46 protein-coding genes (2 of these 46 running past the window's edge) are annotated in these 57,671 nt (G+C 73.8%); 23 read left to right on the top strand and 23 right to left on the bottom strand.

The features are described 5' to 3' along the window. On the bottom strand, positions 1-1,024 hold the 5' portion of the coding sequence (locus IEY96_RS20325) for a glycosyltransferase family protein (protein ID WP_189196389.1). Its footprint begins 587 nt before the window's first position; the window shows 1,024 of its 1,611 coding nt (coding positions 1-1,024); it begins with the start codon at positions 1,022-1,024; its stop codon lies beyond the left edge, outside the window. A 118-nt stretch (positions 1,025-1,142) separates the two neighbouring features. Here IEY96_RS20325 and IEY96_RS20320 point away from each other — a divergent pair, with 118 nt between their 5' ends. Continuing rightward, positions 1,143-2,183, top strand: coding sequence for an App1 family protein phosphatidate phosphatase (locus IEY96_RS20320; protein ID WP_229791730.1), 1,041 nt, complete (start codon positions 1,143-1,145; stop codon positions 2,181-2,183). Between the two features lie 212 nt (positions 2,184-2,395). Here the strand turns inward: IEY96_RS20320 and IEY96_RS20315 are convergent, their stop codons facing one another. The 4 genes from IEY96_RS20315 to glgA form a co-directional block, all read right to left on the bottom strand. Next, a complete protein-coding gene (locus tag IEY96_RS20315) occupies positions 2,396-4,072 on the bottom strand; it encodes a hypothetical protein (protein WP_189196387.1) in 1,677 nt (558 codons plus the stop codon). Positions 4,073-4,337: 265 nt separating this feature from the next. Then, positions 4,338-6,440 (bottom strand): 1,4-alpha-glucan branching protein GlgB, encoded by a 2,103-nt coding sequence (glgB, locus tag IEY96_RS20310; protein ID WP_189196386.1) that lies wholly within the window; start codon positions 6,438-6,440, stop codon positions 4,338-4,340. After that, positions 6,428-8,530 carry an alpha-1,4-glucan--maltose-1-phosphate maltosyltransferase gene (locus IEY96_RS20305; protein WP_189196385.1) on the bottom strand — a complete coding sequence of 701 codons (2,103 nt, stop codon included), beginning with the start codon at positions 8,528-8,530 and terminating at the stop codon, positions 6,428-6,430. Before IEY96_RS20305 ends, glgB begins: the two co-directional genes overlap by 13 nt. A 38-nt stretch (positions 8,531-8,568) precedes the next feature. Further along, the gene (gene glgA, locus IEY96_RS20300; protein WP_229791729.1) at positions 8,569-9,777 is read right to left on the bottom strand and encodes a glycogen synthase; all 1,209 of its coding nucleotides are present in this window, start codon (positions 9,775-9,777) and stop codon (positions 8,569-8,571) included. A 95-nt stretch (positions 9,778-9,872) separates the two neighbouring features. Here glgA and glgC point away from each other — a divergent pair, with 95 nt between their 5' ends. From glgC to wecB, 3 genes are all read left to right on the top strand, one after another. Beyond that, a complete protein-coding gene (gene glgC, locus IEY96_RS20295) occupies positions 9,873-11,105 on the top strand; it encodes a glucose-1-phosphate adenylyltransferase (RefSeq protein ID WP_091310463.1) in 1,233 nt (410 codons plus the stop codon). Positions 11,106-11,136: 31 nt separating this feature from the next. Beyond that, positions 11,137-12,780: a phosphoglucomutase (alpha-D-glucose-1,6-bisphosphate-dependent) gene (pgm, locus tag IEY96_RS20290; protein WP_189196384.1), complete on the top strand. Its 1,644-nt coding sequence runs from the start codon at positions 11,137-11,139 to the stop codon at positions 12,778-12,780. 130 nt (positions 12,781-12,910) lie between these two features. Continuing rightward, entirely contained in the window at positions 12,911-14,035 is a 1,125-nt protein-coding gene (gene wecB / locus IEY96_RS20285; RefSeq protein WP_189196383.1) for a non-hydrolyzing UDP-N-acetylglucosamine 2-epimerase, read from the top strand. A gap of 21 nt (positions 14,036-14,056) precedes the next feature. Here the strand turns inward: wecB and IEY96_RS20280 are convergent, their stop codons facing one another. Then, positions 14,057-14,980, bottom strand: coding sequence for an NAD(+)/NADH kinase (locus tag IEY96_RS20280; protein ID WP_189196382.1), 924 nt, complete (start codon positions 14,978-14,980; stop codon positions 14,057-14,059). A gap of 98 nt (positions 14,981-15,078) precedes the next feature. Between IEY96_RS20280 and IEY96_RS20275 the strand changes: the two genes are divergently transcribed. The 7 genes from IEY96_RS20275 to IEY96_RS20245 all read left to right on the top strand — a co-directional run bounded on the left by IEY96_RS20275 (position 15,079) and on the right by IEY96_RS20245 (position 24,047). Further along, positions 15,079-16,677 carry an O-antigen ligase family protein gene (locus IEY96_RS20275; RefSeq protein ID WP_189196381.1) on the top strand — a complete coding sequence of 533 codons (1,599 nt, stop codon included), beginning with the start codon at positions 15,079-15,081 and terminating at the stop codon, positions 16,675-16,677. Further along, a complete protein-coding gene (locus tag IEY96_RS20270; RefSeq protein WP_189196380.1) occupies positions 16,677-18,185 on the top strand; it encodes a lipopolysaccharide biosynthesis protein in 1,509 nt (502 codons plus the stop codon). The genes IEY96_RS20275 and IEY96_RS20270 overlap by 1 nt, the downstream gene beginning before the upstream one ends. After that, positions 18,182-19,312, top strand: a complete 1,131-nt coding sequence (locus IEY96_RS20265; protein ID WP_189196379.1) for a hypothetical protein — start codon at positions 18,182-18,184, stop codon at positions 19,310-19,312. Before IEY96_RS20270 ends, IEY96_RS20265 begins: the two co-directional genes overlap by 4 nt. A 29-nt stretch (positions 19,313-19,341) precedes the next feature. Then, positions 19,342-20,547 carry a glycosyltransferase family 4 protein gene (locus IEY96_RS20260; protein WP_189196378.1) on the top strand — a complete coding sequence of 402 codons (1,206 nt, stop codon included), beginning with the start codon at positions 19,342-19,344 and terminating at the stop codon, positions 20,545-20,547. 109 nt (positions 20,548-20,656) lie between these two features. Beyond that, positions 20,657-21,697 carry a polysaccharide biosynthesis protein gene (locus IEY96_RS20255; RefSeq protein ID WP_189196377.1) on the top strand — a complete coding sequence of 347 codons (1,041 nt, stop codon included), beginning with the start codon at positions 20,657-20,659 and terminating at the stop codon, positions 21,695-21,697. Next, positions 21,691-22,815 (top strand): polysaccharide biosynthesis C-terminal domain-containing protein, encoded by a 1,125-nt coding sequence (locus tag IEY96_RS20250; protein ID WP_189196376.1) that lies wholly within the window; start codon positions 21,691-21,693, stop codon positions 22,813-22,815. The genes IEY96_RS20255 and IEY96_RS20250 overlap by 7 nt, the downstream gene beginning before the upstream one ends. Further along, positions 22,812-24,047 carry a glycosyltransferase family 4 protein gene (locus IEY96_RS20245; RefSeq protein WP_189196375.1) on the top strand — a complete coding sequence of 412 codons (1,236 nt, stop codon included), beginning with the start codon at positions 22,812-22,814 and terminating at the stop codon, positions 24,045-24,047. The genes IEY96_RS20250 and IEY96_RS20245 overlap by 4 nt, the downstream gene beginning before the upstream one ends. A gap of 49 nt (positions 24,048-24,096) precedes the next feature. Here IEY96_RS20245 and IEY96_RS20240 read toward each other — a convergent pair whose 3' ends face one another. After that, positions 24,097-25,245, bottom strand: a complete 1,149-nt coding sequence (locus IEY96_RS20240; protein ID WP_189196374.1) for a DegT/DnrJ/EryC1/StrS family aminotransferase — start codon at positions 25,243-25,245, stop codon at positions 24,097-24,099. Further along, a complete protein-coding gene (locus IEY96_RS20235) occupies positions 25,242-25,958 on the bottom strand; it encodes a sugar transferase (protein ID WP_308429938.1) in 717 nt (238 codons plus the stop codon). Before IEY96_RS20235 ends, IEY96_RS20240 begins: the two co-directional genes overlap by 4 nt. Positions 25,959-26,165: 207 nt before the next feature. Here IEY96_RS20235 and IEY96_RS20230 point away from each other — a divergent pair, with 207 nt between their 5' ends. Then, the gene (locus IEY96_RS20230; protein ID WP_189196373.1) at positions 26,166-27,176 is read left to right on the top strand and encodes a DUF389 domain-containing protein; all 1,011 of its coding nucleotides are present in this window, start codon (positions 26,166-26,168) and stop codon (positions 27,174-27,176) included. On the opposite strand, the gene IEY96_RS20225 is transcribed toward IEY96_RS20230, so the two are convergent. Then, positions 27,139-27,573 (bottom strand): hypothetical protein, encoded by a 435-nt coding sequence (locus tag IEY96_RS20225; protein ID WP_189196372.1) that lies wholly within the window; start codon positions 27,571-27,573, stop codon positions 27,139-27,141. The genes IEY96_RS20230 and IEY96_RS20225 overlap by 38 nt on opposite strands. Before the next feature lie 225 nt (positions 27,574-27,798). Further along, a complete protein-coding gene (locus IEY96_RS20220) occupies positions 27,799-30,321 on the bottom strand; it encodes a Tex family protein (RefSeq protein ID WP_189196371.1) in 2,523 nt (840 codons plus the stop codon). Between the two features lie 100 nt (positions 30,322-30,421). On the opposite strand from IEY96_RS20220, the gene IEY96_RS20215 reads away from it, so the two are divergent. Beyond that, a complete protein-coding gene (locus IEY96_RS20215; protein ID WP_189196370.1) occupies positions 30,422-31,933 on the top strand; it encodes a deoxyguanosinetriphosphate triphosphohydrolase family protein in 1,512 nt (503 codons plus the stop codon). Position 31,934: 1 nt separating this feature from the next. Here IEY96_RS20215 and IEY96_RS20210 read toward each other — a convergent pair whose 3' ends face one another. The 8 genes from IEY96_RS20210 to IEY96_RS20175 all read right to left on the bottom strand — a co-directional run bounded on the left by IEY96_RS20210 (position 31,935) and on the right by IEY96_RS20175 (position 40,204). Next, a complete protein-coding gene (locus IEY96_RS20210) occupies positions 31,935-32,579 on the bottom strand; it encodes a NeuD/PglB/VioB family sugar acetyltransferase (protein WP_189196369.1) in 645 nt (214 codons plus the stop codon). After that, positions 32,576-33,220, bottom strand: coding sequence for a sugar transferase (locus tag IEY96_RS20205; RefSeq protein WP_308429937.1), 645 nt, complete (start codon positions 33,218-33,220; stop codon positions 32,576-32,578). Before IEY96_RS20205 ends, IEY96_RS20210 begins: the two co-directional genes overlap by 4 nt. A gap of 59 nt (positions 33,221-33,279) precedes the next feature. Beyond that, positions 33,280-34,425: an MBL fold metallo-hydrolase gene (locus IEY96_RS20200; protein WP_189196368.1), complete on the bottom strand. Its 1,146-nt coding sequence runs from the start codon at positions 34,423-34,425 to the stop codon at positions 33,280-33,282. Positions 34,426-34,505: 80 nt separating this feature from the next. Further along, the gene (locus IEY96_RS20195) at positions 34,506-35,450 is read right to left on the bottom strand and encodes an SDR family NAD(P)-dependent oxidoreductase (RefSeq protein ID WP_189196367.1); all 945 of its coding nucleotides are present in this window, start codon (positions 35,448-35,450) and stop codon (positions 34,506-34,508) included. Continuing rightward, the gene (locus IEY96_RS20190) at positions 35,447-36,631 is read right to left on the bottom strand and encodes a zinc-dependent alcohol dehydrogenase (protein ID WP_189196366.1); all 1,185 of its coding nucleotides are present in this window, start codon (positions 36,629-36,631) and stop codon (positions 35,447-35,449) included. Before IEY96_RS20190 ends, IEY96_RS20195 begins: the two co-directional genes overlap by 4 nt. Positions 36,632-36,778: 147 nt before the next feature. Further along, the gene (locus tag IEY96_RS20185; protein ID WP_189196365.1) at positions 36,779-37,540 is read right to left on the bottom strand and encodes a succinate dehydrogenase/fumarate reductase iron-sulfur subunit; all 762 of its coding nucleotides are present in this window, start codon (positions 37,538-37,540) and stop codon (positions 36,779-36,781) included. After that, positions 37,537-39,471 (bottom strand): fumarate reductase/succinate dehydrogenase flavoprotein subunit, encoded by a 1,935-nt coding sequence (locus IEY96_RS20180; protein WP_189196364.1) that lies wholly within the window; start codon positions 39,469-39,471, stop codon positions 37,537-37,539. The genes IEY96_RS20185 and IEY96_RS20180 overlap by 4 nt, the downstream gene beginning before the upstream one ends. Position 39,472: 1 nt before the next feature. Beyond that, positions 39,473-40,204, bottom strand: a complete 732-nt coding sequence (locus tag IEY96_RS20175; RefSeq protein WP_189196363.1) for a succinate dehydrogenase cytochrome b subunit — start codon at positions 40,202-40,204, stop codon at positions 39,473-39,475. A 29-nt stretch (positions 40,205-40,233) separates the two neighbouring features. On the opposite strand from IEY96_RS20175, the gene IEY96_RS20170 reads away from it, so the two are divergent. Further along, complete coding sequence (locus tag IEY96_RS20170) at positions 40,234-41,169, top strand: LysR family transcriptional regulator (RefSeq protein WP_189196542.1); 936 nt, start codon at positions 40,234-40,236, stop codon at positions 41,167-41,169. 152 nt (positions 41,170-41,321) lie between these two features. Continuing rightward, complete coding sequence (locus IEY96_RS20165) at positions 41,322-42,704, top strand: VCBS repeat-containing protein (protein ID WP_189196362.1); 1,383 nt, start codon at positions 41,322-41,324, stop codon at positions 42,702-42,704. A 57-nt stretch (positions 42,705-42,761) separates the two neighbouring features. On the opposite strand, the gene hrpA is transcribed toward IEY96_RS20165, so the two are convergent. Further along, positions 42,762-46,757 carry an ATP-dependent RNA helicase HrpA gene (gene hrpA / locus IEY96_RS20160; RefSeq protein WP_189196361.1) on the bottom strand — a complete coding sequence of 1,332 codons (3,996 nt, stop codon included), beginning with the start codon at positions 46,755-46,757 and terminating at the stop codon, positions 42,762-42,764. Positions 46,758-46,924: 167 nt separating this feature from the next. Here hrpA and IEY96_RS20155 point away from each other — a divergent pair, with 167 nt between their 5' ends. Next, complete coding sequence (locus tag IEY96_RS20155) at positions 46,925-47,395, top strand: cytidine deaminase family protein (protein ID WP_229791728.1); 471 nt, start codon at positions 46,925-46,927, stop codon at positions 47,393-47,395. A gap of 86 nt (positions 47,396-47,481) precedes the next feature. Then, positions 47,482-48,312: a phytanoyl-CoA dioxygenase family protein gene (locus tag IEY96_RS20150; RefSeq protein WP_189196359.1), complete on the top strand. Its 831-nt coding sequence runs from the start codon at positions 47,482-47,484 to the stop codon at positions 48,310-48,312. Positions 48,313-48,325: 13 nt separating this feature from the next. Here IEY96_RS20150 and IEY96_RS20145 read toward each other — a convergent pair whose 3' ends face one another. Both IEY96_RS20145 and IEY96_RS20140 read right to left on the bottom strand, forming a co-directional pair. Continuing rightward, on the bottom strand, positions 48,326-48,685 hold the full coding sequence (locus IEY96_RS20145) for a YciI family protein (RefSeq protein ID WP_189196358.1): 360 nt from the start codon (positions 48,683-48,685) through the stop codon (positions 48,326-48,328). An 18-nt stretch (positions 48,686-48,703) separates the two neighbouring features. Continuing rightward, a complete protein-coding gene (locus IEY96_RS20140; protein WP_189196357.1) occupies positions 48,704-49,627 on the bottom strand; it encodes a MerR family transcriptional regulator in 924 nt (307 codons plus the stop codon). Between the two features lie 123 nt (positions 49,628-49,750). Here IEY96_RS20140 and IEY96_RS20135 point away from each other — a divergent pair, with 123 nt between their 5' ends. From IEY96_RS20135 to IEY96_RS20120, 4 genes are all read left to right on the top strand, one after another. Beyond that, a complete protein-coding gene (locus IEY96_RS20135; protein ID WP_189196356.1) occupies positions 49,751-50,797 on the top strand; it encodes a FecCD family ABC transporter permease in 1,047 nt (348 codons plus the stop codon). A gap of 101 nt (positions 50,798-50,898) precedes the next feature. Next, the gene (locus IEY96_RS20130; protein ID WP_189196355.1) at positions 50,899-51,933 is read left to right on the top strand and encodes a FecCD family ABC transporter permease; all 1,035 of its coding nucleotides are present in this window, start codon (positions 50,899-50,901) and stop codon (positions 51,931-51,933) included. Then, on the top strand, positions 51,930-52,772 hold the full coding sequence (locus IEY96_RS20125) for an ABC transporter ATP-binding protein (protein WP_373293610.1): 843 nt from the start codon (positions 51,930-51,932) through the stop codon (positions 52,770-52,772). Before IEY96_RS20130 ends, IEY96_RS20125 begins: the two co-directional genes overlap by 4 nt. A 38-nt stretch (positions 52,773-52,810) precedes the next feature. Further along, the gene (locus IEY96_RS20120) at positions 52,811-53,755 is read left to right on the top strand and encodes an ABC transporter substrate-binding protein (RefSeq protein ID WP_189196354.1); all 945 of its coding nucleotides are present in this window, start codon (positions 52,811-52,813) and stop codon (positions 53,753-53,755) included. A 55-nt stretch (positions 53,756-53,810) separates the two neighbouring features. Here the strand turns inward: IEY96_RS20120 and IEY96_RS20115 are convergent, their stop codons facing one another. Together IEY96_RS20115 and IEY96_RS20110 are read right to left on the bottom strand one after the other, a co-directional pair. Next, positions 53,811-54,365 carry a GNAT family N-acetyltransferase gene (locus tag IEY96_RS20115; protein WP_189196353.1) on the bottom strand — a complete coding sequence of 185 codons (555 nt, stop codon included), beginning with the start codon at positions 54,363-54,365 and terminating at the stop codon, positions 53,811-53,813. After that, positions 54,362-56,416: a penicillin acylase family protein gene (locus IEY96_RS20110; protein ID WP_189196352.1), complete on the bottom strand. Its 2,055-nt coding sequence runs from the start codon at positions 56,414-56,416 to the stop codon at positions 54,362-54,364. The genes IEY96_RS20115 and IEY96_RS20110 overlap by 4 nt, the downstream gene beginning before the upstream one ends. Before the next feature lie 76 nt (positions 56,417-56,492). Between IEY96_RS20110 and IEY96_RS20105 the strand changes: the two genes are divergently transcribed. After that, on the top strand, positions 56,493-57,203 hold the full coding sequence (locus IEY96_RS20105) for a siderophore-interacting protein (protein ID WP_189196351.1): 711 nt from the start codon (positions 56,493-56,495) through the stop codon (positions 57,201-57,203). 118 nt (positions 57,204-57,321) lie between these two features. After that, positions 57,322-57,671: the start of a pyridoxal phosphate-dependent decarboxylase family protein gene (locus IEY96_RS20100; protein ID WP_189196350.1), read on the top strand. 1,186 nt of this gene lie beyond the right edge of the window; 350 of the gene's 1,536 nt are visible here — the first part of the coding sequence; the start codon lies at positions 57,322-57,324; the stop codon falls past the right edge of the window.

Raw genomic sequence — 57,671 nt, 5'->3', positions numbered from 1 at the left:
ACGCCAGCAGGGTCAGCGCCGCCCCGGCGACCAGGGCGAGGATCGCCACGGCCCGGGTCCGCGCGGCGGGCTCCGTGGCCCGGCGGAACGCGACCAGCGCGAGCCCGGCGGCGGCCACCAGCAGCACCGGGTAGAGCAGCCCGAACCACTGCGCCCAGCGGGCGCAGCCGTCCATCGGGCAGAGCCCGGAGGCCAGCGGCACCCCCTCCAGCAGGCCGCCGTGCAGCCGTTCGGTCACCGACGGCGTCGCACCCTCCTTGGTGCTGATCTCCCGGAACACCGACAGCGAGTCCTGCCCGTCCGGCGCGACCAGGTTGTCCTTCACCATCGGCGCGACCCCGAGCACGAAGCCCACCACCAGCAGCACCCCCGGCCAGCCCACCAGGTCCCGGGGCGCGGCCCAGAGCAGCAGCAGACCGGCCACCGCCAGGTAGGGCAGGATCAGCCAGTCCGACCAGAGCGCCACCCCGGCCAGCAGCCCGAACAGGCCGGTGGCCAGCCAGCGGTGCCGGACCCGGCGGTCGCCGAGGGCGACCGCGATGAGCACCATCGCCAGCACCGCCGGTTTCACCTCCGGCCGGCCGCCCACCGCCGTGAGCTGGTCGCGGACCACCCGCTCGGAGCCGAGCGCCAGCAGGCCCACCACGAAGGTGGCCAGCCAGGGGGAGAAGAGCCGGCGGGTCAGCCGGTACGCCAGCCACAGGAAGACCGCGAAGAGCGCCAGCAGCGGCAGCCGCAGCAGCGGCCAGCTCGCCCCGGCCCAGCCCACCAGCGGGGCCGCCAGGTAGGACTCCAGCATGCCCATGTAGCGCTGGCCGTAGAGGAAGACCGGCCGCTCGTTGCCGGTGGCGATGTGCAGGGCGGCCAGGCCGAAGGTGGCCTCGTCGCTGTTCGAGGTGGGCAGGGTGAGCAGCGTCAGCACCAGCCGGTAGCCCACCCCGGCCGTGCCGAGCAGCAGCGCCACCAGCGCCGGCCGGTCCAGCGCCGGACGCCACCGTCCCGGGTCCCGCTCTGGTGTCGACACGACCAACGCCCCCGTCGTCGCCTCGACCGCAGTCTGTCACGCGGGCGCCGGACGGCGCGGTGGATCGGGGCAGACCACTCGCGTGGCCGGTGCGCGCGGGTTGTGGCAGGGTGACAGCGTGCCACCCACACCACCGGACCAACTGGCCGTGCCGCAACTGCACCGGGCCGCCCGCATCGAGGACGCCCTGCACGGCCTGGTGGAGCGCCGGCTGCGGCGCACCGGGTGGCAGGCCAACATCATCGCGTACGCCGGGTACGGCGCCCCGGGCTGGGCGCGCGTGCTCTGCCGGGTGCTGCTCGGTCGCCCCGACACCCGCCAGCGCGGCCGGCTGGAGAAGGTCCGGGGCTGGCGCAGCTTCACCACCCTGCCCGCCAAGCACGCCAAGATCACCATCGAGGCGGGCGGCGTGACCCAGGAGGCGACCGCGGACCGCAGCGGCTTCGTGGACACCGTCATCAAGGCCGACTTCACCCCCGGCTGGGGCTGCGTACGCCTGAGCGTGGCCGACGCCGAGCCGGTGGAGGCGCTGGTCCGCATCCTCGACCCGGAGGTCCGGTTCGGCATCCTCTCCGACATCGACGACACGGTCATGGTGACCGCGCTGCCCCGGCCGCTGCTCGCCGCCTGGAACACCTTCGTGCTCGACGAGCACGCCCGGGCCGCCGTCCCCGGCATGGCGGTCCTGTACGAGCGCCTGGTCACCGCCCACCCCGGCGCGCCGGTCTTCTACCTCTCCACCGGCGCCTGGAACGTCGCGCCGACGCTGACCCGGTTCCTCTCCCGGCACCTCTACCCGGCCGGTCCGCTGCTGCTCACCGACTGGGGGCCGACCGCCGACCGGTGGTTCCGCAGCGGCCGGGAGCACAAGCGGGCCACCCTGGCCCGGCTGGCCCGGGAGTTCCCCGACGTCCGCTGGCTGCTCATCGGCGACGACGGGCAGCACGACCAGGAGATCTACCGCGAGTTCGCCGCCGCCCACCCGGACAACGTGGCCGGGGTCGCGATCCGCCGCCTCTCGCCCACCCAGTCCGTGCTCGCCGGCAGCCTGCCCACCCCGCCCGGCCGCCCCTCCGCCGGCCCGGTGGGCCAGAAGTGGCTCGCCGCCCCCGACGGCGCCGGCCTCTGGAAACTCCTCCGCGAAGCCGGCCTGGTCTGACTGTCCTTCCCTCCCTTTCCCCTGTCCCTCCTGTCGCTGTCGATCATGAAGTTGGCGGCGAAGTCGATCTCCTCCAGTGCCGCCAACCTCATGATCGCCGGGGTGTGGGTCGGGGGTTCGGTGGCCGGGGGAGTGGGCGGCGACCCGGCCCTGGTTGTCGGGGCCGGGTCGCCGTTTCTGTCGCGGATGGTGTTTGTCGCGGTGGTTGGCGGCTAACTGGTGGTCGTGCCGGCCACGCGGTTCGCGCCCGTGCCGGCCATACCCGTGTCGGCTGAGTCGGCGCCGCCCCTGCCACCGGTCATGTCGTCGGCTGCCTCCGAGCCGTTCTGCTGCTCGGTGCCGGTCGCGTCGCCCTGCTGGTCGGCGTCGGCGTTGCCGGCTCCGGCACCCTGGGCGGGGTCACCAGGGGCGCAGCCCGGCACGCTCGGGTCGGCCACCTTGTACACCTGATCCTGGCCCGCCTGGTTCATGCCCTGCTTCTGCCCGGCCTGGCCCTGGCCCTTGCCTTGGCCCTTGCCTTGGCCTTGGCCTTGGCCCTGGCCCGCCTGGTTCATGCCCTGGCCCTGGTTGCCCTGGTTGCCCTGGTTGCCCTGGTCGGCGTTCTGTTCGCCGCCCGCCTCGGCGGCGTCCTGGCCCTTGCCCTTGCCTTGACCCTGGCCGGCGTTCTGGCCCTGGCCGCGCTGGTCGCCAGCGGCCTGCCGAGCGGCGCGGATCTGCTTGACGATCGCCCTCAGCTGCTGGATACGGGCCCTGAGCTGCCGAAGCCGGTCGGCGAGGCGCGCCTCGGCGTCACCGGCCTGCTGCCCGTCACCCGCCTGGTCATCCTGCTGACCGGCAGCGCCCTCCTGACCGGCAGCGCCCTCCTGACCGGCAGCGCCCTCCTGACCGGCGGCGCCCTCCTGGCCAGCGGCGCCCTGCTCGCCGCCCGGGGCCTCGCCGGCCTGTTCGCCGTCCTGCGCGTCACCGGCCTGCTGGTCGTCCTGCGCATCACCGGCTTGTTGGTCGTCGCCGGCCTGCTGGTCGTCCTGCCCGTTGCCGGCCTGCTCGCCGCCGTCCGCCTGCTGCTGGCCCTCCAGCGCGGCCTGCACGATCTGCCCGATCTGACCAATCAGCCCGCCGATCGCGTTGATGATGGCGGCAGCCCGTTCCGCGCCACCGGCCTGGCCGGCCGCACCAGCCTGGCCGGCCGCACCAGCCTGGCCGGCCGCACCAGCCTGGCCGGCGCCAGCAGCCTCGTCGGCTCCAGCCTGGTCGGCTTCGGCGGCCGCCGCACCGGCTGCCCCACCGCCGGCCGCCGCACCAGACGCCCCACCGCCGGCCGGAGCCCCGGCCTTCCCGGCCTGTGCCTTCTGGGCGCCCTGCACGATGCCGCGGACCCCGCCCAACAGGCCGGCGAGCTGTTTCACCCGCGCCTCGGTCAGTCGCGGGTCGACGAGCTGTCCGGAGCGCTCGCCCCTCAGCTGTCCGGTGACCGCCCAGGCCCGGTCGAGCTGGGTACCCATCGCCTGCTCCCACGGGACCTCGGGGCAGGCCGCGCCGGCCACCTCGACCGTGCCGGTGCAGCCGGCCGCGGTCCGGCGCTGCTGGATGAGGTCGACGACGGCCTGCCGGTTGGCGATCCGGGCGGCCGAGTTGGCGTCCGGGTTGCGGCGCTGGTCGGCGATGAAGGTCAGGTTGTTGCGCAGGGCGGTGTCCAGGCCCTGGCAGTTCTCGGCGGCCTGGCCGGTGCCGGTCGCGACCGCGAACGCCGCCCCGGCGGTCATCGCCAGGGCCACCCCGCCCGCGATCTTCCGGTTCCGGGACGTGCTCGCCGTCCCGCGTCGCCTGGTTGTGCCTCTGCTCCACGCCATCGAAGCTCCTCCGCCTCGTCCGTCACGGGTGTCCGGCATCCGTCCAGCGGTACGGAGGGTGATGCGCGTCCGTTCAGGTCGATCGCGGCTCCGCGCGACATCTCGACGCAGCGTAGGGATTGCGGGCGTTGGCGCTACTCTCCGCGCATGCCGCGCGCGGCGCTCCGGGATCTTGGCAAGTTACCGTCCGCCACGAACGGCAACTCTCCAAGATCAGGCAGCGAGCAGCGAGCAGCGAGCAACGACCAGCGAGCCGCGAGCCGCGAGCCGCGAGCAGCGACCGGCGGGATTGAGGCAGCGGTGCTCAGGCCGGGCGGAGCCAGAGGACGCCGAGCGGTGGCACGCGCAGCGCCGCCGACGCCGGCATGCCGTGCCACGGCACGCTCTCGGCCTGCACCGACCCGAGGTTGCCCACGCCTGACCCGCCGTAGTGCTGGGCGTCGGTGTTGAGCAGTTCGGTCCAGGTGCCGCCGGCGGGGAGGCCGACCCGGTAGCCCTCCAGCGGCAGCGCGGAGAAGTTGGCCACGCAGACCAGGGTCTGGCCGTCGGGGGCGATCCGGATGAACGAGACCGTGTTGTTGGCGACGTCGTCGCCGGCGATCCAGCGGAAGCCGGCGGGGTCGGTGTCCTGCGTCCAGAGCGCCGGGGTGGCCCGGTAGGCCCGGTTAAGGTCGCCCACGAGGCGCTGCACGCCGGCCCGCGCCGGGTCGTGCAGCAGGTACCAGTCGAGGCCGCGCTCCTCGCTCCACTCGCGGTCGTCGGCGAGTTCGCAGCCCATGAAGAGCAGCTGCTTGCCCGGGTGCGCCCACATGTACGCGAGCAGCGCCCGCACGTTGGCCAGCCGCTGCCAGGTGTCGCCGGGCATCTTGCCGGCCAGCGAGCCCTTGCCGTGCACCACCTCGTCGTGGCTGATCGGCAGCACGTAGTTCTCGCTCCAGGCGTACGCCAGCGAGAAGGTGAGCTGATGGTGGTGGTGCTGCCGGTAGATCGGGTCCTTGGAGGTGTAGAGCAGGGTGTCGTGCATCCAGCCCATGTTCCACTTGAAGCCGAAGCCCAGCCCGCCCTCGGCGGTGGGGCGGGTGACGCCCGGCCAGGCGGTGGACTCCTCGGCGATCATCACCACCCCGGCGTGGTGCTTGTAGACGGTGGCGTTGACCTCCTGGAGGAACGCGATGGCCTCCAGGTTCTCCCGGCCGCCGTGCACGTTGGGCGCCCACTGGCCCTCCTGGCGGGAGTAGTCCAGGTAGAGCATCGAGGCGACCGCATCGACCCGCAGCCCGTCGACGTGGAACTCCGCCAGCCAGTAGAGGGCGTTGGCGACCAGGAAGTTGCGCACCTCGCGGCGGCCGAAGTCGAAGACGTACGTGCCCCAGTCGGGGTGCTCGCCGCGGCGCGGGTCGGGGTGCTCGTAGAGCGGGGTGCCGTCGAAGCGGGCGAGGGCCCACTCGTCCTTGGGGAAGTGCGCCGGCACCCAGTCGAGGATCACCCCGATGCCGGCCTGGTGCAGCCGGTCGACCAGGTGGCGGAACTCGTCGGGGTCGCCGAACCGGGCCGTGGGGGCGTAGTAGCCGGTGACCTGGTAGCCCCAGGAGCCGCCGAACGGGTGCTCCATCACGGGCAGGAACTCGACGTGGGTGAAGCCCAGCTCGGTGACGTACGCGGTGAGCTGCTCGGCCAGCTCCCGGTAGCCGAGGCCGGGGCGCCAGGAGCCGAGGTGCACCTCGTACACGCTCATGGGCTCCTGGTGCGGCTGCCGCCGCGCGCGCCGGGCGAGCCAGTCGGCGTCGCCCCAGGCGTACCGGGAGTGGTGCACCACGGAGGCGGTGGAGGGCGGCACCTCGGCGCGGGCGGCGAGGGGGTCGGCCTTGTCCCGCCAGTGCCCGTCGGCGCCGAGGATGCGGTACTTGTACCGGCTGCCGACGGTGGCGCCGGGCACGAAGATCTCCCACACCCCGCTGGAGCCGAGCGAGCGCATGGGCCAGCCGTCGTCGGGCCCCCAGCCGGTGAAGTCGCCGACCACCCGCACCCCGCGGGCGTTGGGCGCCCAGACGGTGAACGCCACGCCCTCGTCGAAGACCCGGGCACCGAGAGCCTCCCAGAGCCGCTCGTGCCGGCCCTCGCCGATCAGGTGCAGGTCCAGCTCGCCGAGGGTGGGCGGGTAGCGGTAGGGGTCGTCGTGCACCGCGCCGTCCACCTCGACCCGGTAGTCGAGCACCTCGCCGGGGAGCACGGCCTCGAAGACGCCCACGTCGTGCACCCGCTTCATGGGGTGCCGGTCGTCGCCGGCGAGCACGGCCACATCGGCCGCGCCCCGGCGCAGGGTCCGGATGGTGGTGTGCCCGTCGGCGGGGTGCGCGCCGAGCGTGGCGTGCGGGTCGTGCGCCTCGCCGGCGATCAGCTGGTCCATCGTGCGTCGTCCTTCGCGGCCGGTGCGGTCGGGGCGGTGCCGCCGGAGAGGTCGGCGGGTACGTCTTCGACGGTCAGGTCAAGCGCCGCCGGGGCCGGCGGCGCGGCCCCGGGCTCGGCCGGCGGGGCGGGCCGCCGCACAGTGAGCACGTGCGCGGGTTGCAGGTACGGGTCGAGCCGCACCGCGTTGCGCTGCCCCCAGTCGTAGTCGGCGCCGGTCAGCTCGTCGTGCACGGTGAACCGCTCGTGCCAGTCGAAGCCGAGCGCCGGCATGTCGAGGGTGGTGTTGCCCCACTGCACGGCACGGGAGTCGAAGGAGCAGACCACGATGACCGTGTTGCCGGTGTCCGGGTCGTGCTTGGACCAGCAGAGCAGCGCCGGGTTGTCGATGTCGTGGAAGCGCAGGTTGCGCAGCCGGTGCAGGGCGGGGTTGTCCCGGCGGACCCGGTTGAGGGTGGTGATGAACGGGGCGAGCGAGCGGCCCTGCTCCTGCGCGCCCGCCCAGTCCCGGGGGCGCAGCTCGTACTTCTCGTTGTCCAGGTACTCCTCGGCGCCGGGGCGGGCGACGTGCTCGAAGAGCTCGTAGCCGGCGTACATCCCCCAGGAGGGGGAGAGCAGCGCGGCCAGCACCGCCCGGATCTTGAACATCGGCGGGCCGCCGTGTTGGAGCGACTCGTGAAGGATGTCCGGGGTGTTGGGCCAGAAGTTGGGTCGCATGTAGTCGGCCGCCGCGACCAGCTCCGCGCAGTACTCGCGCATCTCGGCCGCCGACGTGCGCCAGGTGAAATAGGTGTACGACTGGGTGAAGCCGATCTTCCCGAGGCCGTGCATGATCGCCGGGCGGGTGAACGCCTCGGCGAGGAACAGCACGTCCGGGTCGACCTTCTTGACCTCCCAGATGAGCCAGTGCCAGAAGTCGAACGGCTTGGTGTGCGGGTTGTCGACCCGGAAGATCTTGATGCCCTCGCCGACCCAGTGCAGCACCACCCGCAGGATCTCCGCCCGGATGCCCTCCGGGTCGTTGTCGAAGTTCAGCGGGTAGATGTCCTGGTACTTCTTCGGCGGGTTCTCCGCGTACGCGATGGTGCCGTCGGCCCGGGTGGTGAACCACTCCGGGTGCTCGGTCACCCACGGGTGGTCCGGGGCGCACTGCAACGCCAGGTCCATGGCCACCTCCAGGCCCTGCTCGGCGGCGGCGGCGATGAAGTCGCGGAAGTCCTCCGGCGTACCCAGGTCGGGGTGGATGGCGTCGTGGCCGCCCTCGGCGGCGCCGATCGCCCACGGCGAGCCGACGTCGTCGGGCCCGGCGGTGAGCGCGTTGTTGGGGCCCTTGCGGTTGACCCGGCCGATCGGGTGGATCGGCGGCAGGTAGAGCACGTCGAAGCCCATGGCGGCGACGCCGGGCAGCCGGTCCAGGGCGGTGACGAAGGTGCCGGAGCGGGCGGGCGCGTCGACGGTGGCCGGGATCGCGCCCTCGGAGCGGGGGAAGAACTCGTACCAGGCGGAGAAGAGCGCCCGCGGCCGGTCGACCCAGAGGGTGTGCTCGTCGCCGGTGGTGACCAGCTCGCGGACCGGGTGGTCCCAGAGCAGCGGGGCCAGGTCGAGCGCCGGGCCGACCCGGCGGGGCAGGTCCTCGTCGTCGTCGCGCAGCGCGGCCACCGCGGCCCGCACCCGCTTCTGCTCGGCGGCCGGCACGAGGTCGAGGGCGGCCTCCAGGACCCGGGCGCCCTCGGCCAGGTCGTTGGCCAGCTCGGCCGGGCCCTGGCCGGCGGCGACCTTCTTGGTGACGGCGTTCTGCCAGGTCAGGTACGGGTCCTGGAACGCCTCCACGGTGAACCGCCAGGCGCCGACCGCGTCGGGGCGGATGGTGGCGTGCCAGCGGTCCTGGCCGGGCTCGCCGGGGCGCATCCGGGTGAACGGGCGGGCGGCGCCGTCCGGGCCGAGCCACACCACATTGCAGCCGAGCGCGTCGTGGCCCTCGCGGTAGGCGCGGGCCGACACGGGCACGACCTCGCCGACCACCGCCTTGGCCGGGTAGCGACCGCAGGAGACGACGGGGGAGACGTCTTCGATCGGGAACCGTCCAGTCACCGGTTCAACCTACTGCGCGAGATCGCTTCGCGCTCGGGTCAGCCGGCGGCGCCCACCGACCGGTACACCTCCAGCGTCCGCTGCGCGATGGTGTCCCAGGAGAAGTGCTCCACGGCCCGGCGGCGGCCGGCGAGACCGAACTCCTCGGCCCGCTTCGGGTCGGCCAGCAGGTCGTTGATCGTCGCCGCCAGGTCGGCCACGAAGCGCTCCGGGTCCAGCGGCCGGCCGCTGCCGTCGCCGGCCTGCTCGATCGGGACCAGCAGCCCGGTCTCGCCGTCGGCGACCACCTCGGGGATGCCGCCGGTGGCGGTTGCCACCACGGCGGTCTCGCAGGCCATGGCCTCCAGGTTGACGATGCCCATCGGCTCGTAGACCGACGGGCAGACGAAGATGGTGGCGTGGGTGAGCACCTGGATCACCTCGTGCTTGGGCAGCATCTCGGCGATCCAGATCACGCCCGAGCGGCCGGCCCGCAGCTCGGCGACCAGGCCCTCCACCTCGGCGGCGATCTCCGGTGTGTCGGGGGCGCCGGCCAGCAGCACGAGCTGGGTGTCGGCGGGCAGCTCCCGGGCCGCCCGCAGCAGGTACGGCAGGCCCTTCTGCCGGGTGATCCGCCCGACGTAGACCACGCTGGGACGGGCCGGGTCGATGCCGAGCCGGTCCACCACGTCGGTGCCGGAGTCCGGGGCGTACTGCGCGGTGTCGATGCCGTTGTAGACGACCCGCACCCGGTCGGGGTCGACCTCCGGGTACGCGGTCAGCACGTCCCGCCGCATCCCCTCGCTGACCGCGATGACCGTGTCGGCCGCCTCGAACGCGGTCCGCTCGCACCAGGAGGAGAGCGCGTAGCCGCCGCCGAGCTGCTCGGCCTTCCACGGGCGCAGCGGCTCCAGGCTGTGCGCGGTGACCACGTGCGGCACCCCGTGCAGCAGCTTCGCGGTGTGCCCGGCCAGGTTGGCGTACCAGGTGTGGCTGTGCACCACGTCGGTGCCGGCCGCGCCGGCGGCCATCTCCAGGTCTACGGCCATGGTGCGCAGCGCGGCGTTCGCGCCGGCGAGCGCCGCCGGCTCGGCGTACGCGGTGACGCCGGGCTCGTCGCGGGGCGCGCCGAAGCAGTGCACCCGCACGTCGGCGAGGCGGCGCAGCTCGCGCGCGAGGTACTCGACGTGCACCCCGGCGCCGCCGTAGACCTCCGGCGGGTACTCGCGGGTGAGCAGGTCGACACGCAGCCGGGGGGAATCGCTCATGACCGGCACCTTAGCGCGGAAGCCCGGCCCGCACCCGGGGGCAAACTGTGCCCGTACGAGTGGTGAAGTCGGGGCGGGATGGATAGCGTCTGAGCATGGCTGCCAAGGTGCTCGCGATCGTCCTGGCCGGCGGGGAGGGCAAGCGCCTGATGCCCCTCACCACCGACCGTGCGAAGCCGGCCGTCCCCTTCGGCGGGATGTACCGCATGGTCGACTTCGTCCTCTCCAACCTGGCCAACGCCGGCTATCTCAAGATCGTCGTGCTCACCCAGTACAAGTCCCACTCGCTGGACCGCCACATCACCCAGACGTGGCGGATGTCGACGATGCTCGGCAACTACGTCACCCCGGTGCCGGCGCAGCAGCGCCGCGGCCCGTGGTGGTTCGCCGGCTCGGCCGACGCGATCTACCAGAGCTTCAACCTGATCAACGACGAGCAGCCGGACCACGTGATCGTCTTCGGCGCCGACCACATCTACCGGATGGACCCGCGGCAGATGGTGGAGGACCACATCGCCTCGGGCGCCGCGGTCACCGTGGCCGGCATCCGGCAGCCGCTGTCGATGGCCGACCAGTTCGGCGTGATCGAGGTCGGCGAGGACGGCCGGCGGATCCGGGCGTTCCGCGAGAAGCCCACCGACGCCGTGGGGCTGCCCGACGCGCCCGACCAGATCTACGCCTCGATGGGCAACTACGTCTTCAGCACCAAGGCGCTCTGCGAGGCGGTCGAGCGCGACGCCGAGGACAAGACCAGCAAGCACGACATGGGCGGCAGCATCATCCCGATGCTGGTCGAGCGGGGCGAGGCCAACGTCTACGACTTCAAGGACAACGAGGTGCCGGGCAGCACCGACCGCGACCGCGGCTACTGGCGGGACGTGGGGACGCTCGACTCCTTCTACGACGCCCACATGGACCTCATCAACGTCCACCCGGTGTTCAACCTCTACAACTTCGACTGGCCGATCTACAGCAACCAGCCGCCGTACCCGCCGGCCAAGTTCGTGCACGCCTGGGGCGAGCGGGTCGGGCGCGCGGTCAGTTCGATGGTGTCGCCCGGGTCGGTGATCTCCGGCTCCCTGGTGGAGAACTCGATCGTGTCGCCGAAGGTGAAGGTGCACTCCTGGGCGCACGTGGACGGCTCGGTGCTCATGGAGGGTGTCGAGATCGGCCGGCACGCGGTGGTCCGCCGGGCCATCCTGGACAAGAACGTCTACGTGCCGGAGGGCGCTGAGATCGGCGTCGACCTGGAGAAGGACCGCCAGCGGTACACCGTCTCCGACAACGGCATCGTCGTCATCGGCAAGGGCCAGCGCGTCGAGCCCTGATCCACCCGCACATCGCAAGGAGGTTCCGACCGTGGCCCACCCCCGTGCCGGCCAGCCCGCCGAGCCCGCCGACCTGGTCGACGTGCCCCGGCTGGTCACCGCCTACTACGCCGGGCACCCGGATCCGAGCGACCCGGCGCAGCAGGTCTCGTTCGGCACCTCCGGGCACCGCGGGTCGAGCCTGCGCAACGCCTTCAACGAGGACCACATCCTCGCCGTCACCCAGGCGCTCTGCGACTACCGGCGGGAGCAGGGCCTGGACGGCCCGCTGTTCCTCGCCCGGGACACCCACGCGCTGTCCGCACCGGCGGAGGCCAGCGCGCTGGAGGTGCTCGCCGCCAACGACGTCACCGTGCTGGTGGACAGCCGGGACGGCTACACCCCGACGCCCGCGCTGTCGCACGCCATCCTCACCCACAACCGCGGCCGCACCGCCGGGCTCGCCGACGGCATCGTCATCACGCCCTCGCACAACCCGCCGGACGACGGCGGCTTCAAGTACAACCCCACCCACGGCGGGCCCGCCGACAGCGACGTCACGAAGTGGATCCAGGACCGCGCGAACAGCATCCTCGCCGCCGGGCTCAAGGAGGTGAAGCGCATCCCGTACGCGCGGGCGCGCGCCGCCGACACCACCGGGGGGTACGACTTCCTCGCCCGCTACGTCGACGACCTGCCCGCCGCGCTGGACGTGGCCGCCATCCGGGACGCCGGGGTGCGCATCGGCGCCGACCCGATGGGCGGGGCGAGCGTGGCGTACTGGGGGGAGATCGCCGAGCGGCACCGCCTCGACCTCACGGTGATCAACCCGACGGTCGACCCGACCTGGCGGTTCATGACCCTGGACGGCGACGGCAAGATCCGGATGGACTGTTCCTCGCCGAACGCGATGGCCTCGCTCATCGCGGCCCGCGACCGGTTCGGGGTCTCCACCGGCAACGACGCCGACGCCGACCGGCACGGCATCGTCACGCCGGACGGTGGCCTCATGAACCCCAACCACTACCTGGCCGTGGCCATCCGCCACCTCTTCCGCACCCGCGAGCAGTGGGGGCCGGCCGCGGCCGTCGGCAAGACCCTCGTCTCCTCCTCGATGATCGACCGGGTCGCCGCCGACCTCGGCCGCCCGCTGCTGGAGGTGCCGGTCGGCTTCAAGTGGTTCGTGCCCGGCCTGCTCGACGGTGCGGTCGGCTTCGGCGGCGAGGAGAGCGCCGGCGCCTCGTTCCTGCGCCGGGACGGGAGCACCTGGACCACCGACAAGGACGGCATCCTGCTCTGCCTGCTCGCCTCGGAGATCATCGCCACCACGGGGAAGACCCCGAGCCAGCACTGGGCCGAGCTGGCCGAGCGCTTCGGCGCGCCCGCGTACGCCCGGATCGACGCCCCGGCCAGCCGGGAGGAGAAGGCGGTGCTGGCCAAGCTGTCGCCCGAGCAGGTGACCGCGACCGAGCTGGCCGGCGAGCCGATCAGCGCGACCCTCACCACGGCGCCCGGCAACGGGGCGTCGATCGGCGGGCTCAAGGTGACCACCCAGTCGGGCTGGTTCGCCGCCCGGCCGTCGGGCACCGAGGACGTCTACAAGATCTACGCCGAGTCGTTCCGGGGCCCGGAGCACCTCGCCCGGATCCAGGAGGAGGCGAAGGCGCTGGTCTCCGAGGTGCTCAAGCGGGCCTGACGGATCCCCACCGCGCACAACCTCCCCCGCGGCCGTCTCGTTGCTCCGGGGGAGGTGCCGTGGCGTGTCTGGTGCGCGACGGCGGTGCGCGCCGGCGTCACGCCGCCGGCCCGATGCGAGGGGACGGGCCATGACCCGCGTCATGACGGTGGTCGGCACCCGACCGGAGATCATCCGGCTGTCCCGGGTGATGGACCGGCTGGACCGCACGGTCGAGCACGTGCTCGTGCACACCGGGCAGAACTGGGACCCGACCCTCTCCGACATCTTCTTCACCGAGCTGCGGCTGCGCCGGCCGGACCGGTTCCTCGGCGTCGACACCGCCTCGCTGGGCCGGGTGCTCGGCGGGGTCCTCGTGGGGGTCGAGGAGGCCATCGCCGCGTACCGGCCGGACGCGCTGCTGGTGCTCGGCGACACCAACAGCTGCATCGCCGCGCTGATGGCCCGGCGGATGCGGGTGCCGGTCTACCACATGGAGGCCGGCAACCGGTGCTTCGACCTCAACGTGCCGGAGGAGACCAACCGGCGGCTCGTCGACCACGTGGCCGACTTCAACCTGGTCTACACCGAGCACGCCCGGCGCAACCTGCTCGCCGAGGGCCTGCACCCGCGGCGGATCCTGCACACCGGCTCGCCGATGCGGGAGGTGCTGGAGCACTACCGTGCCGACGTCGACGGGTCCACGGTCCTCGACCAGCTGGAGCTCACGCCGGGCGGGTACTTCGTGGTCAGCGCGCACCGGGAGGAGAACGTCGACCGGCCGGACCGGCTGCACCGCCTGCTCGACTGCCTGCGCGCGGTCCGCGACGAGTGGGGCCTGCCGTTGCTGGTCTCCACCCACCCCCGCACGCGTAAGGCCCTGGAGGCCCTCGCGGTCGACGACACGGCGCTGGAGGGCATCGCCTTCCACGAGCCGTTCGGCCTCATCGACTACGTACGCCTGCAGACCAGCGCGCGGTGCACGCTGTCCGACAGCGGAACCATCAGCGAGGAGGCCGCCATCCTCGGCTTCCCCGCGGTGACCCTGCGCGAGTCGATCGAGCGGCCCGAGGCGCTCGACGCCGGCGGGATCATCATGACCGGGCTGGACCCGCACGGCGTGGTGGAGGCGGTGCGGGTCGCGGTCGACCAGGTCGCCGCGGAGGGCGTGCCCTGCCCGGCGGACTACCGCGTGCCGGACACCTCCCGCCGGGTCGTCGACTTCATCCTCTCCACGGTCCGCCGGCACCACCAGTGGGCCGGCATCCGGGTCTGACCGCCCGGGCCGCCGCCCCGGTCAACAGGGCGGTTCCAGCTCCCGCTGGTCGCGCTCCCGGCGCAGTTCCTCGGGGAGCAGCTCGCGGAGCTGGTCGGGCAGGAACGGCAGGTCGAGCAGGCTCAGCTTGAGCTGGTTGCGTTCCTGGTAGCGCTGCGGGTCGAAGCGGACCACCCGACCGGCGTCCCGGCGGTAGCGGATCTGCACCGCCCCCTCGGTCGCCGCGTCCTTGATCACCAGCCCGTCCATCTCGACGGCGACCGCCGCCGAGTGCGGCCGGAGGTCGAGCCGGATGCTCTCCTCCGGGGCGAGCACGACGGAGCGGGAGATGCCCGCCATCGGCGCCGACGGGGTCACCACCACGGCGTCCGCCGCCGGCGAGATCAGCGGGCCGCCCGCCGCGTAGCTGTACGCCGTCGAGCCGGTCGGCGTGCTGACCACCAACGCGTCGCAGCGGTAGTAGCCATACCGCTGGCCGTCCACCGCGAGGGTGGCGGTGACGAACCCGGAGCCGGGCTGGCGGACCAGCGCGATGTCGTTGAAGGCCACCACGTCGTCGCCGCAGACGTCGCAGGCGAGGCAGGCGTGTGACTCGACGGTGAAGTCCTTCGCCGCGAGCCGGCTCAGCGCGTGCGGCAGGTCCGGGGGCTCGACCTCCACGAGGAAGCCGAGCCGGCCCAGGTGCACGCCGAGCACCGGCTTCGGGTCGCGCACCGCCATGCGCAGCGCGCCCAGCATGGTCCCGTCGCCGCCGATGCTGATCAGGGCGTCGGCGCGGGTGGCCAGCTCGTCCGCCGGGACGGGCTCGACGCAGGACGGTACCCGGTGCTCGTCCTCGGCGCGGACCAGCAGCGTCTTGCGGTGGCCCGACGCCCACCGCTCGATGATCCCGACCACCTCGGAGACGTCCCGGGTGGGGTGCAGCACCAGACCCAGTCCCGCCACCCGTACAGCTCACCACATCCGGAGGCGGTCGGCGGGGCGTACGGGCAGGCCGGAGGCGGGACGCCGTGATCAAGTAACCGTCGCGCACCCTTGGTCGTTTGGGTGACTGTGGTCCCGCCGCACCGCGTCGAGGGCGTGCCCGGTTCACGTTCCTGCGGTCGCAAGGCTCGACAACCGTCAATCGTCGCGACAGAGGAAGCAATGGATCAGCATTCGGCAGTTCCGATCGGGCCCCGTGCCGCGGCGGTCAGAACGACCGGCGTGAAACGGTGACCGCCCCGACGCCTCTCGACAGCGGCGACACCGCCGCGGCACCTCCCGAACCCGGCAAGGTGCGGTTGCTGCTGCTGGCGCTTCTTCCGGGTCTCGCGGCGCTGGGCGCCTACGCCACCATCGATCTCTCTCCGGCGACCTTCCCGAATCTCTACCGGCTCGTCGTCGTCCTCGCCGTCGTGCCGGCGTTCATGCTGCTGGTCAGGCCGCGGACGGCCACCGCCGTGGTGCCTCGGCTCTTCATGTGGCTGGCGGTGACCTGGGCGGTGTGGCTGCCCGTCTCGCTCTTCTGGACCGTGGACGCGGACATCGGGCTCCGCAAGATCGGCTCGATCTCCTACGCGTTCGCGGCGGGGCTCTGCGTGCTGGCCTTCTCCGGTGGCTCCCGCACCGGCGTCGCCACGCTGCGCCTGGGCTGGACCGTGGCCTTCCTGGTCACGGGAGCGATCGCGGTCTGGGAACTGCAGTCGGGACGTCACCTGTCGGAGGGAGCCGCCCTCGGCCCCGACACGACGCTCATCGCCAGCACCTTCTACAACCCCAACAACTACGCCGGATTCCTGTTGACCTGCCTCCCCTTCCTCGTCTGGGGCGGCATCGTCGCGCGGTCGACGCTGATCCGCGTCCTGCACGCCGGACTCGTCGTCTTCTGGATCGTCCTGATCGTGGCCACCCAGAGCCGCACGGGCTTCCTCGGCGCGCTGGTGATCGGCCCCGTGGCCGTGTGGTGGTTCGGGCGGGCGGCGAGCCTGCGCCAGCGGCCGGTGGCGGTGCCGGTGCTGGTGCTCGGCCTTGCCGCGTGGATCGGTCTGTCGCTCGCCGCCGCGAGCGAGCCGGGGCAACGCGTGCTGGGACAGTTCACGTCCCCCTTCGAGGAGAACGACAGTCTGCGCGCCTCCGACCAGATGAGGGTCAACCTGACGCTGCTGGGCTGGCGGCTGTTCGTCAGCTCCGGGCTCCTCGGGCGCGGGGCCGGTTCGTTCGAGCTCCTCGCCGGCCAGTGGCAGGAGGTCGATCTGGGCGGCACGACGATGGCCCACAACAGCTTCGCCGAGATCGCCGCCGAATTCGGCCTGCCGGTGCTGCTGCCGCTGTTCGCCGTCATCGTGGTGCTGGCGCACGTCACGTTACGGCGGAAGGCCGCCGCGGCGCACCGGGCGGAGGCGTTCGACCTGCGCATGGCGACCGGCCTCGGCCTTGCCGGGTTCGCCGCGAGCGGTCTCGCCGCCAGCTCGATCCTGGCCTCGCCCTGGTGGTGGCTGCTGCTGGGCCAGGCTTCGGCCCAGGCCTGGCTCCTCTACCGGATGTGCCCGCCGCGAGGCGAGCGGCCGACCGGCCAGGGGCCGGCGGGCAGCCCGTGGGTCCGGGTCGACGATCAGGTCGCCGGCCCGCGACCCCTCCTCGTCGGAGCGAGGAGGAGTTAGTGCTGCGACGCCACTCCGGTCCCGGGGCGTCTCCCTTCTACCGGCACGTGTCCCACCTCGCGGTCAGCACCGCCCTGGCCCAGGGCATCGCGATGCTGACCTCCGTGTTCCTGGCTCGCCTCTACGCGCCGAGGGAGTTCGGCGAGTTCTCGATCGCGCTCTCGCTCGCCCTGATCATCGCGACCGCGGCCACCCTCCGTCTGGAGATGGCGATTCCGCTTACCGAGGACGAGGGTGAGGCCGTGGTGCTCACGGCCACCGCCGTCGTCGCCGCGGTGCTGGTCGCCGTCGCCCTGCTGGCAGTCCTGGCGATCCACCTGGTGGCGACCGGCCACCGGTGGTCCGCGTTCGGTGCGGGGGCGGGCGTGTGGCTGGTGCCCGCCATGGTCGCGACACTCGGCACCTCGGCGGCCGCCCGGATGCTCCAGAGCCGCCGGGAGAGATTCGCGGCGGTCAGCCGAGCAACGGTGCTGGGCGCCGCCGTGCAGGGCGTCGGGCAGCTCGTGGCTGCGCCCCTGGGCGCGGGCGCGACCGGCCTGACCGGGGGCTACGTCGCGGGACGCGCCTGGTACTCGGTGGCGCTGCTGCGCCGCTCGGGGGTTCTCGGCGTCCGTACCGCCTCCGAGTGGTGGTCGGCGGCCGTGAAGTGGCGCCGGTTCGCCCTGCTGACGAGTCCGCCCGCGTTGCTGAACATGATCAGCGTCGGGGCGATCGCGCCGGTGGTGGCGGTCTGCTACGGAGTGACGGTCTCCGGGCTCTTCGCGTTCGCGACCCGCCTGCTGACCCTGCCGGCCGCCCTGATCGGGCAGGCGGTCGGCAGCGTCTTCTTTCCCAGGATCGCCGCTCTGGAGCGGGACGGGGGCGACATCCGGCTCGCCGTGGAGCGGGTCACCACCGGTCTCGTGTTCCTCTCGGTGCCGACCTTCGGATTCGTCCTCCTGCTGGGCCCGGAGCTGTACGTGCTCGCCTTCGGCGCCGAGTGGCGGACCGCCGGGTCCATCTCGGCCCTGCTCGCACCCTGGCTCGCCGCCTCGTTCGTGTCGTCGCCGCTCAGCACGCTCATGACGGTCAAGGACCGGCTCCGCAGCCTGCTGCTGCTGTCGGGCGTGGAGACCGCGCTCCGGCTGGGCTCGCTCGCGTCCGGGCTTCTGGTCGGCTCCGCCATGGTCGGGATCGGCGCGTACTCCTTCAGCGGCCTGGCGATCAGCATCGGTTACGTGGGCTGGTCGCTGCGCCTGGCCGGATCGAGCCTGCGTGGCTGGGCCGGTTCCATCCGGAGCTACCTGCTCCTGGTCGGTGTGGCCTATCCGGTTCTCCTGGTCGCCCGGGGGCATTTTCCGCGGCCCGTCTCCGTGGCGCTGGCGGTCGCGTTGACCGTGGTCCTGCTCGGCTTCGCCGCCCGCTGGCTCTACCGGCACCGGCCGGGCGGCCATGGGGGCACGCCGAAGCCCCCGGGGCCGTCGAGCGGCAGCGCGGTCTCGCCCGTGACCTCGGGAGCCAGCCGATGAGCCTGTCCAGTCGCCGGCGGGAACAGCTGGGCGAGGCGCCCCCGGCGGGCCCGTCCGCGCGGTGGCGCCTGGCCGTCGGGCCCGCGAACTACGCCGGGCAGGCGCATCAGTGGGCCCGCGCGGTCGAGCGCCGCCTGGGCGGGTCCGCGGTCTCGTTCGCGGTGGAACAACGTCCCCGCCTGCGGCCCGGGCGCCGGATGTCGTTCCACGCCGACCACCGGCTGCCGCACCCGCGCATGACCACGCCGTGGGGGCGGAGCTGGCGGATGCGGCGCGTCCTGCGGGGCGCCACCCACGTCGCGGTGGACGGCTTCCTGCCGGTGTACGGCCGCGTGGGCAGGTCGGATCTCGCCGGGGACGTCCCGCGCCTGGCCGACCTGGGCCTGCGGGTGGCACTGATCTCGCACGGCACCGACCTCCGCGACCCGGACGCCCACATCGAGCGAAATCCGTTCTCGTACTACGCCACCGCTCCCCGCGAGTGGGTGGACCTCGCTCGTGGGCTCGCCCGCCGTCATCGGACGATCGCCGCGGACCTCGGCGTCCCACTCTTCGTCAGCACACCCGACCTGCTTCTCGACGCGCCGTGGGCCTCCTGGCTGCCCGTGTCCGTCGCGGTCGCCGACTGGTGGACGCCACGCCCGGCCCTGACGGCCCGGCGCCCGACGGTGCTCCACCGCCCCAGTCGGACCGTCCCGCCGATCAAGGGCACGCAGGTCATCGACCCCGTCCTGCGGGACCTCGCGGCCCGTGGCCGCATCCGCTACCTGGCTCCGGAGACGGTCGCCCACGCCGCCATGCCCGATCTGGTGGCCGGCGCCGACATCGTGGTCGACCAGATCCTCACGGGCAGCTACGGGGTGGCGGCCGTCGAGGCCATGGCCGCCGCGCGGCTGGTCGTCGGCTACGTGGATCCCCCCACCCGGGCGCTCATGCCGGACCAGCCACCGATCGTGGACGCGCCACCGGACCGCTTCGCGGCGGTCATGGAGGAGATCCTCGCCGACCCGGCGGTCTACGCGGACATCGCGGCGGCCGGCCCCGCGTACGTCGCCAGGTGGCACGACGGAACAGCGGCGGCCGAGGCCCTGCGCCCGTTCCTGGACGGGTCGATCGCCACCACGTGACCACGTGACCCGCCGACGCAGGGAGAACCATGGACGAGCCGAACGGCCAGATCAGAACAGATCGGTGGCAGCTACGTGCGCCGACCGCACCCGCGCTGCACCGCACCGTCTGCGTGCCGACCGTCCACCCGGTGGGCGACCAGCGGGTCCTCCGGTGTGCGCAGTCGGTGCTCGACGCCGGGTTCGACGTCCACTTCATCTGGCTCGGTGGCGAGCCGGGCGAGTACGCGCCCCACGACCGCGTCCGGGAGACCCGGCTCCCCGCGCCGACGTCGTTCCGGGAGCGGATCCGGCTGGTGCCGCGGGTCGCCGAGCTGGCCCGCCGGGCGGATCCCGACGGCTGGCACATCCACGACTTCTACCTTCTGCCGCAGGCACGCCGGTGGGCCCGCCGGACCGGCCGGCCGGTGCTCTACGACGTCCACGAGTACTACCCCGAGTACTACTCGGATCGACTGCCCGGCCCGCGGCTGCTGCGCCGGCCCGCCCACCGCGTGATCACCGGTGTCGAACGCCGGTACGCCTCGGTGCTGGCCGGGGCGAACGTCGCCACCGAGGAACTCGGTGACCGGTTCCGTGGCTGGGGCATCCCCACCTCGGTCACCCCGAACTACCCGGCGGACGCGCTGCTCGGCGACGCGCCTCGGCCGCTCGTCCCGGAGCTGTTGCGCCGGGTGGTGCACACCGGCACCCTCACCTCGATGTTCGGCGCCGAGGTCATCGTCGGCCTGGCCCACGAGCTGGCGCGGGTCGTGCCGGAGGTGGAGTTTCTCGTGGTGCGGCGGTTCCCCTCGGCCGCGGCCCGGCGGGCCTTCGAGGGACTGCTGCACCGGCACGGCACGCCGGCGAACCTCGTCCTGCTCGACCCGATGCCGCCGCACGAGGTCGGCCGGCTCCTGGCGAGCTGCGGGATCGGCGTGTCGGCGCTGCAGGACGTCGGTCAGGCGGCCCTGTGCGTCAGCACCAAGCTCTACGAGTACGCCACGGTCGGGCTGGCCGTGGTGGCCTCGGACCTCCCGGCGACCCGGCGCTTCGTGACCCGCTCCATGGTCGGCGTGCTCGCCGACCCCCGCCGGCCGGAGGCCTTCGCGCATGGCGTGCGGCGGTTGCTGGACGACGCCGACGAGGTGTGCGTGGCGGCGGACCGGTACGCGGCGGCGGCCCGCGCGGAGCTGTCCTGGGAGCGGACCTGCGCGCCCCGGCTCCGCACGCTCGTCAGGCAGGCGGTGCGCTGAGGGACTTTCGTCTGGTTTATGCCTGTTTCCGTTTCTTCGTCCGGTCCCGCCTCGTTGGCCCTGTCAGGTACGTCAAGGTCGCGGCCGAGCAACGAGGAGCGGAGTTTCTGTGACTGTCCTTCCTGCCGGGTGCCGGGTGTTGATCACCGGTGGCACCGGCTCCTTCGGTCAGACGATGGTGCGCCGCCTGCTCACCCACGACGTCGGCGAGGTACGGGTGCTCAGCCGCGACGAGGCGAAGCAGGACGCGATGCGGCAGACCGTCGGCGAGAGCCGGGTGCGCTACTACGTCGGCGACGTGCGGGACCTCGACTCGGTGGCGCGGGCCTGCCGGGACGTCGACTACGTGTTCCACGCCGCGGCGCTCAAGCAGGTGCCCTCCTGCGAGTTCTTCCCCCTCGAGGCCATCCGGACCAACGTGCTGGGCAGCGCGAACGTGGTCGAGGCGGCCGAGGCCAACGGAGTGAGCAACGTCGTGCTGCTCAGCACCGACAAGGCCGTCTATCCGGTCAACGCCATGGGCATGAGCAAGGCCCTCATGGAGAAGGTGGCGCAGGCCCACGCCCGCAACCACCCGGACAGCCCGACCACGGTGAGCTGCGTCCGCTACGGCAACGTCATGTACTCGCGCGGCTCGGTCATCCCGCTGTTCATCGAGCAGATCAAGGCCGGTCGCGCGCCGACCGTCACCGACCCGCAGATGACCCGGTTCCTGATGTCCCTGGAGGAGTCGGTCGACCTCGTCGAGCACGCGTTCCAGCACGCGCAGGCCGGGGACATCTTCATCCGCAAGGCGGCCGCCTGCACCATCGGCGACCTGGCCGAGGCGGTCTGCCGCCTCTTCGACGTGCCGGTCAAGCTCGACCTGATCGGCCTGCGGCACGGCGAGAAGCCGGACGAGACGCTGGCCACCCGCGAGGAGCTGATCCAGGCGCAGGACTTCGGCGACTTCTTCCGAGTGCCCGTCGACGCCCGCGACCTCAACTACGCCCTCTACGTCTCCGAGGGGGAGATCGGCGCCGGCCCGGTCGAGGACTTCAACTCCGCCAACGCGCCCCGGCTCGGCGTACCCCAGATCATGGACCTGCTGCGCACGCTGCCCGAGGTGCGCGCGGAGCTCGCGCTGCGCGATCCGGCGCTGGCATGCTGAGGCTGGCCCTCACCGGGGCCGGCGGCTTCCTCGGCTGGCACGTCCGGGTGCTGCTGCGCGCCCTGGGCTGGCCGGAGCCGGTCGTCCTCACCCGGGCCGACCTGGCCGACCCGGCGCGGGTCGCCGCCAGGGTGAGCGGCGTCGACCGGGTGCTGCACCTGGCCGGGGTGAACCGGGCCGACGACCCGACCGAGGTGGCGGCCGGCAACGTCCGGTTGGCCGCCGCGCTGGCCGACGGGCTGCGGGCCGCGCCCGTCCCGCCCGGCGGGGTGGTCTACGCGAACTCGGTGCAGGCCGGCAACGGCACCCCGTACGGCGACGGCAAGGCCGCCGCGGCGGCCGTGCTGGCGGACACCGGCCTGCCCCTCGACGACGTGCCGCTGCCCAACCTGTACGGCGAGCACGGCCGACCGTTCTACAACTCGGTGGTCGCCACCTTCTGCCGGGTCCTGGCCGAGGGCGGCCGGCCGGAGGTCCACCAGGACCGGCAGCTCGACCTGGTGCACGTCACGGACGCGGCGGCGCGGCTCGCCGGCGTCCCGGCCGGCGGCTCGTGGGACCCGGCGCTGCCCGCGCTGCGCATCGGCGTCCGGGAACTCGCCGACCGGCTCACCACGATGGCGACCGGCTACCGGGTCGGGGACATCCCGGCGCTGCCCGACCGGCACCACGTCCGGCTGTTCAACACCTACCGCTCGCACTGCTTCCCGGCGCACTACCCGATGCCGCTGACCCGGCGGGCCGACGCCCGCGGCGAACTGGTCGAGGCGGTCCGGGCGCACGGGGGAGCGGGACAGACCTTCTGCTCGACGACCCTGCCCGGCGTCACCCGCGGCGAGCACTTCCACCTGGCCAAGGTGGAACGGTTCGTGGTGCTGCGCGGCGCCGCCGACATCTGCCTGCGCCGGGTCGGCGACGGCGAGGTGCTGCGGTTCCCGGTGTCCGGGGACGAGCCGGTGCTGGTCGACATGCCGACCATGTGGGTCCACAAGATCGTCAACACCGGCCCGGACGAGCTGGTCACGCTCTTCTGGACCAACGAGCTGTTCGACCCGGCCCGGCCGGACACCTGGGCCGAGCCGGTGGACCTGGCGCCCCGGGTGGCGGTGCCGGCGTGAGGATCGGACTGGTCAGCCAGTGGTATCCGCCGGAGGGCGTCTTCATCCCGGGGAACCTGGCCCAGGGGCTCGCCGAGCGGGGGCACGAGGTCCGGGTCCTCACCACGTTCCCCAGCTATCCGCACGGCCGCACCTATCCCGGCTGGCGGCAGCGGTGGCGGCACCGTGAGGAGCAGGGCGCGGTGCGGGTCCGGCGGGTGCCGTCCTATCCCAGCCACGACACCTCCGCCGCGCGGCGGGTGCTCAGCTTCGCCTCCTTCGCCGCCACCAGCACCCTCGCCGGGGTGAGCACCCTGCGGGGCGTCGACGTGACGTACGTCTACCACCCGCCGCCCACCACGGTCGCCGCGGCCGCCCTGCACCGCATCGCCCGGCGAACCCCGGTCGTGCTGCACGTCCAGGACCTCTGGCCCGAGTCCGTGCTGCACTCGGGGATGGCGCCGACGGGCTGGGCCGGCCGCGCGTTCGCCGGCGGCCTGACCCGGCTCATGCGCGCCGCGTACCGGGTGGCCGCCGCCGTCGTGGTGATCTCGCCGACCATGGCCGACCTGGTGGTCCGGCAGGGCGCCGACCCGGACCGGGTACGGGTGGTGTGGAACTGGACCGACGACGGGCTGTTCCGGCCGGTGCCGGCGTCGGCGGAGGCGCGGGCGGCGATCGGACACCGGGGGCGGTGCACCGTGATGTTCGCCGGCAACCTCGGGCTGCTCCAGGGCATCGAGACGGCGATCCGCGCCGCCGCGCTGGTGCGGGACCGGATCGACCTGGTCCTGGTCGGCTCCGGCGCCGACGAGGACGCCGCCCGCCGGCTCGCCGCCGGGCTGGGCGCCGACAACGTACGTTTCGTCGGCCGGCAGCCCGCCGACCGAATGGCGGACCTCTACGCCGCCGCCGACTGGCAGCTCGTCTGCCTGCGCGACCTGCCGGCGCTCGCCGGCACCATCCCGTCCAAGCTGCAGGCCGCGCTGGCGTGCGGGGCACCGGTGATCGGGTCGGTGGCCGGCGACGCGGCCGCGCTCATCGGCTCGGCCGGGGTCGGGTTGGTGGCCGCCCCGGAGGACCCGCGGGCGCTCGCCGCGCGGTTCGCCGAGGCGGCGGCGCTGGCGCCCGCGGCACGGGCGGAGCTGGGGGCGCGGGCCCGACAGGTCTACCTCGACCGGATGTCGTTGTCGGTGGGCGTGGACCAGTTCGAGGACATCCTCACGAAGGCCGCCGCTCGGGCGCGCCGCTGACCGTTCACTCGGTGTCCCGCCGCGGCTTCCGCGGCGGGACACCCGGCCGTCAGCGGGCGGCCGATCCGGTGCGGCCGGCCAGGAACTCGTCGATCGCCCCCAGCACGACGCCGATCTGCGGCTCGGTGAGCGCGCTTCCGCTGGGCAGCGTCAGCCCGTGGGCGAACAGGCGGTCCGCGGCGCCGGTGAGGCAGCTCTCCGCGTCGGCGTACGCCGGCTGGAGGTGCATGGGCTTCCACACCGGACGGGTCTCGACGCCCCGCTCGGCGAGGTGGTCGGCGAGTTCCCGGGCCTGCCAGCCGGAGCGCTCGGGGTCCACCACGAGGCTGGTCAGCCAGCAGTTGGCCGCCGCGTCGTCGGCGCCGATCAGGGTGACCCCGGGGACCGGGGCGAAGAGCTTGGCGTACCGGTCGCGGAGCTGCCGCCGGCGGCCGATCATCCCGTCGAGGCGGCGCAGTTGCGCGCGGCCCAGCGCGGCCAGCAGGTTGCTGAGCCGGTAGTTGTAGCCGGTCTCCCGGTGCTCGTAGTGCCGGGTCGGCTCCCGGGCCTGGGTGGACAGGTGACGGGCCCGGGCGAGCAGGGCGGTGTCGTCGGAGACGATCATCCCGCCGCCGGAGGTGGTGATGATCTTGTTGCCGTTGAACGAGAGCACACCCACCTGGCCGAAGGAGCCCGCGCCGCGTCCGGCGTGCGTGGCGCCCAGCGCCTCGGCCGCGTCCTCCACGATCGGCACCCCGGCCTCGGCGCAGACCGGCTCCAGCGCGGAGTAGTCGGCGCAGGCCCCGAAGAGGTCGACCGGGACGACCGCGCCGACCCGCTCACCGCGCGCCCGCAGGCGGCGGAGCAGGTCGGCGGTGAGCGGCACGTCAAGGTTGCCGGTCTGCGGGTCGCAGTCCACGAACACCGGACGCGCGCCGGTGTACCGGACCGCGTTGGCGGTCGCCACGAAGGTCAGGGTCGATACCACGACGACGTCCCCCGGCCGCACCCCGACCCCGAGCAGGGCCAGGTGCAGGCCCGCCGTGCCGGAGCTGACCCCGACCGCTCCCCGGGTGCCGACCCGCGCCGCGATCTCCCGCTCGAAGGCCTCCAGGTCCGGTCCGACCGGCGCGACCCAGCCCGAGCGCAGCGCGGCGATCAGGTACGCCTCCTCCAGCGGCCCGACGTCCGGCGCGGACAGGTGGATGGTCTGGCTCATCGGTCAGCCCCGGCGGGTGTCGTGGCGGCGGTGTCGCGCCACTCGGCCGTGCTCCGGCTTCCGGCGCCGACGAACTCGGGCGCGGTCGCCATGCCGGCGGCCGAGATCCCCTCCCGCCGTAGCACCGTGCCGACGGTCGCCAGGAGGATCGACAGGTCGAGCCGGAGGGTGCGGGTGTCCACGTACCGGACGTCGAGCCGCAGCTTGTCCTCCCAGCTCAGGCTGTTGCGGCCGCGTACCTGCGCCAGGCCGGTGATGCCGGGGCGCACCTCGTGCCGGCGGGCCTGGGTCGGGGAATAGCGCGGCAGGTACTCGGGGAGCAGGGGGCGGGGCCCGACCAGGCTCATGTCGCCGCGCAGCACGTTCCAGAGCGAGGGCAGCTCGTCCAGGCTGGTGGCCCGCAGGAACCGCCCCAGCGGGGTGAGCCGGTCGGCGTCCTCGACGAGCCCGCGCGCCGGGTCCGGCGGCCGCATCGTGCGGAACTTCACCAGCCGGAAGGTACGGCCGTGCCGCCCCGCGCGCGGCTGCCGGAACAGCACTGGCCGGCCGAGCCCGACGGCCACGGCGACGGCCACCACCGCCGTCACCGGCGCCGCCAGGATCAGCAGGAGCAGCGCCGCCACCACGTCGAGTACGCGTTTGCGCCGGTCCGGGCGGACCGGCTGCCCCACGGCCGCGGGTGCGGGCGGGCTGAGCACAGCAGACGTCGGCACCGGTGCCACCTCCACGCTCTCCCGGCGGGTCAGGTCAAGGCCGGCAAAAGGCCGGATAAGGGAATCCGCCGGGGTTTTCCCCCTCAATAAACCGACGGACCAGCCGGGAGGACGCGGCCTGCCCGCCAGTGGGGCAGGTCGAGCCGGTGAAGATCGGGGACCGGCCAGTAGACTCGGCGGCTGCCCAGGCCCGGCGAGGGGAGACACGTGCTGCACCTGCGGATCATCGCGCCCACCGACCGGTCCGCGGCCGTGGCCGACCTGCTCGCGGAGGCCCCGGGCGTCACCCACCTCGCGGTCATCCCCGGCGCCGCCCGCCAGCCCGCCGGCGACCTGATCCTCTGCGACGTCGTCCGGGAGAGCGCCGACCAGGTCCTGCACCGACTCCAGGAACTCGACGTGGACGCGCGGGGTGGCATCTCCGCCGACGACGTGGAGCTGACCCTCTCGGCGCAGGCGGACAAGGCCGCGGCCGACGCCCCCGGCCACGGCGAGGACGCCGTGGTCTGGGACGAGATCGCCGCGAAGACCGGCGAGCAGACCGTGCTCACCGGCACCTTCCTGGCGCTGATCACCGTGGCCACCATGATCGCCGGCATCGGCGTGCTGCTCGACCAGCCCATCCTGATCGTCGGCGCGATGGTGGTCGGCCCCGAGTTCGGCCCGCTCGCCGCGCTCTGCGTGGCCCTGCTGCGCCGGCAGCCGCACATCATCGGCCGCTCGGTGCAGGCCCTGGTGGTCGGCTTCCTCGCCGCCATGCTGGTCACCGTCGTGAGCACCTGGGCGCTCAGCGCCGCCGGGCTGGTCAGCCGGGACATGCTGCTGGCCGACCGGCCGCTCACCGACTTCATCTGGCGCCCGGACGCGCTCTCCTGGGTCGTCGGCCTGCTCGCCGGGATCGCCGGCATGCTCTCGCTGACCTCGAAGAAGTCCGGCTCGCTGGTCGGCGTGCTGATCTCGGTGACGACCGTGCCGGCCGCGGCGAACGTGGCGGTCGCCGCCGCCTACGGGGTGTGGCACGAGGCGGCCGGCTCCGCCCTCCAGCTCGTGATCAACCTGGCCGCCATCGTGCTGGCCGGCCTGCTCACCCTGGTCGTCCAGCTCTGCTGGTGGCGGCGGGTCGAGCGGCGGTCCGCCCGGGGCGTGCCGCGGCAGCGGGCCGACCAGCGGCCCGCGCGGGTCAGCGCCAGTCGTCGCCCGCCTCGAGACGCAGGCTGAGCAGCGTCGCCAGGGGCACCGACTCGCCGTCCCGGCCGCCGCGGCCCACCACCAGCGGCGGCGGGGCGGGCTCCGGGTCGGCCCCGAACAGGCGCGCCCGCAGGCTCGGCGGCACGGTGAGCAGGTAGAAACGACCCTCGGTGTCGACCGCCCGGCTCTGCGCCCGGTCCACGTACCAGCCGGTGATCCGGGTCCGGTAGCGACCGCGCCCGTCGTAGCCGGCCGCCGTCAACCGGTCGGTGCGCAGCCCGCGCCGCAGCGCCTCGGCGGCGAACCGCGCCACCAGTTCCGCGGCCTCCGCCTGCTCGGCGGCCCGCTGCCGGGCGTCGGCCGCCGCGTGCGCCCGCACCGCCCGGCGCTGCCGTTCCCGCCACTCCAGGCCGTCGTCCCCACCCACGCCCGCGAGGGTACGCGTCGCCCGCCCCGCCCCGCCCCGCCTCGACCGCGCCGGAGCGGGCCGGCACTCCGAATCTTGGACAGTTGCCGTTCGCTCCGAACGGCAAGTTTCCAAGATCTCGTGGTCGCGGTAGCGCGCCTGGTGCCGCTCGCCCCGGGCGGCTCGTCGTAGGGGCGCTGTCGAGCTGAGGCGTCGGTGACGTCAGCCCGACAGCGCCCCGGGACCTCAGGCCAGACCGGCGCGGCGCAGCGCTTCCGCCATCTCGCTGTTGGTCGGGGCCGGCGCCCCGCCGCCGCGCCCCGGCCGCTGCTGCGGCCCGCCGCGCGAGCCGCCCCGATCGCCGCGCTGACCGCCCTGGCCACCGCCGCCCTGGCCGCGGCCGCCCTCGCCGCCGCGCCGGCCGTCACCGCCCTGACCGCCGCCGCGCTGGCCGCGCTGGCCGCCGCCGCCCTCGCCGCCGCGCTGACCAACGCCGCCCTCGCCGCGCCGGCCGCCGCCCTGGCTGCTGCCGCCACGGTCGCGGCGCCCCTCGCCGCCCTGCGGGCGTCCGCCGCCGGCCGGGGCCTCGTCCTCCAGCCGCAGGGTCAGCGAGATGCGCTTGCGGGGCACATCGACGTCGAGCACCCGGACGCGGACCACGTCGCCGGACTTCACCACGTCGCGCGGGTCCTTCACGAAGGTGTGCGACATGGCGGAGACGTGGACCAGGCCGTCCTGGTGCACGCCGACGTCGACGAACGCGCCGAACGCGGCCACGTTGGTGACCACGCCCTCCAGCACCATCCCCGGCGTCAGGTCGCTGATCTTCTCCACCCCCTCGACGAAGGTGGCCGTCCGGAACTCCGGGCGCGGGTCGCGGCCGGGCTTCTCCAGCTCGGCGAGGATGTCGGTGACGGTGGGCAGGCCGAACGTGTCGTCGACGAACTCGGTCGCCCGGAGCCCGCGCAGGATGGTCGACTTCCCGATCAGCGCGCGCAGGTCCTGCCCGGTGTGGGCGAGGATCCGCCGCACCACCGGGTACGACTCGGGGTGCACGCTGGAGGAGTCGAGCGGGTCGTCGCCGCCGGGGATGCGCAGGAAGCCGGCGCACTGCTCGAACGCCTTCGGCCCGAGCCGGGGCACCTTCTTCAGCTCGGCCCGGGTGCGGAACGGCCCGTTGGCGTCACGGTGGAGCACGATGTTCTCGGCCAGCCCGGCGCCGATGCCGGAGACCCGGGTGAGCAGCGGGGCCGAGGCGGTGTTGACGTCGACGCCGACGGCGTTGACGCAGTCCTCCACCACCGCGTCGAGGGAGCGGGAGAGCTTCACCTCGGACAGGTCGTGCTGGTACTGCCCGACGCCGATCGAGCGCGGGTCGATCTTCACCAGCTCGGCCAGGGGGTCCTGGAGGCGGCGGGCGATGGAGACCGCGCCGCGCAGCGAGACGTCCAGCCCGGGCAGTTCCTGCGAGGCGTACGCGGAGGCGGAGTAGACCGACGCGCCGGCCTCGGAGACCACCACCTTGGTCAGCTTCAGCTCGGGGTGCCGCTTGATGAGGTCACCGGCGAGCTTGTCGGTCTCCCGGCTGGCCGTGCCGTTGCCGATGGCGACCAGCTCGACGCCGTGCGCCGCGGCCAGGGTGGCCAGCGTGTGCACGGAGGCGTCCCACTGCCGGCGCGGCTCGTGCGGGTAGATCGTGTCGGTGGCGACGACCTTGCCGGTGGCGTCGACCACGGCCACCTTCACGCCGGTGCGCAGGCCCGGGTCGAGGCCCATGGTGGGGCGGGCGCCGGCCGGCGCGGCCAGCAGCAGGTCGCGCAGGTTGGTGGCGAAGACCCGGACGGCCTCCTCCTCGGCCGCCTGCCAGAGCCGCATCCGCAGGTCGGCGCCGAGGTGGATGAGGATCCGGGTACGCCAGGCCCAGCGCACCGTGTCGGTGAGCCACCGGTCGGCGGGCCGCCCCTGGTCGCCGATCCCGAACCGGCCGGCGATGGCCGCCTCGTAGCGGGTGGGGCCGGTGACCACGGCGTCGGCGTCGCCGTCGGCCTCCGGGTCCATGGTCAGGTCGAGCACGCCCTCCTTCTCGCCCCGGAACATGGCGAGGATCCGGTGCGAGGGGAGCTTGGTGTACGGCTCGGCGAAGTCGAAGTAGTCGGCGAACTTGGCGCCGGTCGTCTCCTGACCCTCGCGTACCCGGGAGACCAGCCGGCCCCGCGACCACATCTGCTCGCGCAGCGTGCCGATGAGGTCGGCGTCCTCGGCGAAGCGCTCGATGAGGATGGCCCGGGCGCCGTCGAGCGCGGCGGCGGCGTCGGCCACCCCCTTGTCGGCGTCGACGTAACCGGCGGCCGTGTCGCGGGGGTCCCGCGCCGGGTCGGCCAGCAGGGTGTCCGCCAGGGGCTCCAGCCCGGCCTCGCGGGCGATCTGGGCCCGGGTCCGCCGCTTGGGCTTGTAGGGCAGGTAGATGTCCTCCAGCCGCGACTTCGAGTCGGCCGCCATGATCTGCGCTTCCAGGGCCTCGTCGAGCTTGCCCTGGCCCCGGATGGACTCCAGCACCGCGGCGCGCCGCTCGTCCAGCTCGCGCAGGTAGCGCAGCCGCTCCTCCAGCGTGCGCAGTTGCGCGTCGTCGAGCAGGCCGGTGGCCTCCTTGCGGTAGCGGGCGATGAACGGCACGGTGGCGCCGCCGTCGAGCAGCTCCACGGCCGCCCGCACCTGACGTTCGGCGACGCCGAGTTCCTCGGCGATCCGCTGGTGCACAGACTGGGTCACGATCTGATCCGCCTTCTCCGGTGGGTTCCGCCCTGCATTGTGCCGGTCGGCTCCGACCGGCTGTGCCGCACCCGCCGTCCGCTGCGCTAGCGTGGCGATCATGGAGCAACCTGCGGACCCGCGGGCCCGGCGGCTCTTCGGCGGCAGCGCCCGGGCCCTCGGTGACCTCGCCGTCAGCCCGTTCCGGGCCGACCGGGACCGCATCGTGGGCTCACCCTTCTTCGCCCGGCTGAACGGGGTGACCCAGGTGATCAGCCCGGGCGGTTCGGGGCTGCTCGTGCACAACCGGCTCACCCACAGCCTCAAGGTGGCGCAGGTGGCGCGGGCGATCGCCGAGCGGTTGACCGCCGACCCGGCGCACCGCGACCTGCTGGAGAAGCTGGGCGGCTGCGACCCGGACGTGGTGGAGGCCGCCGCGCTCGCCCACGACCTCGGCCACCCGCCGTTCGGGCACCTGGGGGAGCGGGTGCTGGACCGGCTGGCCCGGCAGCGCCTCGGCCTCGCCGACGGCTTCGAGGGCAACGCGCAGTCGTACCGGATCGTCACCAGCACCGAGATCCGCGGCGCGGCGACCACCGGCCTGGACCTGACCGCGGCGGTCCGGGCGGCCATGCTGAAGTATCCGTGGACCCGGCTGGACCACCCGGACCCGCATCCGCGGCACCTGGACCCGGCGCCGCGCGGCGCGGCGGCCCCGCCGGACGACCCGGAGAGCGGGTCGGCGAAGTTCGGCGCGTACCGGACCGAGGTGGACGACCTGCGGCAGGCCCGGGAGCCGTTCGCCGGCCGGATCCCGGACTGGCAGCAGACCCCGGAGGCGTCGATCATGGACACCGCCGACGACATCGCGTACGCCATCCACGACGTGGAGGACTTCTACCGGGTCGGGGTGCTCCAGCAGGGCGCGGTGGCCGCCGAGCTGATGGCCTGGCAGCGCGAGTGCGGGCACTTCCGGGCGATCACCTCCTCGGCGCTGGCCGCGGCCGGCCGGCGGCCCGGGGCCGCGATCGAGCGGCTGCGCCGCCAACTGCACCGCAAGGACGCCTGGATCGCCGACGACGAGGCGTTCGCCGCCGCCGTCGAGCACGTCCGCGAGGAGCTGGTGGAGGGGCTGCTGGCGCTGCCCTTCGACGGCTCGATCGAGGCCGAGCAGTACGTGGCCCGGTTCTCCGCGCGCTGGTCCACCCGGTTCGTCGACGCCATCACGGTGACCCCCGAGCCGGATGTCCGTTCCGGGTACGTGCTGCTGGCCCGGCCGCAGTGGCACGAGGTGCAGGTGCTCAAGTTCGTCCACCACCGGTTCGTGCTGGCCCGCCCGGACCTGGCCCTGCACCAGCGCGGTCAGGCGCGGCTGCTCGGCACCCTCGTGGAGGCGCTCTGGGAGTGGCTGCTCGACCCGGAGGAGGAGTCCCGGCTGCCCCGCCGGCTGCACGACCTGGTCGAGCTGGCCGAGGCGGAGCTGCACCCGCGTACCCCGGACCGGATCGGCCGGGCCCGCGGGCGGGCGATCGTCGACTTCGTCGCGCAGCTCACCGACGGGCAGGCGGTGGCCATGCTGGATGCGCTCTCCGGCCGCTCCGGCGCCCTCTGGACGGACGCCTTCGTGCTCTGAGTCAGCGGGCCGGCACGCCCTTGACCACGGTGCCGGGCGGCACGTCTCGCACCACGCAGGCGCCCGCGCCGACGGTCGCGCCGGCACCGACGCGCAGCCCGGGCAGGACCACGGCCCCCGCGCCGATCAGCGCGGCATCGTCCAGGCGGCAGTCGCCGGAGACGGCGGCGAGCGGGTGCAGCGAGACGTGGTCGCCGACCACGCAGTCGTGCGCGAGGGTGGCGTTCTGGTTCACGTGCAGGTGCCGGCCGGCGGTGACGTTGGTGGTGATCCGGCCGCCGGCGAACACCACCAGGCCCTCGGCGGCGACCAGGTCGGGCCCCACGGTGGCGTCCGGGTGCACGAGGCTCGCGGCGGGCAGGCCGAGCGTGTCGACCCGCGCGCCGACCGTCCGCCGGACCCGGGGGTCGCCCAGGCCGAGCACGACGTGGGTCTGCGGGGACAGGTGGCCGAGCGCCGCGAGCGTCCCGAGGTACGGCGTCCCGCCCGCCTCGGCCCGCTTGCGGTTGCGTTCCGAGGGGTTGTCGTCGACGAAGCCCACGAGCCGCCAGGGCGGCCGGGCGGCGGCGTCGTTGACCGCCGCCACCAGTTGGGCGATCTCCCGGCCGTGGCCGCCGCAGCCGACGACGACGAGGTCGAGGCTCACCGGGCACCACTGCCGGCGGTCGCGGGAACCGGCTGCTCCGCGGCGGCACGACCGCGGAACTCGGGCGCGGTGGCGCTGCCCGGCGCGCTGATTCCCTGCCGCCGCAGCACGGCCACCGCCGTACGGGCCAGGATGCGCAGGTCGAGCAGGAGGCCACGGTGGTCGACGTACCGGAGGTCGTAGGCGAACTTCTCGTCCCAGCCGAGCTCGTTGCGCCCGTTGACCTGGGCGAGCCCGGTGAGGCCGGGCCGGACCTCGTGGCGCCGGAACTGCTCGGGGGTGTAGCGGAAGCGGTAGCTGGTCGGCAGCGGACGCGGCCCGACCAGGCTCATGTCGCCCCGGACGACGTTCCAGAGGCTCGGCAACTCGTCCAGGCTGGTGTCGCGCAGCCAGCGGCCCAGCGGGGTCAGCCGCAGCGCGTCGTCGGCGGTGGAGAAGCCGCCGGCGCCGGCCGCCATGGACCGGAACTTGAGGATGGTGAACTCGCGGCCGTGGCGGCCGATCCGCGCCTGTCGGAACAGCACGGGCCGGCCCATGGTGAGCAGCACCGCGACCGCCACCGCGGCCAGCACCGGTGCCGCCACCAGCAGGGCGATGAGGGCCACGGTGAGGTCGACGGCGCGCTTCATGGCATCTTTCACGCGGAAAGCGTACGAAAATGTGCCGCCGAATGCCTGCTTGTCCGGTTTTTCGGCGTGTGTCAGGCGACGGCCTGCCACCAGCCGTCCACCGCCGGGGGCTCGTCCACCACCACCCGCTCGCCGGGACGCGGCACGGCCAGCCGGACGTCCCGGGCCTTCGCCTCGGCCCAGAGCCGGTCCACCGGCTCCGACCAGTCGTGCAGGGCGAGGTTGAAGGTGGCCCAGTGCACCGGGACGAACAGCCCGCCGCGCAGGTCGAGGTGGGCGGCCACCGCCTCCTCGGGGAACATGTGGATGCTCGGCCAGGCCCGGTCGTACGCGCCGATCTGCATGAGCGTGACGTCGAACGGGCCGTGCTCCGCGCCGATCTCGGCGTAGCCGTCGAAGTAGCCGGAGTCGCCGGTGTAGAAGACCTTCCGCTGCGCCCCGGCGACCACCCAGGAGCTCCAGAGCGTGCCGTCGCGGCGCAGGCCCCGCCCGGAGAAGTGCTGGGCCGCGGTCGCGGTGAGCGTCAGCCCGCCCACCCGGTGGCTCTCCGACCAGTCCAGCTCGACGATCCGGTCCTCCGGAACGCCCCACCGGTCCAGGTGGGCGCCGACGCCGAGCGGCACCAGGAACGGCGCGGACTGGTGGGCGAGCAGCCCGCGCACGGTCGCCATGTCGAGGTGGTCGTAGTGGTCGTGCGAGATCAGGATGGCGTCGAGCCGGGGCAGCTCGTCGAGGCGGACCGGCGGCTCGTGGATGCGGCGCGGGCCGACCAGGGCCGACGGGGAGCAGCGGTCGCTCCAGACCGGGTCGAGCAGCACCCGGTGCCCTTCGATCTCGACCAGCGTCGAGGCGTGGCCGTACCAGACGATGCTCAGCTCGCGGGCCGGGTCGGCCGGGGCCGGGTCGGCCGGGCGCAGCAGCGGCACGGCGCTGTCCGGCCGGCGCTTCTGCTTGCCGAAGATGAGCTCCTTGACCAGGTTGCGGCCCGGGTCGGCGACCATGGTGCTGCGGGTGCCCGACGGGTTGTGGAAGGTGCCGTCCCGGAAGCGCGGCGAGCGGGCCGCCCGTTCCGCCCGGGCCCCGGCGAGCCGGCCGCCGAGCTGGGCGGGCACGTCCCGCGCCGCCCAGGCCAGCCCGGCCACCGCGGCGAGCCCCGCCATCCGCCACCGCCGCCCGCCGGCTGCCCGCTCCAGTGCCTGCTCGTCCGGTTCCCGCATGTTCCGTCCCTCCGCCGTGTCCCGCAGTACACGGTAGCCACCCGCCCGCCACCCCGCGCGGGCGACGACGCACGCACGGCTCAGCGCAGCCGGCGCAGCAGCGCCGAGCCGGCCGCCGCGGTCACGCCGCCCGCCGACCGGACCGCCCGCGACACGTCGGGCAGCCAGCCGCCCCGGACCGCCTCGCCGGCCGGGTTCGGCGCGAAGACGATGCCCGGGTGCGGCGCCACCGGCCGGTCGGTCAGCCCGGCGAGCCGCATGAGCGGCCCCACGAGCACGTCGTACACCCCGGGCAGCACGGTGAAGCCGAACCGCATGACGACGTTGAGCCGCCCCACCGAGACCTCCCGGCGGGGTCGGTCGACGCAGTCCACGATGGCCCGGGCCACCCGCTCCGGGGTGGTGACCGGCGGCGGCGGCCGGCCGATCCGGCCCAGGTAGTTGCCTGCCTGCTGGTAGACCGGCGTGTCGACGCTGCCCGGGTTGACCAGGCAGATCCGCACGCCGGGGGTCTCCCGGGCCTCCTGCTGCAACGCCCGGGTGAGCCCCTGGAGGCCCCACTTGGCCGCCACGTAGCCGCTCATGTAGGGCGCGGTGATGTGCCCGAGGACCGAGCCGGTGAGGACCAGGGTGCCGGCCGAGGCGTCCCGGAAGCGGCGCAGCGCCACCCGGGCCACCTCGGCCGCGGCCAGCAGGTCGGTGCGGATCACCTGGTCGAAGACCTCGGCGTGCGTCTCGTCGAAGCGACCGTAGGTCATCACCGCGGCGGTGTGCACCCAGGCGTCGATGCCGCCGAACTCGGCCTCGGTCACGTCGGCCAGCGCGGCCAGGGCGCCGGGCGCGGTGACGTCCAGCGGTACGACCAGCACCTCGGCGCCGGCCGCCCGGCACTCGTCGCGGACCTCGGCCAGGGTGGCGGGGGAGCGGGCCGCGAGGACCAGGCGGTCCCCGCGGCCGGCGAACTCCCGGGCCGCCGCCCGGCCGATTCCGCTGGTCGCGCCGGTGATCACCACCGTCCGGCTCACGGTTCGAGCACGACCTTGACGCAGCCGTCCTGCTTCTTCTGGAACATCTCGTACGCCTGCGGCGCCCGCGCCAGGGGCAGCCGGTGGGTCCGCAGGTCCTCGACGCCGAGCGGGTCGTCGCCGCCGGCGAGCAGCGGCATGATCTCGTCGACCCAGCGCTTCACGTGGCAGTGCCCCATGCGCAGTTGGACGCCCCGGTCGAACATCTCCATGAGCGGCATCGGGTCCTGCTCGCCGCCGTACACGCCGGAGACCGACACGGTGCCGCCGCGCCGGACCGCCTTGAGCGCGGCGTGCAGCACCACGAGCCGGTCCACGCCGGCCTTGTCGGTCATGGTCTGCGCCAGCTTGTCCGGCAGCAGCCCGGCGGCGGCCTGGGCGACCTTGCCGAGCGGCGCGCCGTGCGCCTCCATGCCGACCGCGTCGATGACCGCGTCCGGGCCGCGCCCGTCGACCAGGTCGATCAGCGCGCCTGGCACGTCGTCCAGTTCGCTGACGTCGAGCACCTCGATGCCGTGCCGGCGGGCCATCTCCAGCCGCTCGGGCACCAGGTCGAGCCCGATCACCCGGCCGGCGCCGAGGTGCCGCCCGATCCGGGCGCTGAACTGCCCGACCGGGCCGAGGCCGAACACGGCCAGGGTGCCGCCGGGCGGGGTGTCCGCGTACTTCACGGCCTGCCAGGCGGTGGGCAGGATGTCGGAGAGGTAGAGCCAGCGCTCGTCGGGGCCGGTCTCCGGGATCTTGACGGGGCCGAACTGGGCCTGCGGGACCCGCAGGTACTCGGCCTGCCCACCGGGGACCGAGCCGTAGAGCGAGGTGTAGCCGAACAGCGCGGCGCCCTTGCCCTGGCTGGTCACCTGGGTGGTCTCGCACTGGGCGTAGAGCTGGCGGTCGCACATCCAGCACGAGCCGCAGGAGATGTTGAACGGGACGACCACCCGGTCGCCGGGCTTGAGCCGGGTCACCCCGGGGCCGACCTCCTCGACGACACCCATGGGCTCGTGGCCGAGGACGTCACCGGGCTTCAGGTACGGCCCGAGCACCTCGTACAGGTGCAGGTCGGACCCGCAGATCGCGGTCGAGGTGACCCGGATGATCGCATCGGTCGGCTCCTCGATCCGGGGGTCCGGTACGTCCTCCACGCGGACGTCACGCTTGCCGTGCCAGGTCAGTGCCTTCATGCCTGGATGTCCCCCTCTCCGGTGCCGTCCATCGGACTGCTACCCGCGGGGGAGGGCTTGAACCGGCTGCGGGGCGTACCCGGGAAAAGGCCGACCGCCGCCCCCCGGTGCGGGGTGCGGCGGTCGGGGTGGCTCGACGGCCGGGGCTCAGGAGCCCGGGGTGCCGGCGCGCTTGGACGTCGCCTTGAGGTAGTCCCGGTTGAGCCGGCCGATGGTGTTCAGCGGGATGCCCTTCGGGCAGGCCGCCGCGCACTCGCCGATGTTGGTGCAGCCGCCGAAGCCGGCCTCGTCGTGCGCGTCCACCATGCCGATCACCCGGGTGTACCGCTCGGGCTGGCCCTGCGGCAGCAGCGAGAGCTGGGTGATCTTGGCGGCGGTGAACAGCATGCCGGAGCCGTTCGGGCAGGCCGCCACGCAGGCGCCGCAGCCGATGCAGGCGGCCGAGGAGAAGGCGGCGTCCGCGTCGGCCTTGGCCACCGGGGTCGAGTGCGCCTCCGGGGCGCTGCCGGTCGGCGCGGTGATGTACCCACCGGCGGCGATGATCTTGTCGAAGGCGTTCCGGTCGACGACCAGGTCCTTGACCACCGGGAAGGCCCGGGCCCGCCACGGCTCGATGTCGATCGTGTCGCCGTCGGAGAACTGCCGCATGTGCAGCTGGCACGCGGTGGTGCCGCGCTGCGGGCCGTGCGCCTCACCGTTGATCATGAGGCTGCACATGCCGCAGATGCCCTCGCGGCAGTCGTGGTCGAACGCGACCGGCTCGTCGCCGTCGAGGATGAGCCGCTCGTTGAGCACGTCGAGCATCTCCAGGAAGGACATGTCCGGGGACACGTCCTGCACCTGGTAGGTCACCATCTGACCCTTGTCCTCGGGGCCCTTCTGACGCCAGATGCGCAGGGTCAGGTTCACTTGTAGCTCCGCTGCGTGGGGTGGACGTATTCGAAGGTCAGGTCTTCCTTGTGCAGCACGGGGAGACCGGTGCCGGTGTACTCCCAGGCCGCCACGTAGGAGAACCGGTCGTCGTCGCGCTGCGCCTCGCCGTCAGGGGTCTGGTGCTCGGCCCGGAAGTGGCCGCCGCAGGACTCCTCGCGGTGCAGGGCGTCGATGCACATGAGCTCGGCCAGCTCGAAGAAGTCGGCCACGCGGCCGGCCTTCTCCAGCGACTGGTTGAGCCCCTCGCCGTCGCCCGGGACGCGGACCCGCTGCCAGAACTCGTCGCGCAGGGTGCGGATCTCGTCGATCGCCTTGCGCAGCCCGGCCTCGGAGCGCTCCATGCCGCAGTGCTCCCACATGATCTGGCCCAGCTCCCGGTGGAACGAGTCCACCGTGCGGTCGCCGTTGACCGCCAGCAGCCGCTGGAGCCGGTCCTCGACCTCGGTCCGCGCCGCGACGGCCTCGGGGTGGCTGGCGTCGACCTTCTCCAGCGGGCCCGCGGCCAGGTAGTTCGCGATGGTGTTCGGCAGCACGAAATAGCCGTCGGCCAGGCCCTGCATGAGCGCCGAGGCGCCGAGCCGGTTCGCGCCGTGGTCGGAGAAGTTCGCCTCGCCGATCACGAACAGGCCCGGGATGGTCGACTGGAGGTCGTAGTCGACCCAGAGGCCGCCCATCGTGTAGTGCACGGCGGGGTAGATCCGCATGGGGACCTCGTACGGGTCCTCGCCGGTGATCCGCTCGTACATCTCGAAGAGGTTGCCGTACTTCGCCTCGATGGCCTTGCGGCCGAGCCGGTTGATCGCGTCGGCGAAGTCGAGGTAGACGCCGAGCCCGCCGGGGCCGACGCCGCGCCCCTCGTCGCAGACGTTCTTCGCGGCGCGGGAGGCGATGTCCCGGGGGACCAGGTTGCCGAAGGAGGGGTAGATCCGCTCCAGGTAGTAGTCCCGCTCGTCCTCGGGGATGTCCCGCGGGCTGCGGTCGTCGCCCTTGGCCTTGGGCACCCACACCCGGCCGTCGTTGCGCAGCGACTCGCTCATCAGGGTCAGCTTCGACTGGTGGTCGCCGGAGACCGGGATGCAGGTCGGGTGGATCTGCGTGTAGCAGGGGTTCGCGAAGTACGCGCCCTTGCGGTGCGCCCGCCAGGAGGCGGTGACGTTGCAGCCCTTGGCGTTGGTGGAGAGGTAGAAGACGTTGCCGTAGCCGCCGGAGGCGAGCACGACCGCGTCGGCCATCTCGGTGCTGATCTCGCCGGTCACCAGGTCGCGGACCACGATGCCGCGGGCCCGGCCGTCGACGATGACCAGCTCGAGCATCTCGTGCCGGGAGTTCATCTCCACGTTGCCGAGGCCGATCTGCCGCTCCAGGGCCTGGTACGCGCCGAGCAGCAGTTGCTGGCCCGTCTGGCCCCGGGCGTAGAAGGTGCGCTGCACCTGCGCGCCGCCGAACGAGCGGGTGTCGAGCAGGCCGCCGTACTCGCGGGCGAACGGGACGCCCTGGGCGACGCACTGGTCGATGATGTTGACCGAGACCTCGGCCAGCCGGTGCACGTTCGACTCCCGGGAGCGGAAGTCGCCGCCCTTGACGGTGTCGTAGAAGAGCCGGTGCACCGAGTCGCCGTCGTTGCGGTAGTTCTTGGCGGCGTTGATGCCGCCCTGCGCCGCGATCGAGTGGGCCCGGCGCGGGCTGTCCTGGTAGCAGTAGGACTTGACCCGGTAGCCCTGCTCGGCCAGGGTCGCCGCGGCGGAGCCGCCGGCCAGGCCGGTGCCGACCACGATCACGGTCAGCTTCCGCCGGTTGGCGGGATTGACCAGCTTCATCTCGAAGCGGTGGCGCTCCCAGCGGGTCTCGATGGGGCCGTCGGGAGCCTTGGTGTCGGCGATCGGGTCGCCGGTGGTGAAGAGATCCATGTCAGGCCACCAATCCGGTGAGTACGGCGAACGGAACCACCAGGTAGCCGGCGCAGAGCGCGACGGCGAAGACCAGGGCCGCGGCACGCGCCCGGCGCTCGCCCTTCGGGGTCTGCTGGCCGAGGCTGCGGAACGCGCTGAAGGCGCCGTGCCGCAGGTGGAAGCCGAGGGTGACGATCGCCAGGGTGTAGAAGAGCGTGACGTACCAGCGGTCCGCGGCGAAGTCCTGGACCACGTTGCCGTACGGGTTGGCCGCGTCGCCCTGCGGGTTCAGGTGACCCGTGGTCAGGTCCAGGATGTGGTAGATCACGAAGAGCAGGATGATCACACCACCCCAGCGCATCGTGCGGGCCGCGTAGTTGACGTGGATCTTCCGGCGGTGCGCGTACGGCACCGGGCGGGCGGCCCGGGCGCGCGTCGCCAGCACGGTGGCCGAGACGATGTGCGCCAGCACGGCCACGGTGAGCACCGTCCGCTGGATCCACAGGTACCAGGTCGACGGCAGCAGCGGCGTCCCGATCTCGCGCAGCCAGTGCGCGTAGTGGTCGAACGAGGTCTCGCCCGTGAAGATCTTCAGGTTGCCGAGCATGTGCGCGATCAGGAACAGCACGAGGATGATGCCCGTCACCGCCATGACGGCCTTGAGGCCGACGTTCGAGCGGATGGGCGACCGAGTTTTCGTGATTACCACCTGACCGACGCTAGGAGCAGATTGATCAGTCGTCCAATGCATCGAACTCGCAGTCTTGATAGCCGTAGGCTATAGAGATGCAGCTCCATCAGCTCCGGTACTTCGTCGCGGTCGCTGAAGTACGACATTTCACCCAAGCTGCCGACCTGGTGGGCATCACCCAGCCCTCCCTGAGTAAGCAAATTCACGCCCTGGAGACCGACCTGGGGGCCCCGCTCTTCGAACGGGTAAGGGGCAACATCGCCCTCACCGCGGCGGGGGAGGTGCTGCTGCCGCTGGCCAAGCGGATCCTCGCCGACGTCGACACCGCCACCCGCGAGGTGCAGGAGCTGGTCGGGCTGCGCCGGGGCCGGGTCCGGCTCGGCGCCACGCCCAGCCTGGCCACCTCGCTGGCGCCCCCCGTGCTGCGCCGGTTCCGCGACGCCCACCCCACCGTCGACCTACGGGTGGAGGAGGGCGGCTCACAGGACCTCGTCCGCGACCTGCTCCGCGGCGACCTCGACCTGGCGCTGATCATCGAGCCCTCGACCGGCACCGACCCCGGGCTGCGCGCCGACCCGATCCTGCGGGAGAGCCTGGTGGTCGCGTCGGTCGACCCGCTGCCGGCCGCCGACGAGCGGGGCGAGGTGCGGATCACCGACCTGCGCGACCTGCCCCTCGTGATGTTCCGCGAGGGCTACGACCTGCGCGACGCCACCCTCCAGGCGTGCCGGGCGGCCGGCTTCGAACCGACCCTCTCCGTGGACGGCGGCGAGATGGACGCGGTGCTCAGCTTCGTCGAGGCCGGGCTCGGCGTCGCCCTGGTCCCCGGCATCGTGGTGGCCCGCCGGGCGGGCATCCGGGTCACCCGGCTCGTCCCGCCCGGCGTCCGCCGGACCATCGCGGTGGCCCGCCGCCGCGACGTGGTGCCCACCCACGCCGGCCGCGAGCTGCGCCGCATCCTGCTGGAGTACGTCCACGACGCCACCGCCGCCGACCAGCTCCCCGCCGGGGTGGAACCCCTCTAGCCAGCCCCGGTCCAGGACGCGCTGCGGTACGGGTTCGGTCCGGTCGGCCGCGCTTCAGCTGTCGTCCAGGGGTGTGCAGCAGCCTCTGACGCACGAGCCCGTCCGCTGGGACAGGGCGGTAGTTGGAGGATGCTGCGAATGGACCGCCACGAATGAACATCAGCCTGTCGAGAATGGCGCTGCTCTGCGCCACGGTCGTTCTCACCACGGCCGTACCCCACGGTGTGCCGGCGTGGGCCGCGGACGGCGCCGAGCAGCCGTACCTGCCACCGGCGTTGGCCCCCGTCACCGCCGTCTACGAGACGGTCGCCTGCGATCCCGCCGGCCCCACCGCGACCGACTCGGCGGTGGCCAGCCGGTTGAATCCGCAGCTGACGTCGGACATGCGCAACAACCTGACCGCGTACCGCGTCTCCTGCGCGCGAGAGGTGGTCGAGGCGGTGCGGGCGCGCGGTCTGGCCCAGCGCGCCGGGGTCATCGCGATCGCCACCGTGCTCGTCGAGTCCCGCCTGCAGAACGTCAGCACCGAGGTGGACCACACCAGCCTCGGCCTGTTCCAACAGCAGGAGTGGTGGGGGACGCGGGCTCAGCGGCTCGACCCGGCCTATGCCACGAACGCCTTCCTCAGCGCCATGCAGCGGGAGTACCCGAACGGCAGTTGGGCCACCGCCCCGATCGGCGAGGTCTGCCAGGCGGTTCAGGTGTCCGCCTACCCCGACAGGTACCAGCCCATGGTGCCCGACGCGCAGCTCATCGTCGACGCCCTCTGGGATGCGGCGGGCGGCCGCACCGAGGACATTCCGGTGTCGGGGGACTGGAACAACGATGGGGTGGACACGGTGGGGGTGTACCGGCCGTCGACGTCGACGTTCTATCTGCGGGATGTCAACAGTGGTGCGGCGACGCGGGTGTTCAAGTTCGGTAGCGGGTCGTTGGGTGACATTCCGGTGGCCGGTGACTGGAACAAGGACGGTTTCGACAGTGTCGGGGTGTTCCGGCCGGGTGTGTCGACGTGGTATCTGACCAACGGCACGTCGACGGAGACCAACAACACCGATTACGAGTTCAAGTTCGGCAGCGGGTCGTCGGGGGACCAGCCGGTGGCCGGTGACTGGAACAACAACGGTTTCGACAGTGTCGGGGTGTTCCGCCCGGGCAACTCGACGTGGTACCTGACCAACGGCACCTCGTCGGCGACCAACTCCACCGATTACGAGTTCATGTTCGGTCATGGTGGGTCCGGCGATCAGCCGGTGGCCGGTGACTGGAACAACAACGGCTACGACAGTGTCGGGGTGTTCCGGCCGGGCAACTCGACGTGGTACCTGACCAACGGCACCTCGACGGCCACCAACTCCACGGATGAGGAGTTCGTGTTCGGTAACGGCGCGTCCGGTGACGTGGCGGTGCCGGGTGACTGGAACAAGGACGGTGTCGACACCCCGGGGGTGCGGCGGCCGGGCAACAACACCGTCTACCTGCGCAACGCCAACAGCGGCGGCGGCAACGACGAGGAGTTCATCTACGGCATCTGAGCACGAGCACACCCACGGCGGGGCCCGGACACCACCCGGGCCCCGCCGGCACGCCGGTCAGCGGCCCTCGGCCTCGTCCATGGCGCGGTAGATGCGCTGCTCCGAGACCGGGTACGGGGTGCCGAGCGCCTGGGCGAACACGTTCACCCGCAGCTCCTCGATCATCCAGCGGATCTGCCGGGCCGCCGTGGACTGCCGCAACGCCTCTGGCAGCGCGGCGAGCAGGTCCTGGTACTCCTTCTGCACCACGGCGATCCGGTCCTGCTGCTGCTTGTCCCGCTGCGGGTTGCCGGGCAGCCGGTCCAGCCGGCGCTCGATCGCGGTCAGGTAGCGCAGCAGGTCGGGCAGGCGGGCGTACCCGGCCTCGGTGATGAAGCCCTTGTGCACCAGGCCGCCGAGCTGGCTGCGGATGTCGGCCAGGGCGGCCACCACGGCCAGGTTCCGGGTGGCGCCGAGCCGCTGCTCCACCGCGTACGCGGCCGCCAGCACCTGCCGGACCCGGCCCATCACCTCGACCACGGTGTCGACCAGGTCGGCGCGCACCCGGTCGCGCAGCACCGCGAAGCCCTCGGCGTCCCAGGCCGGGCCGCCCGCGTCCGCCATGAGCTTGTCGATGGCCGCGCCCGCGGCGTCCTCGATCAGCGCCGGCACCCCGCCGTGCGGGTTGCGGGACAGCGCCAGCTTGGCCTCGTTGCTCAGCCGCCCCTGGAGGAACTTGGCCGGGGAGGGCACGGTCAGCCGGAGCAGCCGCCGGGTGCCGGCCCAGTGCGCGGCCTCCTGCTCGGCGGGGGAGTCGAACACCTTCACCCCGACGGTCGTGCCCTCGTCGACCAGGGCGGGGTACGCGGTCACCGCGTACCCGGCGCGGACCTGCTCGATGGTGCGCGGCAGGGCGCCGATGTCCCACCCGGTCAGCCCGGTCCGGGCCACGTCCGGCGCGGCGGCGGCGACGACCTGGCGCACCTCCTGGCGCAGCTCGCGTTGCAGGGTCGGCAGGTCCTTGCCCTCGGCGACGGGCTTGTCGTCCTCGCCGAGCACCCGGAAGGTGACCCGCAGGTGCGGCGGGAGCTTGCCCACGTCCCAGGCGTCCGGCGGCACGGTCACCCCGGTCATCCGGCGCAGCTGCCGGGTGAGCGCGTCGAGCAGCGGCTCCTCGCCGGCCGGCATCTGCGCGAGCGCCGCCCGGGCGTAGTCGGGCACCGGCACGAAGTTGCGCCGGATCGCCTTGGGCAGCGACCGGATCAGCGCGATCACCAGTTCCTCGCGCAGGCCGGGCACCTGCCAGTCGAAGCTCTCCGCCGGCACCTGGTTGAGCAGCGGCAGCGGGATGTCCACCGTGACGCCGTCGGTCGGGGTGCCCGGGTCGAAGGTGTAGGTGAGCGGCAGGGCGACCCCGTCGGCGCGCCACTCGTCCGGGTAGTCGGTCTCGTCCACCCCGCCGCGACCGGAGTTGATCAGCAGCTCCCGGGTGAAGGTGAGCAGGTCCGGCCGCTCCCGGCGGGTCTTCTTCCACCACGTGTCGAAGTGCCGGCCGGAGACCACGTCGGCGGGGATCCGCTGGTCGTAGAAGTGGAAGATGGTCTCGTCGTCGACCAGGATGTCCCGCCGCCGGGCCCGGTTCTCCAGCTCCTCCACCTCGGCCAGCAGCCGCTGGTTGTCCGTCCAGAACTGGTGGTGGGTCTGCCAGTCGCCCTCCACGAGCGCGTGCCGGATGAACAGCTCGCGGCTCAGCGCCGGGTCGATCCGGCCGAAATTGACCTTGCGGGAGGTGACGATCGGGATGCCGTAGAGGGTGACCTTCTCATAGGCCATCACGGCGGCCTGCTTCTTCTCCCAGTGCGGCTCGCTGTAGCTGCGCTTCACCAGGTGCTGGGCGAGCGGCTCGACCCATTCCGGCTCGACCCGGCCGGCCACCCGGCCCCAGAGCCGGGAGGTCTCCACCAGCTCGGCGGCCATCACCCAGCGCGGCGGCTTCCGGAACAGCGCCGAGCCCGGGAAGATCGCGAACTTCGCCCCGCGCGCGCCCAGGTACTCGTGCTTCTGCGCGTCCTTGAGCCCGAGGTGGGAGAGCAGGCCGGGCAGCAGGGACTGGTGCACCTTCGGGGTGTCGATCTCCTCGGGCAGGTCCGCGCCGGCGCCGCGCCGGCCGTCACCCTTGTCCGAGGTACGCAGCACCTGGCGGAGCTGGCTGACGATGTCCTGCCACTCGCGTACCCGTAGGTAGTTCAGGTACTCGGCCTTGCACATCCGGCGGAACGCGCTGGAGGACAGCTCCCGCTGCTGCTCGCGCAGGTAGCGCCACAGGTTCAGGTACGCGACGAAGTCCGACTCCTTGTCGGCGAACCGGGCGTGCGCCTGGTCCGCCTGGGCCTGCTTGTCGGCGGGCCGCTCGCGCGGGTCCTGGATGGAGAGCGCGGCGGCGATCACGATCACCTCGGTGGCGCAGCCGTTGCGCTCGCCCTCCAGGACCATCCGGGCCAGCCGCGGGTCGACCGGGAGCTGGGCCAGCCGCCGGCCGAGCGGAGTGAGCCGCTTCGCCGGGTCGGTCTCGGCCGGGTTCAGCGCGCCCAGCTCGTGCAGCAGGTTCACGCCGTCGGTGACGTTGCGCCGGTCCGGCGGGTCGATGAACGGGAACGCGCCGATGTCGCCCAGGCCGATCGAGGTCATCTGGAGGATGACCGAGGCCAGGTTGGTGCGCAGGATCTCCGGGTCGGTGAACTCGGGCCGGGAGGCGAAGTCCTGCTCGTCGTAGAGGCGGATGCAGATGCCGTCCGAGGTACGCCCGCAGCGGCCCTTGCGCTGGTTGGCGCTCGCCTGCGACACCGGCTCGATGGGCAGGCGCTGCACCTTGAGCCGGCTGGAGTAGCGGGAGATCCGGGCCGTGCCCGGGTCCACCACGTACTTGATGCCGGGGACGGTCAGCGAGGTCTCCGCGACGTTGGTGGCGAGCACCACCCGGCGCCCGGCGTGCGGGGCGAACACCCGGTGCTGCTCGGCCGTGGAGAGCCGGGCGTAGAGCGGGAGGATCTCGGTGCCGAGCAGCGAGCGCTTCTTCTGCACCAGCTTGCCGAGCGCGTCGGCGGTGTCCCGGATCTCCCGCTCGCCGCTGAGGAAGACCAGGATGTCGCCGGGTCCCTCGGCGGCCAGTTCCTCGACCGCGTCGCCGATCGCCTGGATCTGGTCCCGGACGTTCTCCTCGTCGGCCTCGTCCTCCTCCTCGGCCTCGGTGACCTCGACCAGCGGCCGGTAGCGGACCTCCACGGGGTAGGTCCGGCCGGACACCTCGACGACGGGCGCGGGCTTGCCCTCGGCGTCGGCGAAGTGCTTCGCGAACCGGTCGGTCTCGATGGTCGCCGAGGTGATGATCACCTTGAGGTCGGGCCGGCGGGGCAGCAGCTGCCGGAGGTAGCCGAGGATGAAGTCGATGTTGAGGCTGCGCTCGTGCGCCTCGTCGATGATCAGCGTGTCGTACTGGCGCAGCATCCGGTCGGTCTGCAGCTCGGCCAGCAGGATGCCGTCGGTCATCAGCTTGACCAGGCTGTTGTCGCCGACCTGGTCGGTGAAGCGCACCTTGTAGCCGACCACGTCGCCCAGCTCGGTGCCGAGCTCCTCGGCGATCCGGTCCGCCACCGTCCGCGCGGCGAGCCGGCGGGGCTGGGTGTGGCCGATGAGCCCCGTGACGCCGCGGCCCAGCTCCAGGCAGATCTTGGGCAGCTGGGTGGTCTTGCCGGACCCGGTCTCGCCGGCCACGATCACGACCTGGTGGTCGCGGATGGCGGCGGCGATGTCGTCCTTGCGCTCGCTGACCGGCAGCTGCGCCGGATAGGCGACGGTCGGCACGGCGGCCCGCCGGGCGGCCAGCCGGGCCTCGGCCCGGGCCACGTCGGCCGCGATCTCGGCCAGCGCCGAGTCCCGTCGCTGCGGGTCGCGCAGCTTCCGTACCCCGTCCAGCCGGCGCTGGAGCCGGCGCTGGTCGCGGAACATCAGCGCGGAGAGGCGGCGGTGCAGGTCGCGGGCGGTCTCGGGTACGGCGGGTGCGGCTGGATTCTGCATGTCGTCGCCAAGGATAGGCAGCCGCGCGGCGCAGCGCCCCCGGGTTACCGGGCGGCCGCCGCCCGGCCGTGGTGGCCGCGGCCACCTTCCGCGCGCCCTCCCTGGTCGGGGCGGGTGGCCGGGCTAGAGTTTCCGCCGAGGCGAGGTCGACGACGGGACGGATGATCATGCGCGACACCGACCGGGCGCTGGTGCAGGCCGCGATGGCCGTCGCCAAGCTGCGCTGCCGCAGTGACAACCACACGGTCGCGGCGGCCGCACGGACCACCGACGGCCGGGTCTTCACCGGCGTGAACGTCTACCACTTCACCGGCGGCCCGTGCGCCGAGGTGGTGGCCATCGGCGCCGCCGCGACCCAGGGCGCCGGCGAGCTGGAGACCATCGTCGCGGTGGGGGACCGGGGGCGGGGCGTCATCCCGCCCTGCGGCCGGTGCCGGCAGGTGCTCCTCGACTACTTCCCGTCGATCCGGGTGATCGTCGGCCCGCCGGAGGCGCTGCGCGCCGTCCCGGTGGCCGACCTGCTGCCCGAGACGTACGTCTGGTCGGACCACCAGGTGGAGGTCCCGGCCGGGCCGCCACGCACCGGGGTGTGGCCCATGCCGGTGGTGCCGGGCAGCCGCCAGGCCGCCGAGGACTGAGGACCCGCGCAGGGAGCCTCCGGGAGGTCTTGCGAGCCTTTTCCAACGTTGTAATACTCGGGTCGTCCGCCGGACGAGGAGGCCCGATGACATCGAACGTGCTTGAGGAAGAGACCCCCGTCGAGGCCCTCGGCGACCTCTACCGCGACGGCATCACCGCGTGCCGTGGCGCCTTCCCGGTCGACTGGGTCGAGCGGGTCGACGAGGACATCCACGCCGCGTTCCGGGAGGCCCGGTCCCGGCCCGACGGCGCCGTCGGCCGCGGCCCCGAGCGGTGGTACGTCGAAATCCACCCCGAGCAGTTGCGCGGCTTCGTCGACCTGGTCACCCACCCGTGGGTGGTGTCGGTGTGCCGGGCCGTGCTCGGCCCCGACTACGAGATCGTCGAGCTGGGCTTCGACATCCCGTTCCCCGGCGCGAAGACGCAGCCGTGGCACCGGGACTTCCCGATGCCCGAGGAGACCCGGGTGCGGCGCCGGCTCACCTCGCTGGCGTTCAACCTGACCACCGTCGACACCGTGGAGGAGATGGGACCGTTCGAGATCGCCCCGGGCACCCAGTGGGACGACGGCCGCGACTTCGACCACGAGATGTTCCCGGCGAAGGACCGCTACCCCCGCTACGAGGCCCGCGCGGTCCGCAAGTACCCGCGGCGCGGCGACCTCTCGGCGCGTTCCGCGCTCACCATCCACCGGGGCACCCCGAACGTCAGCCGGCTGGCCCGGCCCGTGCTGGTGCTCGGCGTGGACGCGCCGGGCGCGGGCAACGCCGCCCACCACGACATGGCGGTCACCCGGGACTACTGGGCCGCCCTCCCGGACCTCGTCCGGGCGCACCTGCGCTGCCCCGTGGTCGACACTCTCGAGCCCATCCGCCAGAAGCACACCATCGAGGGGCTGGTGATGGGCGCGGAGTGAGGGCGGCCGGCGGTCAGTCGCCGGTGGCGGCCTCGAGCATCGAGCGGGGCACCGGCACCTGCTCGAACCGGACGTTGCCCTCCGGCACCATCCAGCTCAGCACCTGCGCCTCCAGCCGCCCGGCGCGGACGGCGGGGTCGTTGGCGTAGAGCTCGCGGGCCATCTGCGGGTCCACCGAGAGCACGGCTATGCCGCGGATCCGCTCGTCGTCGCCGCCGAGGAACGGGCCGGCGGCGAGGACGGCGCCCTGCTCCACCAGCCCGGCCTGGTGCGCCAGGTGCGCGTCCTGGAGCCGGTCGAGGGCGTCCTGGGGCAGGTCGGGCGCGCCGTCCGGGCGGACCAGGAGCACCACCGTGTGCTGGTCGAATCGCATGCCCCCAGGGTAGGGGCGTCAGCCGGTGGCCCGGGCCCGCAGCGCGCGGATCGACCAGTCGAGCACGGGCGTCAGGCTCTCCACCGGCGGCCAGCCGTTGACCACGGAGAGCAGGCGCAGGTACCGCTCCCGCCGCGGGTCGTTGGCGGACTCCAGCCGGTCCAGCAGCCGCCGGCGCAGGTCGGCGTCGTCGGGACGGCCGCAGAGCCCCGCGTACCGGCTCGTGGCCGCGGCGACGACCGGGTCGGCGCGGGGAGAGGCCGGGTCGACGCCGGCGGCCAGCGCCGGGGCGACCTCCGCCCGGACCACCGCGACGGCGTCCCGGCGGACGCCGGGCGCGCCGGCCCGGTCGGCCGCGTGCTGCTCCGCCAGCCGGCGCAGGTGGGCCCGGAAGCCCGGGTCCAGGGCCAGCTCGGCCAGCTCCACCCACGCCTCGACCTGCTCGTCGGCGGGGTCGTCGGGCAGTTCGGGGGTGAGCGAGCGGCGGATCCCCGCGAAGCCCGCCTCGGTCAGCCCCGCGAAGGCGGCGTCGAGCAACTCGTCGACCAGCCGCCGCCGCTCCGCCTCGGCGAGCCCGGCCAGCCGGTGCAGGAGTTCGGCCCGGGCGGCGTCGGACCCGCGCCGCGCGATCACGGTCAACACCGCGCGGCGCAGCCGCAGCACCCGGATCTGGGTGGCCAGGGCGTCGGCGTGCGCCGCGGCGACCTCGGGCAGGGCGACCTCCCGCTCTACCACCCGGCGCACCGTGGGCAGGTCGACGCCCAGCTCGCGCAGCGTCCGCACCAGCTCCAGGCGGGCCAGGGCGTCGTCGCCGTAGCGGCGGTGCCCGGTCGGGCCGCGGTCGGTCGGCGGGACGATCCCGCGGTCGGACCAGAATCGGATGGTCTTCACGGGCAGCCCGGTCCGCCGGGCCAGGTCACCGATCGAGTAGCGCACGTCCATGCCGCCCACCCTGCCGCCTCCCCCCGGTGGAGGCGCAAGCCGCGCATCGACGACGCCGAGTTAGGCGAGCCTAACCAGCTCGGTTAAGGTAAGGCGTACCTAATCCGAGAGGCGAACACCCCCGTGACCACCGTCGCCGTCCGGCCCGCCGCGGCCGACGCCCCCACCCGCCGTGGCGTGCCCCGGCGCCTCGCGGTCACTCTGGCGGCGGCGCTCCTGCTCGTCGTCGCGCTGCTGGCCAGCCTGGCGCTCGGCAGCCGACACCTCCCGGTCGACCAGGTGTGGCACGCGCTGGTCGCCCCGGACGGCGGCGAGGCCACGACCGTGGTCCGCGAGCTGCGGCTGCCGCGTACCGCCCTGGGGCTGGTCGTCGGGCTCGCGCTGGCCCTGGCCGGGGTGCTCTTCCAGGCCGTCACCCGCAACCCGCTCGCCGAGCCGCGCATCCTCGGGGTCAGCGCCGGCGCGTCCTTCGGCGTGGTGCTGGCCATCGCCGTCTTCGGCGTGAGCACGCTCACCGGGTACGTCTGGTTCGGCATCGCCGGCGCGCTGCTCGCCGGGCTGCTGGTCTTCGCCGTGGCCAACCGCACCCGCGACGGCGCCAGCCCGGTCACCCTCGCGCTGGTCGGCGCGGCCCTCGACGCGGGTCTCGGCGCCGTCGTGTACGCGCTGCTCAGCATCGACGCCCGCACCTTCGAGGAGTACCGGTTCTGGGTGGTCGGCGGCCTCACCGGCCGGGACGTCGGCGTCGCCGGGCAGGTGCTCCCGTTCGTGCTCGCCGGCACCGCTCTCGCGGCGCTGGCCGCCCGCGGCCTGGACGCGCTCGCCCTCGGCGACGACGTCGCGCGGGGCCTCGGCCACCGGATCGCCCTGGTCCGCCTCGCCGCGGGCGTGGGCGGGGTGCTGCTCACCGGCGCCGCCGTGGCCGCCGCCGGGCCGATCGCCTTCGTCGGGCTGGCCGTGCCGCACCTGGCCCGGGCCCTGGTCGGCGCCGATCACCGCTGGACCCTGCTGGTCGCCGCGCTGCTCGGCCCCGCCCTGGTGCTCGGCGCCGACGTCGTGGGCCGGCTCGTCGCCCCACCCGGCGAGATCCCGGCCGGCATCATCACGGCGCTGGTGGGCGCCCCCCTGCTCGCCCTCCTGGTCCGCCGCGCCAAGGTCGTGACGGCGTGACCGCCCCGAGCCCTCGCGATCTTGCAGTTGCCGCCCCGGCAAGCAGGGCAGATGCCGCACCTGGCGGGCCCAGACTGCAAGATCGCCGCGGGGGAGGGGCCATGCGTGCCCTGGCGGGGCGGTCGCTCGTGCGGGTCGGCCCGCTCAGCGTGCCGGTGCGCCGGCGGCCGGTCGTGGTCGCGGGTGTGCTGTTCGTGCTGCTCGCCGGTGCCGTGGTGATCAGTCTTTCGCTCGGGACGCCGTACGTGGCGCCGGGTGACGTGCTGCGGTCGCTCTCCGGCGCCGGCACCCCGTACGACCTCGTGGTGCGCGACCTGCGGCTGCCGCGCGCGGTGCTCGCGGCGCTGGCCGGGGCGGCCTTCGGGGTGGCCGGCACCCTGATCCAGAGCGTGGCCCGCAACCCCCTCGCCAGCCCCGACGTCATCGGCGTCACCCAGGGCGCCGGCCTGGCCGCCACGGTGGCCCTGACCAGCGGTGCCGCGGCGGTGCTGGTGGCGCCGGCCGCGCTGGTCGGCGGCCTGGTGGCGGCGCTCCTGGTCTTCGCTCTCGGGGCGCGGCACGGCCTGGCCGCGCAGCGCTTCGTGCTGGCCGGCGTGGCGGTGGCGTTCGCGCTCCGGGCGCTGACCGAGGTGGTCATGCTGGCCGCCGACCCGATCGACGGGCTGCGCGCCCAGCTCTGGCTGATCGGCACCCTGGCCGGCAAGGGCTGGGCCGAGGCGGCCTGGATCGCCGGCACCCTCGCCGTGCTGCTGCCCGTGCTGCTCTGGGCCGGCTGGGCGCTGCGCAGCACCGCGCTGGACGACGACACCGCCCGGGGGATCGGGCTGCGCCCGGTGGCCCGGCGGGTCGGCCTGGCCGCCACCGGCGTGCTGGCCGCCGCCACGGTGACCGCCCAGGTCGGCGCGGTGGACTTCGTGGCGCTGGTCGCCCCGCAGGTGGCCCGGCGGCTGGTCCGCGCGGAGCGGCCGCCGCTGCTCTGCTCGGCCCTGCTCGGGGCGCTGCTGCTGGTGCTCGCCGACCTGGCCGGCCGCCGGCTGTTCGCGCCCACCCAGCTCCCGGCCGGCGTGCTCACCGCGGCGATCGGCGGCCCCTACCTGATCTTCCTGTTGCTGCGGACCCGAGGGAGGCGGTCGTGACCGCGATGCTGTCCACCCGCGACCTGGTCGCCGGATACGAGGCCCGGACCGTGCTGGACGGGCTGGACCTCGACCTGCCCGCCGACGCGTTCACGGTGATCGTCGGGCCGAACGCCTGCGGCAAGTCCACCCTGCTGCGCACCATGGCCCGGCTGCTCACCCCGCGCCGCGGCGCGGTGCTGCTCGACGGCACGGCGATCCGCGACCTGCCCACCCGCGAGGTGGCCCGGCGGCTCGGCGTGCTGCCGCAGAGCCCGCTGGTGCCCGAGGGGATCACCGTGGCCGACCTGGTCGGCCGGGGCCGGCAGCCCTACCAGCGCTGGTGGCGGCAGTGGTCCACGGAGGACGGCCGGGCCGTCGAGGAGGCCCTGGCCATGGCCGACGTGGCCGGGCTCGCCGACCGGCCGGTGGACACCCTCTCGGGCGGGCAGCGGCAGCGCGTCTGGATCGCCATGACCCTGGCCCAGGACACCGAGGCGCTGCTGCTGGACGAGCCGACCACCTTCCTCGACCTCGCCCACCAGGTGGAGGTGCTGGACCTGCTGCACCGGCTGCGCGCCGAGCGCGGCCGGACCGTGGTCGCCGTGCTGCACGACCTCAACCAGGCCGCGCGGTACGCCGACCACCTGGTCGCCATGCGCGCCGGCGCGGTGGTCGCCGCCGGCCCGCCGCGCGAGATCCTCACCGCCGACCTGGTCCGCGACGTCTTCGGGCTCGACTGCGTGGTCGTGCCCTGCCCGGTCACGGGCGCCCCGCTCGTGGTGCCCGCCCGCACCCAGACCTCGGCCGTTCCGGCCGCCACGCCGGCCCCGGCCGGCGCCTCCGTCGGCGACGCCTGACCGCGCGTCGACCCGTACCTGTCAGGAAAGGACCTTTGATGCGTCGTCTCGCCGCCGCTCTCACCGCGGCCCTCGCCCTCAGCGTGGGCCTCACCGCCTGTGGGGAGAGCGATCCCGTCTCCGGCACCAGCGCCGGGGAGACCCGGGAGATCACCCACGCCATGGGTACCAGCAAGGTGCCCGCCGAGCCGAAGCGCGTGGTGGTGCTCGACACCGACAAGATCGACACCGCGCTCTCGCTGGGCGTGACCCCGGTGGGCGCGGCCACCGCCGGCGAGGCGAAGAGCTGGCCCACCTACTTCGGCGCCGACAAGCTCGCCGGCATCAAGGAGGTCGGGGTGCTCACCGAGCCCGACCTGGAGGCGATCAACGCGCTCAAGCCGGACCTGATCCTCGGCAGCAAGTTCCGCCAGGAGAAGTTCTACGACGAGCTGTCCGCCATCGCCCCGACCGTCTTCACCGAGAAGGTGGGCATCACCTGGAAGGAGAACTTCCTCCTCGACGGCATGGCCCTCGGCAAGGAGCAGCAGGCAAAGGACCTGCTGGCCACGTACGAGAAGCGGGCCAAGGACTTCGGCGCGAAGCTCGGCGACGCCTCGTCGCGGAAGATCTCCATCGTGCGCTTCATCCCGGGCAACATCCGGGTCTACGGCCCGGACTCGTTCTCCGGCATCGTGGTCGGTGACACCGGCCTGGGCCGCCCCGAGCGGCAGTTGCTGGCGGGCAAGGAGGACAAGCGCTTCGACCTGGTCAGCCCCGAGCGGGTCAACGAGGTCGACGGCGACGTCGTCTTCGTGACCGCGTACGGCGAGAAGGCCGCCGCCGAGCAGGCGAAGGTCACCGCCGGCAGCCTCTGGCAGGGCCTGTCCGCGGTCAAGGCGGGCAAGGCGCACGTGGTCTCCGACGAGGTCTGGATGACCGGCATCGGCGTCGGCGCCGCCAACAAGATCCTGGACGACCTGGAGAAGTACCTGGCCGCCTGAGCCACCGCACCGTCCAGCGCCCGCCCGGCCCCGTGCCGGGCGGGCGCTGCCGTCGTCAGGCCGGGACCGGGTGGTCGGCCTCGAACCGGGAGCGGGTGAGGAAGGCGAGCCGGGCCCGCTTGTCCGGCATGTCGATCTCGGCGTCGAGGATGAAGCCCTCCCGCTCCAGCCGGCGCAGCGCGCGGTCGTTGCGGACGTCCGGCTCGACGACGATGCGCTGCCGGGTGGGGTCGGTGAACAGGAAGCGGGCCAGGGCGGGCGCGACCGCCGAGGTGAGGCCGGGCGGCCGGCCCGGCGCGAGCAGCAGGTGCATCCCGACGTCGCCGGGGTGGACCGGGTAGCGCTCGCCGACCGGGTCGGCCTCGGGCCGGTAGCTCTGGAACAGGCCGACCGGCGTTCCGTCCAGGGTGATCAGGTAGGCGTGGTGCGTGGCCAGGCCGTCGAGGAACGCGTAGACCTCGCGCACCTCCGCCTCGGTGTGGTCGCCCATGCCCCAGAACCGGGCCCACGGCCGGGTCACCCAGCCGTGCAGCAGCGCCGCGTCCGCCGCCGGGTCGACCGGCACGAGCCGCAGCTCGCCGAGTCCGGGCAGCTTCTCCTGGTACGTCATGACGGGTCTCCTTCTCGGGTGAGGTCCGTGGCGGGCACCGGGATCAGCTCGCCGGCCGCCCAGCGCGGCAGTTGGTCGTCGAAGTGCGGGTCGCCCGGGCGGCCGGAGGCGCCGAACGGCACCACCCAGCGGCTGCGCGAGCGGTCGGTGAGGTCCCAGACGTAGCGGGCCACCGGGCCGCGCCAGCAGGCGTCGGAGACCCCGGGCACGCTGGAGGTGGCGAGCACGCAGTCGGTGTCGCCGCTCAGGGCCACCCGGTCGCGCATCGCTGCCACGGCGGCGTCCACGTCGGGCGCCACGCCGAGGTGCACGGGGTGCAGCCGGTGCCGCGCGCCCCAGGCCGGGGCCGGACCGGCCGCCGCCACGTCGGCGAGCGCCGCCGCGGCGACCGCGGCGACGTCCACCCCGAGCCGGTCCGCCCCGCTCACCAACCCGTCGAGGGCGTGCCCGAGCCGCGCGAGAGGGTCGGTCCACGGCGCGAACAGCTCGTCGTACCGGGCCGGGGCGCGCAGCGGGCGCAGCCGGGGGTGGTCGTGCAGCCGGCGGACCAGGGCGGTGCGCCACGCCGCCCAGGCGCCGGCGTCGGTGCTGTCGGCGGCCATCCGGCCGTCCCAGGCGCACAGCCGCCGCCGCAGCGCGCGGGTGGCCGGGTCGAGCGTCGCCGGGTCCAGCCGGTCGAGCACCGCCCGCAGCGGGCCGGCCGCCAGCCGGGTGTCGACGTGTACGGCGTCGGACGGGACGCCCGCGGCGAGCAGGTCGCGGATCCGCGCGGCGCGGTGCGGGGGCGCGAAGTCGACCCCGAGGTCGGCCACGTCGTCGCGGCGGTCGTTGGCGCAGACCGCGACCTCGGCCACCTCGACCGGCTTGGTCTCGGCGTACCGGCCGGACCAGCGGTAGCGCGGCTCCCAGCCGGGCACCGGCACCCACCGGCAGCGCTCGTCGCGCAGCGGCACCAGCCCGGCGACGAGCTGGCGTACGCCGCCGTGCCGGTCGGCCACCAGCACGCTGTTGACCGGCTCGACCCAGCCGCGCAGCGCCTCGGTGACGTCGTCCACGGTCCGGGCTCGCAGCAGCGGCAGCAGCGCGTCGAAGCCGAGGTCCGCCTCGACCCGGGCCGGGACCCGGAGGCTGAGCGCCTCACCGGTGTGCCGGTCCTGGTCGATGACCGGGCCGCGCGGGGTCTCGATCACCTCGACCGGCTCCGGGGCGGCGCCCCGGACCCGGATCCGCTCGACGTGGTGGCGCGCCGGCAGCCAGCCGTCGGCGTCCCGGACCAGCACCCGACCGCCCTCGCGGCGCAGCTGCTCGCGGTAGACGTCCTGGTAGTCGGCCATCGCGTTGGTGACCGCCCAGGCCACCTCGCCGGCGTGGCCGAAGTGCGGCAGCCCCGGCACCCCGGGGAAGGCGAACCCGAGCACGTCGAACTCCGGGCAGGCCAGCCGGACCTGCTGGTAGACGCCGGGCAGTTCGAGCACCCGGTGCGGGTCGCCGGCCAGCACCGGCCCCCGGCCGGCGGCCGGGTCACCGGGCACCACCCAGGCGTTGCTGCCCGACCCGCCCGGTCCCTCGACCGCGAACAGGCCGGTCGCCGCCGGGCCGAGGGTGGCCTCGACGTGCGCCCGCCAGAGCTTGTTGGGGAAGGTGCCGAAGAGGATGTGCTGGACCAGGAAGACGCCGAGCGAGGACCAGGGCCGCCACCGGCCGGGGGCGCAGCCGGTCGCCGCGAACTCGGGCGCGCCGGCCGCGCCCTCGGCGAGCCCGGCGTTCACCCCGTCGACGTACGCGGTGAGCCAGCGGCGGGTGGCGGGGGAGAGGCGTCGGAAGCAGCGGGCCGCGGTGTCGGCGAGGCGGGCCCGCCGCGCGAACCGGTCCCAGCCCAGCTCGGCGGGGCCGAGGCGGGCGGCGAGGCGGCCCTCGGCACGCCACCGCTCGACCTCGATCTGCCAGGCCCGGTCCAGCGCTGCGGCCCGGCCCTGGAGCCGGGCCAGCTCCTCGACTGTGTCGCCCCACAGCTGCGGTACGCCCCAGGCGTCGCGACGGATGCCGCTCACCGGCCGGCCGGCCCTGTCGTGAACATCAACTTAGGCTACCCTTCCCTAACTTAGGCAGACCTTACTGGAGGGCCACGTGAAGCGGAACTGGGAAGCACTGGTGCTGCGGGCCATGGGTGGGCGGAACTTCCGGCTCACCGTGCTCGGCACCGAGCCGGTCGGCGACCGGTACCGGCGGCTGCTGATGGACGGCGGCGGCCTGTTGGACGCCTGCGGTGTGCACCCCACCATGTGGATCCGGCTCTGGTTCGACAACGACGGCAGGCCGCACCAGCGGGCGTACACCCTGGTCGACCCGGATCCGGCCACCGGCCGCTTCCATCTCGAGTTCGCCCTGCACGACGGGTGCGCGGCCCGCTGGGCGGAGACCGCGGCGGTCGGCGACACCATCGAGGCCACCGTGCAGGGCAGCGCCTTCGCCCTGCCCGAGCCCGCGCCGCACCACCTCTACCTGGTCGGCGACGCCGCCTCGCTGCCGGCGGTGAACAGCTTGCTCGACGCGGCCGCCGAGGTGCCCGCCACGGTCTGGCTGGAGTACGCCCACGGCGGCGAGCGGGCCCTGACGCCGCGCGCCCGGGACCATCACGAGGTCACCTGGATCCCGCGCGGCGCGGACGGCGCGGGGCTGGTGAATACCGTCCGGGACGCGCTGCCGGCCACCGGAGACGCGCACTACTGGGTGGCCGCCGAGGCGGCCAGCACCCGGGACATCACCCGGCACCTGCGCCGCACCCTCGGCGTGGGGCGGCACCAGGTGACCTCGCTCGGCTACTGGAGCGTCCGGTGACACCTTGACCGGAAGTTAGGTTAGGGTAACCTAACTTCCGCGATCATTTCCGGACCGCGCGGGACCGCGCCGTGCCGTCGCGCCGCCGCCGTCCACTTCCGACCACTGAGGACTGCCCATGAGTCTGCCCGGAGCAACCGTTCCGGTCCCCTCGGCCGGCGCCGGCCCGGCCGCCGCCCGGGACCACCTGTTCAACGCCCGCTCGCTGGACCGCTATCGCGGCGTGCTGGCCGAGGGGATCGAGCGGGTGGCCCGCCGGGTGGCCACCGCGGACCGGCCGTTCACCGGGGTCGGTCCGGACGACCTCGCCCCGCGCGTCGCGGCCGTCGACCTGGACCGCCCGCTCGGCGACCCCGGCGCGGCCCTCGACGAACTGCACGACGTCTACCTGCGCGACGCCGTCTACTTCCACCACCCCCGCTACCTGGCCCACCTGAACTGCCCGGTGGTGATCCCCGCGCTGCTCGG

This window comes from Micromonospora fulviviridis (genome assembly GCF_014648395.1).
In the GTDB taxonomy this organism is placed as follows: domain Bacteria; phylum Actinomycetota; class Actinomycetes; order Mycobacteriales; family Micromonosporaceae; genus Micromonospora; species Micromonospora fulviviridis.
Note: the sequence above shows the minus strand (reverse complement) of the source record. Positions and strands in the feature narration are given on the sequence as shown.

What these genes read in the sequence shown, in the direction of transcription:
- IEY96_RS20315 (WP_189196387.1), bottom strand. Translation starts at nt 4,072, where the DNA reads ATGCCGGACACCCGTGACGGACGAGGCGGAGGAGCTTCGATGGCGTGG.
- glgB (WP_189196386.1), bottom strand. Translation starts at nt 6,440, where the DNA reads ATGGACCAGCTGATCGCCGGCGAGGCGCACGACCCGCACGCCACGCTC.
- glgA (WP_229791729.1), bottom strand. Translation starts at nt 9,777, where the DNA reads ATGAGCGATTCCCCCCGGCTGCGTGTCGACCTGCTCACCCGCGAGTAC.
- glgC (WP_091310463.1), top strand. Translation starts at nt 9,873, where the DNA reads ATGGCTGCCAAGGTGCTCGCGATCGTCCTGGCCGGCGGGGAGGGCAAG.
- wecB (WP_189196383.1), top strand. Translation starts at nt 12,911, where the DNA reads ATGACCCGCGTCATGACGGTGGTCGGCACCCGACCGGAGATCATCCGG.
- IEY96_RS20265 (WP_189196379.1), top strand. Translation starts at nt 18,182, where the DNA reads ATGAGCCTGTCCAGTCGCCGGCGGGAACAGCTGGGCGAGGCGCCCCCG.
- IEY96_RS20260 (WP_189196378.1), top strand. Translation starts at nt 19,342, where the DNA reads ATGGACGAGCCGAACGGCCAGATCAGAACAGATCGGTGGCAGCTACGT.
- IEY96_RS20250 (WP_189196376.1), top strand. Translation starts at nt 21,691, where the DNA reads ATGCTGAGGCTGGCCCTCACCGGGGCCGGCGGCTTCCTCGGCTGGCAC.
- IEY96_RS20240 (WP_189196374.1), bottom strand. Translation starts at nt 25,245, where the DNA reads ATGAGCCAGACCATCCACCTGTCCGCGCCGGACGTCGGGCCGCTGGAG.
- IEY96_RS20215 (WP_189196370.1), top strand. Translation starts at nt 30,422, where the DNA reads ATGGAGCAACCTGCGGACCCGCGGGCCCGGCGGCTCTTCGGCGGCAGC.
- IEY96_RS20200 (WP_189196368.1), bottom strand. Translation starts at nt 34,425, where the DNA reads ATGCGGGAACCGGACGAGCAGGCACTGGAGCGGGCAGCCGGCGGGCGG.
- IEY96_RS20190 (WP_189196366.1), bottom strand. Translation starts at nt 36,631, where the DNA reads ATGAAGGCACTGACCTGGCACGGCAAGCGTGACGTCCGCGTGGAGGAC.
- IEY96_RS20180 (WP_189196364.1), bottom strand. Translation starts at nt 39,471, where the DNA reads ATGGATCTCTTCACCACCGGCGACCCGATCGCCGACACCAAGGCTCCC.
- IEY96_RS20175 (WP_189196363.1), bottom strand. Translation starts at nt 40,204, where the DNA reads ATGCATTGGACGACTGATCAATCTGCTCCTAGCGTCGGTCAGGTGGTA.
- IEY96_RS20165 (WP_189196362.1), top strand. Translation starts at nt 41,322, where the DNA reads ATGAACATCAGCCTGTCGAGAATGGCGCTGCTCTGCGCCACGGTCGTT.
- hrpA (WP_189196361.1), bottom strand. Translation starts at nt 46,757, where the DNA reads ATGCAGAATCCAGCCGCACCCGCCGTACCCGAGACCGCCCGCGACCTG.
- IEY96_RS20155 (WP_229791728.1), top strand. Translation starts at nt 46,925, where the DNA reads ATGCGCGACACCGACCGGGCGCTGGTGCAGGCCGCGATGGCCGTCGCC.
- IEY96_RS20150 (WP_189196359.1), top strand. Translation starts at nt 47,482, where the DNA reads ATGACATCGAACGTGCTTGAGGAAGAGACCCCCGTCGAGGCCCTCGGC.
- IEY96_RS20145 (WP_189196358.1), bottom strand. Translation starts at nt 48,685, where the DNA reads ATGCGATTCGACCAGCACACGGTGGTGCTCCTGGTCCGCCCGGACGGC.
- IEY96_RS20140 (WP_189196357.1), bottom strand. Translation starts at nt 49,627, where the DNA reads ATGGACGTGCGCTACTCGATCGGTGACCTGGCCCGGCGGACCGGGCTG.
- IEY96_RS20130 (WP_189196355.1), top strand. Translation starts at nt 50,899, where the DNA reads ATGCGTGCCCTGGCGGGGCGGTCGCTCGTGCGGGTCGGCCCGCTCAGC.
- IEY96_RS20120 (WP_189196354.1), top strand. Translation starts at nt 52,811, where the DNA reads ATGCGTCGTCTCGCCGCCGCTCTCACCGCGGCCCTCGCCCTCAGCGTG.
- IEY96_RS20115 (WP_189196353.1), bottom strand. Translation starts at nt 54,365, where the DNA reads ATGACGTACCAGGAGAAGCTGCCCGGACTCGGCGAGCTGCGGCTCGTG.